This is a genomic window from Priestia sp. MDV22-iso46 (assembly GCF_058629175.1).
This window is the reverse complement of record NZ_JBZVWT010000012.1, coordinates 1-57,671: the sequence shown is the minus strand read 5'-3', so window position 1 is coordinate 57,671 and position 57,671 is coordinate 1. Positions and strand designations below refer to the sequence as shown.

General features: G+C 33.7%; 53 protein-coding genes, 1 tRNA gene and 1 pseudogene (1 of these 55 running past the window's edge). 28 read left to right on the top strand and 27 right to left on the bottom strand.

Annotated features, from left to right (window positions below; translation table 11 throughout):
- Together AC4NPH_RS27680 and manA are read left to right on the top strand one after the other, a co-directional pair.
- Positions 1 to 1,321, top strand: the 3' portion of a protein-coding gene (locus AC4NPH_RS27680) for a PTS fructose transporter subunit IIABC (protein WP_098315417.1). It extends 635 nt beyond the left edge of the window; only the last 1,321 of its 1,956 coding nucleotides appear in the window; the start codon falls outside the window, past its left edge; the stop codon is at positions 1,319 to 1,321.
- A gap of 18 nt (positions 1,322 to 1,339) precedes the next feature.
- Positions 1,340 to 2,287: a mannose-6-phosphate isomerase, class I gene (gene manA, locus AC4NPH_RS27675; RefSeq protein ID WP_098315416.1), complete on the top strand. Its 948-nt coding sequence runs from the start codon at positions 1,340 to 1,342 to the stop codon at positions 2,285 to 2,287.
- Positions 2,288 to 2,472: 185 nt separating this feature from the next.
- On the opposite strand, the gene AC4NPH_RS27670 is transcribed toward manA, so the two are convergent.
- A complete protein-coding gene (locus AC4NPH_RS27670) occupies positions 2,473 to 2,745 on the bottom strand; it encodes an HU family DNA-binding protein (RefSeq protein ID WP_098315415.1) in 273 nt (90 codons plus the stop codon).
- 933 nt (positions 2,746 to 3,678) lie between these two features.
- On the opposite strand from AC4NPH_RS27670, the gene AC4NPH_RS27665 reads away from it, so the two are divergent.
- Positions 3,679 to 3,876 carry an IDEAL domain-containing protein gene (locus tag AC4NPH_RS27665; RefSeq protein WP_098598866.1) on the top strand — a complete coding sequence of 66 codons (198 nt, stop codon included), beginning with the start codon at positions 3,679 to 3,681 and terminating at the stop codon, positions 3,874 to 3,876.
- A gap of 68 nt (positions 3,877 to 3,944) precedes the next feature.
- Here AC4NPH_RS27665 and ppdK read toward each other — a convergent pair whose 3' ends face one another.
- The 4 genes from ppdK to AC4NPH_RS27645 all read right to left on the bottom strand — a co-directional run bounded on the left by ppdK (position 3,945) and on the right by AC4NPH_RS27645 (position 10,881).
- Entirely contained in the window at positions 3,945 to 6,620 is a 2,676-nt protein-coding gene (ppdK, locus tag AC4NPH_RS27660; protein WP_098598865.1) for a pyruvate, phosphate dikinase, read from the bottom strand.
- Positions 6,617 to 7,438: a pyruvate, water dikinase regulatory protein gene (locus tag AC4NPH_RS27655; RefSeq protein WP_097812900.1), complete on the bottom strand. Its 822-nt coding sequence runs from the start codon at positions 7,436 to 7,438 to the stop codon at positions 6,617 to 6,619. The genes ppdK and AC4NPH_RS27655 overlap by 4 nt, the downstream gene beginning before the upstream one ends.
- Positions 7,439 to 7,975: 537 nt before the next feature.
- Complete coding sequence (locus AC4NPH_RS27650; protein ID WP_098598864.1) at positions 7,976 to 9,274, bottom strand: CitMHS family transporter; 1,299 nt, start codon at positions 9,272 to 9,274, stop codon at positions 7,976 to 7,978.
- 755 nt (positions 9,275 to 10,029) lie between these two features.
- Complete coding sequence (locus tag AC4NPH_RS27645; RefSeq protein ID WP_097812902.1) at positions 10,030 to 10,881, bottom strand: MurR/RpiR family transcriptional regulator; 852 nt, start codon at positions 10,879 to 10,881, stop codon at positions 10,030 to 10,032.
- Positions 10,882 to 11,274: 393 nt separating this feature from the next.
- Between AC4NPH_RS27645 and AC4NPH_RS27640 the strand changes: the two genes are divergently transcribed.
- From AC4NPH_RS27640 to AC4NPH_RS27620, 5 genes are all read left to right on the top strand, one after another.
- The gene (locus AC4NPH_RS27640) at positions 11,275 to 11,955 is read left to right on the top strand and encodes an RraA family protein (RefSeq protein ID WP_097812903.1); all 681 of its coding nucleotides are present in this window, start codon (positions 11,275 to 11,277) and stop codon (positions 11,953 to 11,955) included.
- A 20-nt stretch (positions 11,956 to 11,975) separates the two neighbouring features.
- Positions 11,976 to 12,866: a prephenate dehydrogenase/arogenate dehydrogenase family protein gene (locus tag AC4NPH_RS27635; RefSeq protein WP_097826885.1), complete on the top strand. Its 891-nt coding sequence runs from the start codon at positions 11,976 to 11,978 to the stop codon at positions 12,864 to 12,866.
- A gap of 46 nt (positions 12,867 to 12,912) precedes the next feature.
- Positions 12,913 to 13,995: an amidohydrolase family protein gene (locus AC4NPH_RS27630; protein ID WP_098598873.1), complete on the top strand. Its 1,083-nt coding sequence runs from the start codon at positions 12,913 to 12,915 to the stop codon at positions 13,993 to 13,995.
- Between the two features lie 206 nt (positions 13,996 to 14,201).
- Positions 14,202 to 15,530, top strand: coding sequence for an MFS transporter (locus tag AC4NPH_RS27625; protein ID WP_097826886.1), 1,329 nt, complete (start codon positions 14,202 to 14,204; stop codon positions 15,528 to 15,530).
- Positions 15,531 to 15,608: 78 nt separating this feature from the next.
- A complete protein-coding gene (locus AC4NPH_RS27620) occupies positions 15,609 to 15,785 on the top strand; it encodes a hypothetical protein (protein WP_176533058.1) in 177 nt (58 codons plus the stop codon).
- 168 nt (positions 15,786 to 15,953) lie between these two features.
- On the opposite strand, the gene AC4NPH_RS27615 is transcribed toward AC4NPH_RS27620, so the two are convergent.
- From AC4NPH_RS27615 to AC4NPH_RS27600, 4 genes are all read right to left on the bottom strand, one after another.
- On the bottom strand, positions 15,954 to 16,652 hold the full coding sequence (locus AC4NPH_RS27615) for an aspartate/glutamate racemase family protein (RefSeq protein ID WP_097813634.1): 699 nt from the start codon (positions 16,650 to 16,652) through the stop codon (positions 15,954 to 15,956).
- Between the two features lie 154 nt (positions 16,653 to 16,806).
- Positions 16,807 to 17,085, bottom strand: coding sequence for a hypothetical protein (locus AC4NPH_RS27610; RefSeq protein ID WP_097813635.1), 279 nt, complete (start codon positions 17,083 to 17,085; stop codon positions 16,807 to 16,809).
- Positions 17,086 to 17,294: 209 nt separating this feature from the next.
- Positions 17,295 to 17,552, bottom strand: a complete 258-nt coding sequence (locus AC4NPH_RS27605) for a hypothetical protein (protein ID WP_098197783.1) — start codon at positions 17,550 to 17,552, stop codon at positions 17,295 to 17,297.
- A 139-nt stretch (positions 17,553 to 17,691) separates the two neighbouring features.
- A complete protein-coding gene (locus AC4NPH_RS27600; protein ID WP_097813637.1) occupies positions 17,692 to 17,973 on the bottom strand; it encodes a hypothetical protein in 282 nt (93 codons plus the stop codon).
- Between the two features lie 93 nt (positions 17,974 to 18,066).
- Between AC4NPH_RS27600 and AC4NPH_RS27595 the strand changes: the two genes are divergently transcribed.
- The 4 genes from AC4NPH_RS27595 to AC4NPH_RS27580 all read left to right on the top strand — a co-directional run bounded on the left by AC4NPH_RS27595 (position 18,067) and on the right by AC4NPH_RS27580 (position 20,096).
- On the top strand, positions 18,067 to 18,603 hold the full coding sequence (locus AC4NPH_RS27595; protein ID WP_098197782.1) for a L,D-transpeptidase: 537 nt from the start codon (positions 18,067 to 18,069) through the stop codon (positions 18,601 to 18,603).
- 218 nt (positions 18,604 to 18,821) lie between these two features.
- The gene (locus AC4NPH_RS27590) at positions 18,822 to 19,400 is read left to right on the top strand and encodes a CBO0543 family protein (protein ID WP_098197781.1); all 579 of its coding nucleotides are present in this window, start codon (positions 18,822 to 18,824) and stop codon (positions 19,398 to 19,400) included.
- A gap of 23 nt (positions 19,401 to 19,423) precedes the next feature.
- Positions 19,424 to 19,600: a hypothetical protein gene (locus tag AC4NPH_RS27585; RefSeq protein ID WP_176543566.1), complete on the top strand. Its 177-nt coding sequence runs from the start codon at positions 19,424 to 19,426 to the stop codon at positions 19,598 to 19,600.
- Between the two features lie 37 nt (positions 19,601 to 19,637).
- Positions 19,638 to 20,096, top strand: a complete 459-nt coding sequence (locus AC4NPH_RS27580) for a hypothetical protein (protein ID WP_098315420.1) — start codon at positions 19,638 to 19,640, stop codon at positions 20,094 to 20,096.
- Between the two features lie 653 nt (positions 20,097 to 20,749).
- On the opposite strand, the gene AC4NPH_RS27575 is transcribed toward AC4NPH_RS27580, so the two are convergent.
- Complete coding sequence (locus AC4NPH_RS27575; protein WP_098315421.1) at positions 20,750 to 21,712, bottom strand: DUF3231 family protein; 963 nt, start codon at positions 21,710 to 21,712, stop codon at positions 20,750 to 20,752.
- A gap of 705 nt (positions 21,713 to 22,417) precedes the next feature.
- On the opposite strand from AC4NPH_RS27575, the gene AC4NPH_RS27570 reads away from it, so the two are divergent.
- The 4 genes from AC4NPH_RS27570 to AC4NPH_RS27555 all read left to right on the top strand — a co-directional run bounded on the left by AC4NPH_RS27570 (position 22,418) and on the right by AC4NPH_RS27555 (position 28,209).
- Complete coding sequence (locus AC4NPH_RS27570; RefSeq protein ID WP_098315423.1) at positions 22,418 to 23,317, top strand: AraC family transcriptional regulator; 900 nt, start codon at positions 22,418 to 22,420, stop codon at positions 23,315 to 23,317.
- A 394-nt stretch (positions 23,318 to 23,711) separates the two neighbouring features.
- A complete protein-coding gene (locus AC4NPH_RS27565) occupies positions 23,712 to 24,653 on the top strand; it encodes a sugar phosphate isomerase/epimerase family protein (RefSeq protein WP_098315424.1) in 942 nt (313 codons plus the stop codon).
- 84 nt (positions 24,654 to 24,737) lie between these two features.
- On the top strand, positions 24,738 to 25,952 hold the full coding sequence (locus AC4NPH_RS27560; protein ID WP_098598885.1) for a Gfo/Idh/MocA family protein: 1,215 nt from the start codon (positions 24,738 to 24,740) through the stop codon (positions 25,950 to 25,952).
- A gap of 832 nt (positions 25,953 to 26,784) precedes the next feature.
- Positions 26,785 to 28,209 carry a sugar porter family MFS transporter gene (locus AC4NPH_RS27555; protein WP_098598886.1) on the top strand — a complete coding sequence of 475 codons (1,425 nt, stop codon included), beginning with the start codon at positions 26,785 to 26,787 and terminating at the stop codon, positions 28,207 to 28,209.
- 798 nt (positions 28,210 to 29,007) lie between these two features.
- On the opposite strand, the gene AC4NPH_RS27550 is transcribed toward AC4NPH_RS27555, so the two are convergent.
- Positions 29,008 to 29,868: a LysR family transcriptional regulator gene (locus tag AC4NPH_RS27550; protein WP_218007803.1), complete on the bottom strand. Its 861-nt coding sequence runs from the start codon at positions 29,866 to 29,868 to the stop codon at positions 29,008 to 29,010.
- Positions 29,869 to 29,995: 127 nt separating this feature from the next.
- Here AC4NPH_RS27550 and AC4NPH_RS27545 point away from each other — a divergent pair, with 127 nt between their 5' ends.
- Positions 29,996 to 30,535, top strand: a complete 540-nt coding sequence (locus AC4NPH_RS27545) for a prolyl-tRNA synthetase associated domain-containing protein (RefSeq protein ID WP_098315203.1) — start codon at positions 29,996 to 29,998, stop codon at positions 30,533 to 30,535.
- 123 nt (positions 30,536 to 30,658) lie between these two features.
- The gene (locus AC4NPH_RS27540; protein WP_098598888.1) at positions 30,659 to 31,552 is read left to right on the top strand and encodes a DMT family transporter; all 894 of its coding nucleotides are present in this window, start codon (positions 30,659 to 30,661) and stop codon (positions 31,550 to 31,552) included.
- 537 nt (positions 31,553 to 32,089) lie between these two features.
- Here AC4NPH_RS27540 and AC4NPH_RS27535 read toward each other — a convergent pair.
- Positions 32,090 to 32,944 (bottom strand): helix-turn-helix transcriptional regulator, encoded by an 855-nt coding sequence (locus tag AC4NPH_RS27535; protein WP_029320988.1) that lies wholly within the window; start codon positions 32,942 to 32,944, stop codon positions 32,090 to 32,092.
- Between the two features lie 121 nt (positions 32,945 to 33,065).
- On the opposite strand from AC4NPH_RS27535, the gene fabF reads away from it, so the two are divergent.
- Positions 33,066 to 34,301 carry a beta-ketoacyl-ACP synthase II gene (fabF, locus tag AC4NPH_RS27530; protein WP_098197474.1) on the top strand — a complete coding sequence of 412 codons (1,236 nt, stop codon included), beginning with the start codon at positions 33,066 to 33,068 and terminating at the stop codon, positions 34,299 to 34,301.
- 273 nt (positions 34,302 to 34,574) lie between these two features.
- On the opposite strand, the gene AC4NPH_RS27525 is transcribed toward fabF, so the two are convergent.
- Positions 34,575 to 34,817: a hypothetical protein gene (locus AC4NPH_RS27525; RefSeq protein ID WP_098197473.1), complete on the bottom strand. Its 243-nt coding sequence runs from the start codon at positions 34,815 to 34,817 to the stop codon at positions 34,575 to 34,577.
- 156 nt (positions 34,818 to 34,973) lie between these two features.
- On the opposite strand from AC4NPH_RS27525, the pseudogene AC4NPH_RS27520 reads away from it, so the two are divergent.
- From AC4NPH_RS27520 to AC4NPH_RS27500, 5 genes and pseudogenes are all read left to right on the top strand, one after another.
- Positions 34,974 to 35,120, top strand: a pseudogene (locus AC4NPH_RS27520) (Y-family DNA polymerase); the annotation flags it as partial.
- 311 nt (positions 35,121 to 35,431) lie between these two features.
- A complete protein-coding gene (locus AC4NPH_RS27515) occupies positions 35,432 to 36,334 on the top strand; it encodes an AraC family transcriptional regulator (RefSeq protein WP_098197472.1) in 903 nt (300 codons plus the stop codon).
- Positions 36,335 to 37,570: 1,236 nt separating this feature from the next.
- The gene (locus tag AC4NPH_RS27510) at positions 37,571 to 37,771 is read left to right on the top strand and encodes a cold-shock protein (RefSeq protein ID WP_013056497.1); all 201 of its coding nucleotides are present in this window, start codon (positions 37,571 to 37,573) and stop codon (positions 37,769 to 37,771) included.
- Between the two features lie 241 nt (positions 37,772 to 38,012).
- Positions 38,013 to 38,225 carry a hypothetical protein gene (locus tag AC4NPH_RS27505; RefSeq protein ID WP_013060056.1) on the top strand — a complete coding sequence of 71 codons (213 nt, stop codon included), beginning with the start codon at positions 38,013 to 38,015 and terminating at the stop codon, positions 38,223 to 38,225.
- Between the two features lie 104 nt (positions 38,226 to 38,329).
- Positions 38,330 to 38,614, top strand: coding sequence for an AbrB/MazE/SpoVT family DNA-binding domain-containing protein (locus tag AC4NPH_RS27500; protein WP_013060057.1), 285 nt, complete (start codon positions 38,330 to 38,332; stop codon positions 38,612 to 38,614).
- A gap of 21 nt (positions 38,615 to 38,635) precedes the next feature.
- Here AC4NPH_RS27500 and AC4NPH_RS27495 read toward each other — a convergent pair whose 3' ends face one another.
- Entirely contained in the window at positions 38,636 to 39,280 is a 645-nt protein-coding gene (locus tag AC4NPH_RS27495) for a hypothetical protein (RefSeq protein WP_029320968.1), read from the bottom strand.
- A gap of 515 nt (positions 39,281 to 39,795) precedes the next feature.
- Positions 39,796 to 40,095, bottom strand: a complete 300-nt coding sequence (locus AC4NPH_RS27490) for an Rpn/YhgA-type helix-turn-helix domain-containing protein (protein WP_098197921.1) — start codon at positions 40,093 to 40,095, stop codon at positions 39,796 to 39,798.
- Between the two features lie 29 nt (positions 40,096 to 40,124).
- Between AC4NPH_RS27490 and AC4NPH_RS27485 the strand changes: the two genes are divergently transcribed.
- From AC4NPH_RS27485 to AC4NPH_RS27470, 4 genes are all read left to right on the top strand, one after another.
- Complete coding sequence (locus AC4NPH_RS27485) at positions 40,125 to 40,811, top strand: metallophosphoesterase family protein (protein ID WP_098197940.1); 687 nt, start codon at positions 40,125 to 40,127, stop codon at positions 40,809 to 40,811.
- Positions 40,812 to 40,824: 13 nt separating this feature from the next.
- Positions 40,825 to 41,346, top strand: coding sequence for an HAD family hydrolase (locus AC4NPH_RS27480; RefSeq protein WP_279822535.1), 522 nt, complete (start codon positions 40,825 to 40,827; stop codon positions 41,344 to 41,346).
- A 287-nt stretch (positions 41,347 to 41,633) separates the two neighbouring features.
- Positions 41,634 to 41,705: transfer RNA gene (locus AC4NPH_RS27475), tRNA-Cys, on the top strand.
- Between the two features lie 27 nt (positions 41,706 to 41,732).
- On the top strand, positions 41,733 to 43,154 hold the full coding sequence (locus AC4NPH_RS27470; RefSeq protein ID WP_491939304.1) for a S8 family peptidase: 1,422 nt from the start codon (positions 41,733 to 41,735) through the stop codon (positions 43,152 to 43,154).
- A gap of 35 nt (positions 43,155 to 43,189) precedes the next feature.
- Here the strand turns inward: AC4NPH_RS27470 and AC4NPH_RS27465 are convergent, their stop codons facing one another.
- The 12 genes from AC4NPH_RS27465 to AC4NPH_RS27410 form a co-directional block, all read right to left on the bottom strand.
- Positions 43,190 to 44,617, bottom strand: a complete 1,428-nt coding sequence (locus AC4NPH_RS27465) for a HAMP domain-containing sensor histidine kinase (protein WP_098314575.1) — start codon at positions 44,615 to 44,617, stop codon at positions 43,190 to 43,192.
- Positions 44,617 to 45,297: a response regulator transcription factor gene (locus tag AC4NPH_RS27460; RefSeq protein WP_013060069.1), complete on the bottom strand. Its 681-nt coding sequence runs from the start codon at positions 45,295 to 45,297 to the stop codon at positions 44,617 to 44,619. The genes AC4NPH_RS27465 and AC4NPH_RS27460 overlap by 1 nt, the downstream gene beginning before the upstream one ends.
- An 83-nt stretch (positions 45,298 to 45,380) precedes the next feature.
- Positions 45,381 to 47,222 carry an FtsX-like permease family protein gene (locus tag AC4NPH_RS27455; RefSeq protein WP_098197442.1) on the bottom strand — a complete coding sequence of 614 codons (1,842 nt, stop codon included), beginning with the start codon at positions 47,220 to 47,222 and terminating at the stop codon, positions 45,381 to 45,383.
- The gene (locus tag AC4NPH_RS27450; protein WP_029321001.1) at positions 47,194 to 47,973 is read right to left on the bottom strand and encodes an ABC transporter ATP-binding protein; all 780 of its coding nucleotides are present in this window, start codon (positions 47,971 to 47,973) and stop codon (positions 47,194 to 47,196) included. Before AC4NPH_RS27450 ends, AC4NPH_RS27455 begins: the two co-directional genes overlap by 29 nt.
- Before the next feature lie 24 nt (positions 47,974 to 47,997).
- Positions 47,998 to 48,759, bottom strand: a complete 762-nt coding sequence (locus AC4NPH_RS27445) for an ABC transporter permease (RefSeq protein WP_013060072.1) — start codon at positions 48,757 to 48,759, stop codon at positions 47,998 to 48,000.
- 17 nt (positions 48,760 to 48,776) lie between these two features.
- Positions 48,777 to 49,607, bottom strand: a complete 831-nt coding sequence (locus AC4NPH_RS27440) for an ABC transporter permease (protein WP_013060073.1) — start codon at positions 49,605 to 49,607, stop codon at positions 48,777 to 48,779.
- A complete protein-coding gene (locus AC4NPH_RS27435) occupies positions 49,604 to 50,338 on the bottom strand; it encodes an ABC transporter ATP-binding protein (protein ID WP_013060074.1) in 735 nt (244 codons plus the stop codon). Before AC4NPH_RS27435 ends, AC4NPH_RS27440 begins: the two co-directional genes overlap by 4 nt.
- Before the next feature lie 86 nt (positions 50,339 to 50,424).
- A complete protein-coding gene (locus AC4NPH_RS27430; protein WP_013060075.1) occupies positions 50,425 to 51,030 on the bottom strand; it encodes a flavoprotein in 606 nt (201 codons plus the stop codon).
- Between the two features lie 24 nt (positions 51,031 to 51,054).
- A complete protein-coding gene (locus AC4NPH_RS27425) occupies positions 51,055 to 52,413 on the bottom strand; it encodes a lanthionine synthetase C family protein (protein ID WP_013060076.1) in 1,359 nt (452 codons plus the stop codon).
- 24 nt (positions 52,414 to 52,437) lie between these two features.
- Positions 52,438 to 54,321 (bottom strand): ABC transporter ATP-binding protein, encoded by a 1,884-nt coding sequence (locus AC4NPH_RS27420; RefSeq protein WP_279822527.1) that lies wholly within the window; start codon positions 54,319 to 54,321, stop codon positions 52,438 to 52,440.
- Positions 54,287 to 57,505, bottom strand: coding sequence for a lantibiotic dehydratase (locus tag AC4NPH_RS27415; protein WP_429582437.1), 3,219 nt, complete (start codon positions 57,503 to 57,505; stop codon positions 54,287 to 54,289). Before AC4NPH_RS27415 ends, AC4NPH_RS27420 begins: the two co-directional genes overlap by 35 nt.
- 85 nt (positions 57,506 to 57,590) lie before the next feature.
- Positions 57,591 to 57,659 (bottom strand): gallidermin family lantibiotic, encoded by a 69-nt coding sequence (locus AC4NPH_RS27410; RefSeq protein WP_371400193.1) that lies wholly within the window; start codon positions 57,657 to 57,659, stop codon positions 57,591 to 57,593.
- Positions 57,660 to 57,671: the final 12 nt, after the last annotated feature.

Here is a 57,671-nt window from a genome sequence, read left to right as displayed (position 1 = left end):
AGGAAGTTTTTATGGAAGTGAAAGTGGTGCAGGATTCCTTGGGGGAATTATCGCCGGTTTCTTAGCTGGTTATATAGCATTAGGAATCAAGAAAATAAAAATTCCAAAAGCAATTCAACCAATTATGCCAATCATCATTATTCCGGTATTTGCTTCACTCATTGTAGGTCTGGCATTTGTGTTGATTATTGGTGCACCTGTAGCACAAGTTTTTGATTCATTAACAGCTTGGTTAGCAGGTATGAAAGGGTCTAGTTCAATTCTTCTAGCATTGATCTTAGGTGCTATGGTTTCCTTTGACATGGGTGGTCCCGTTAATAAGGTTGCATTCTTATTCGGTTCCGCAATGATCGGTGAAGGAAATTATGAGATTATGGGTCCAATCGCTGCGGCAATCTGTATTCCACCAATCGGAATGGGACTTGCTACGTTCTTAAGAAAGGGAAAATTCCAAGTTTCAGAAAGAGAAATGGGTAAAGCAGCCTTTACAATGGGTCTATTTGGTATTACAGAAGGTGCAATTCCATTTGCGGCACAAGATCCGATCCGTGTTATTCCAAGTGTTATGGCTGGTTCTATGACAGGTTCTGTTATTGCAATGATTGGTCATGTAGGGGATAGAGTAGCGCATGGTGGCCCAATTGTTGCTGTATTAGGAGCAGTAGACAATGTATTTATGTTCTTTGTTGCTGTAATTGGCGGTTCTATGGTAACTGCCATTTTAGTAAATGTATTGAAAAAAGATATTTCAAAATTGGATATATCAGAAGTGGCAGAAATGAAGGAAGTCTCAGCAACAATAGAAGAGCCCCACGTACAACAAGAAACTCAAAAAGAAAGCAAGCAAGTAGAGAATGTAGAAATAAAAAAACTAACGGACATTACAAGCTTAGAACTTATTGAAACTAATTTAACAGGAGAAACACGTGATGACATTATTGATGAAATGATAAAAAAGTTGCTTCATGTAGGAACTCTGCATTCTGAAGCAGAATTTAAGCAAGCAATTATGAATCGTGAGCAAGAAAGTACAACGGGTATTGGCATGAATATTGCTATTCCCCATGGGAAATCGAATTCTGTTAAGAAACCAAGTGTAGTATTTGGAATTAAACAATCAGGTGTGGATTGGAAAAGTCTTGATGGAACAGAAGCAAAATTAATATTTATGATTGCTGTACCCAAGGAAAGTGAAGAGAATGAACACTTGAAAATTCTTCAAATGCTTTCTCGAAAACTTATGGATGACAGGTATAGAGAGCAGTTATTAGCCGTTCAAACAAAAGAAGAAGCATACAAGCTATTAAGCGAAATTGTATAGACTGGAGGATTATTAATCATGACTGAACCACTATTTTTTGCACCTATATTCAAAGAAAGAATTTGGGGAGGAAAGGAATTAGAGGATAAATTCGCATACAAAGTCCCTTATGATAGAACCGGTGAATGCTGGGCGATTTCAGCACATATAAATGGACCATCTATTGTTGAAAATGGTCCTTTCTCTGGAAAAACTTTAAATGAAGTTTGGAGAGAAAATCCCGAAGTTTTTGATCACTATGGAGGAGATACCTTTCCACTTTTAACAAAAATTTTAGATGCTAATCAAGATCTTTCTGTACAGGTACATCCTGATAACCTCTATGCAAATCTATATGAAAACGGAGAGTTAGGGAAAACAGAGTGTTGGTATATCATCGATTGTAAGGAAGGTGCTGAGATGATATACGGTCACAATGCTAAAACAAAAGAAGAATTCATTAGAATGATTGAAAACGGGGATTGGGATAAGTTACTTCGTCGAGTAAAGGTGAAACCAGGTGATTTTTTCTATGTACCCAGTGGCACTATCCACGCTCTATGCGAAGGAACAGTTGTACTTGAAACACAACAAAGTTCTGATACTACATACCGCGTTTATGATTATGAACGAAGAGATGAAAATGGAAGAAAACGCGAATTACATCTTGAAAAGGCAATAGATGTTACGACAATTCCTCACATAGATGTAGATAATAAATTCCTAATATCGAAATATAAAGATATACTCATTACTACTTTTATAGAAAATCAATTTTTCTCTGTTCACAAATGGAAAATAGATGGAACAGCCTCTCTAACAATGGACAAACCCTTTATGTTGTGTAGTGTAATAAATGGAAACGGAACTCTTAGAAGCGTAGAAGGAGACTATTTCTTTAATAAAGGTAGCCATTTTATCCTTCCTGCAAAGATAAGAAATTTTGAGATAAGTGGAACCTGTGAATTGATTGTTTCGCATGTATAAATTAATAAGCTTGTTCATATTGCAAATTTAATAAAGTTACTAGCAATAAATATAAACCTATAGGTATTAGCACTAACTGAATTACATATTTAGAGAAAAAATCAACATTCAACTTATTAATAATCTAGCAGTAAAAATAGACAACCCTTTTGAGTCAAAGCTCTAAAGGGTTGTTATAGTTCATGTTATTTAACAGCTTCTTTTAATTCTTTTCCAGGTTTAAAAGCAGGTATCTTAGTTGCCGGAATCGTCATTTCTTCACCTGTTTGAGGGTTACGGCCTGTACGCTCTGCGCGCTCACGTATTTCGAATGTACCAAACCCAACTAATTGAATCTTCTCTCCTTTGGCAAGCGTATGAGAAATCGTTTCAAACAACGCATCTACAGCCTTTTTTGAATCTTGTTTCGTTAGTTCTGACTTTGTTGCAACGGCATCTACTAGTTCAGTTTTCTTCATATTTAAACACCACACTCTCTTATTTTCAAATAATATGTAGAGATGCTAACATATCATAGCTTTTCCACACTTGTCACTTAATAAGGTTGGTAAAAAGGAAGGAGAACTCTTTTGAAATCCAATTATGCTTTTTATGTTTATTATGTTGAAAATATACAATTTAACCTTTTTAAACTAATTAAATGAAAAACAGACAATTCTCTTAGTTAGAGTTAAGGAAAGCTTATACTTGAGTACCTTGAGACACTTATCTTTACCAAAGTGAAAATTTAGATAAAAATAACAAATATTAAATATAATTTAAAATGATTAATTTAATAAATGCTTAATACCTTTTAACTTTGAAATGTATATAATTTATATTGTTATATTTTAATAAAAGTAAATAGCAAAACATTTCATTCAATATAATGTTACCCATTATATACTTTGTAGAAAAATATGATATTTGTCGTCAGTTGAAGTAAATAGTAAAACTATAATTTTTATAAGTTAGTTTATATATTTACTTCATTATATAAAATATGTTTATTTTATATCTTTAATAAAAATTACATTATTAAAAATATATAAAGGTTAAATGTTTATATATTTTCTTTTGAGTTATTATGAATATAAAGAAATCTTGAAAAGTAAATAGAAGATAGAATGGTATATGACAAGAGGTGAAATTCTCTATTTGTCGTCAATAAGAGTAAATAATAAAACGTTAATATTCAAAAGCTAATTTTTATCTTTTCTCTTTAATCAATTAGGTAGTTATATTTTTTATCTAATTGAAGACATATGAAAAATATCTAAAAGGAATATAGGAGCGTAATCATGCATATTACATATTATTCTATGTCTCACTTCATCTATCAATCTTGCATAAAAAGAGTGCAAAAGGGAATACTGTTTGCAAAAGAGAAAAGATAAAGGGGTTGACGTTTTATGGAAAATAATGTTCTTAATGAAATGGATCGAGTCGATCCAAATTTACGTGATGAAATGTTGGCTGAATTGTTTTTGGAACAAATTAAGAAGAATTTCAAAAAAAGTAAAATCCTTGAGAAAATTGATCAGTCCTTAAAAAAGAAAGATAAAAAAGCTTTTTTGCTTTTAACAGAGGAACTTAAATCTTTATCTTGATAAAAATACTATATAATAGAAGAAACTCGTCAAAAAAAGCCTTCGCTGTTACAGCAAAGGCTTCAGATTTATATTTGAGTTTGAAATTCATTTACAAACTGTTTTTGTTTATTCCTAATATTAGCCTGGGCAGCCGCAAGGCGTGCTAAAGGCACACGGTATGGCGAACAGCTTACGTAATCAAGTCCAATATCATGACAAAATTGTATTGAGTCTTTTTCTCCACCGTGTTCTCCACAAATTCCTGTTTTTAATCCTGTTTTTGTTTCTCTACCTAGTTTTACGCTCATTTCTACAAGTTTCCCTACACCTTCTTGATCAAGAGAAGCAAATGGATTTTCTGGAAGGACTTTATTTTCAATGTAAGCTTGCAGGAACTTACCCTCTGCATCATCACGGCTATATCCAAAAGTAGTTTGAGTTAAGTCATTTGTTCCAAAAGAGAAAAAATCTGCTTCTTCAGCAATCTGGTCGGCTGTTAGGGCTGCCCGTGGAACTTCAATCATAGTTCCGATTGGATACTTATATTCTTGCCAAGTCTCCTCTTGAACTTGTAGTCCAGCATACATAACTAATTGCCGCATTTCCTTCAATTCGTTTACGTGACCAACCAAAGGAATCATAATTTCTGGCTTTACATCGATGCCTTTTTGTTTAACTTTTGTAATTGCATAGAAAATTGCTTTAGCTTGCATGATATAAATCTCTGGGTGAATCATTCCTAATCGACATCCACGGTGTCCTAACATTGGATTAAATTCATGTAGTTGCTGTACTTTTCTTAAAAGATGTTCCTTATCAATTAATTCTTTAGAATTGCCATTTGTCAGTTGAAGCTTTGTAACCTCAACTAGCAGTTCTTCCTTATCAGGCAAAAACTCATGAAGAGGAGGATCTAGTAAGCGAATAGTTACGGGAGAACCCTGCATTGCTTCAAAGATGCCTTCGAAATCTTCTTGTTGCATAACTAGAAGCTTACTAAGAGCCTTTTCACGCTCTTCATATGTTTCAGCAAGTATCATATCTTGAACAATTAGAATTCGATTTGTATCCATAAACATATGTTCCGTGCGGCACAAACCGATTCCCTCAGCTCCAAACTCAAGCGCTTTCCTGGCATCTTCCGGATTGTCAGCATTTGCTCTTACCTCCAGCTTTCTTTCCTCATCCGACCAAGCAAGTAACATTTGAAACTCATTAGATAGTTGGGGCTCAATCATTGGAATCTCCCCAACCATAATCTCACCGGTTGAACCGTCAATCGTAATAACATCACCTTGGTTTATAGTGGTACTTCCGACTTTAAAATACTGTGATTTTAAATCAATTTTTAATGCTTCACAGCCACAAATACAAGCTTTTCCCATACCTCTTGCTACAACGGCTGCATGGCTTGTCATTCCACCACGACTTGTGACAGTAGCTTGAGCAGCCACAATTCCATGAATATCATCAGGCGTAGTTTCTGGTCGGACAAGAATTACCTTTTTTCCGTCTTTTGCTAATCTCTCAGCTTCGTCTGCATTAAATACTACTTGTCCTGTTGCTGCACCTGGAGAAGCAGGAAGTCCTTTAGCTAGTTGTTTTCGTTCGTATGAATCGTCAATTCGACGATGAAGCAGCTGATTAAGCTGGTCAGGATCTATACGTAGAAGGGCTTCCTTCTTATTAATAACTCCTTCTTGTACTAATTCAACAGCTATTCGGATTGCTGCTTCAGCTGTTCTTTTACCGGTACGTGTTTGAAGAATAAAGAGTTGACCACGCTCTACTGTAAACTCAATATCTTGCATGTCTTGATAGTGTTTTTCTAAAAGGTTACACGTATCAATAAACTGTCGGTATACTGCTGGCATCTCATTCTCTAGAGTGGCAATTGGCTGAGGAGTGCGAATCCCAGCCACGACATCTTCTCCCTGAGCATTAATCAAATATTCACCATACAGTTTTGCCTCTCCAGTAGATGGATTACGCGTAAAGGCCACTCCCGTACCCGAATCATCACCCATATTTCCAAAAACCATACTTTGAATATTCACTGCTGTTCCAAGGTGACCAGGAATTTTTTGAAGACGACGGTATACAATAGCACGTTGATTATTCCAAGAATCAAAAACAGCACTGATGGAAAGGAATAATTGTTCTATTGGATCCTCTGGAAAAGGTCTTTTAGCATGCTTTTTGACAATATTTTTATACTCTTTAATCACCTCTTGCCAGTCTTCCGCCCTCATTTGAGGATCAGAATCATAGCCCTTTGCTTCCCTAGTTTCCTCTAAAAGTTGCTCAAAGTAAAAGCTATCCACATGTAGAACAACATTACTAAACATTTGGATAAATCTACGGTATGAATCATAAGCAAAACGGGGATTTCCTGTAAGTTCTGCCATTCCTTTTACCGTTTCATCATTCATTCCCAGGTTTAAGACTGTATCCATCATTCCTGGCATAGAGTGTACGGCACCAGAACGTACAGATACAAGTAGAGGGTTAGAGGGATCTCCAAGCTTTTTACTGGTTTTTTCTTCGAGTTTTTTCAAAGATTCTACTATCTGAAATTCCACTTCTGAAGAGATAGACTTCCCAGCGTTATAATATGAATTACATGCCTCTGTTGAAATGGTAAATCCATAAGGAACCGGTAGTCCAATTCGGGTCATTTCTGCCAAATTAGCGCCCTTACCTCCCAAAATTTCTTTTTTTACACCATTACCTTCGTCAAACATGTATACAAATTTACTCATCCTATCCAACTCCTCTCTTTTTTTAGCATGGCTAAGATTAAATCAGCTGTTTCTTCCACTGCCTTATTTGAGACGTTAATGACTGGACAACCTATGCGCTTCATAATCTTCTCAGCATATTCTAATTCCTCAAGAATTCTTTCGAAATTTGCATAGTTCGCTTGTGATGTTAATCCTAAATTCCTTAATCGTTCCTTTCGGATTTCATTCAATTTATCTGGTGTAATGATTAAGCCAACGCATTTATTTCTTGGAATACTAAACAATTCATCAGGAGGCGCTATTTCTGGCACTAATGGTATATTTGCGACTTTAAATCTCTTATGAGCTAAATACATAGAAAGTGGAGTTTTAGAAGTTCTAGAAACACCAATGAGCACAATATCAGCCCTTTTAATTCCGCCTATATCTTGTCCATCATCATATTTCACTGCAAACTCAACTGCTTCCACTCTTCGAAAGTAGTTATCATCCAACTTCCTCATTAACCTTGGTTGAAAGTTGGGTTCTTTATTAAATTTTTTGCTAAAAGCACTCAAAAGAGGGTTCATTAAATCAATTGCTACAATTCCTTCTTCTTTTGCCTTCTGATCAAGATACTGTTTTAAAGATGCAATGACGATTGTATAAGCAATAATGGAATTGCTATACCTCGCTATAGATAAGATATTATTAATATCTTGAACATCTTCTACATAGGAGATATTCTGGATTTCGATATCGTCCTCATTAAATTGAGTTAAAACTGCCTTTACCATCAAATCAGCTGTTTCTCCTACTGAATCAGAAACTACATATACAATTTTCCTCTTATTCATATTAGATCTTCCTATTCTTTTATTGTTGATTGTCTGATTACTTTAGTAATACTTTATTTACCTATCGTTTGGTAACTTACAAGAGGATTATATAATATGTAAGGAATTGGCCTAAAAAAACAGAAAACTAATTAACCCTTAATTACAGTATTAAAATCTTGTACAAAGATACTTTATCCATTTAATTAGCTAAACAATAGTGACATACTTAAACCTCCATATCGTTTCAAATGTGTTATACTATTTAATTTAAGTGTTATAATATCATTAAATATAACCAGACACAACAACTTTTTTATAATTAGTTAAAAAAATAAAAATACATTATTTACCGTATGGAGATTGGAATTTCCCCTATAATATTAAGCATTAGAACATGTTTTTATCGAGAATATAAAAAAAGATTTTGACGTTAAATTATATAGAATTTATTTTCTCACAATGCCAATCATTATTGATTTAACGAAATTGGGTAAAAAAGGAGAGAGCTATTTTGAACGAATAGCTCTCTCTTTTTTTAATGTTGTTATAAATAAATTATATGGAGGGTATTCCAAAAAGCACAGCAACAATCGTCATAACTAAGGCTGTCCCAATAGCATACTTTGCAGAAAAGCGAATATGATCACCTATATCAATCCCTAGGAGTCCCACTAACACATAAATAGAGCCTTGAAGTGGACTTAATAGGTGCAAAGGTTGTCCCAATAGGGAAGCTTGACCAATCTCTAGTGAAGGGATTCCAAAGTGAGCAGCTGTTTCAGACATAATAGGAATAATCCCAAAATAAAACGGAGCATTTGCCATAAAAAAAGTAAATGGCATACTTATAAGCGCAACAATTACTGTTAATTTTGGTCCAAGAGCATCTGGAATTACTGCTATTAAAGTATCTGCCATAGCTTTAACAATGCCAGTTCCATCTATAATTCCAGTAAATATACCTGCTGCAAATATCATGGAGACAACCGTTAATATATTCCCTGCATGAGCATGCAAACGATCCTTTTGATCTTGTAAATTTGGGTAATTGACAATCATTACAATAGCAAACGCAACCATAAATAAAGCTGGTAAAGGCAAGAATCCCATAACTAAAGTTGTTAGAACTAAAATGGTTAAAATTAAATTAAACCAAAATAATTTAGGACGCTTTATGGACTCATCCATTCCCACATCAAGAGCAGCAGCAATTTCTTCACTAAAAGCTGCATCGATATTTATAATTCCTAATCTTTTACGCTCACGTCTTCCAAGAAAATAGGATACAGCTATAACCCATAACATTCCCGCAATCATAGAAGGAATAAGTGGTAGCAGTAAGTCTGTTACATCTGCTTTTACCGCCGCCGTAGCTTGCACAGCAGGGCCACCCCACGGAGACATATTCATAATGCCCATCGCTAATGCAGGAATACAGGCCAAAATAAGTTTATTCATACCTAATCGTTGGTATAGTGGAAGAAATGCTGTTACTACAATTAGATATGTAATTGTTCCATCACCATCCAAAGCAACAATCAAAGATAGAACAGCAGTACCCATCACGATTTTTAAAGGGTCACCACCTACCATCTTTATAATCCTTGCTACTAGAGGATCAAATAATCCTGTATCAATCAAAACGCCAAAATAGAGAATGGCAAAAATAATCATAATTGCTGTAGGAGCAATGGTTTCAAGACCTTTCATCATCATGGGTCCTAAATCCGTAAATCCACCGAATAGAGCAAAAACAATAGGAACCACTGTTAATGCACTGAAGGCAGATAAACGCTTACTCATGATTAAATACATAAATACCACAATCATAGAAAACCCTAGAAGTGTTAACATATTATACCCCCTCTATATCTTTCCTTCATTTTCACTCTTATTTATCTCTAATCTCATATTTGTAAATTTTGATTAAATTATCCATTTATCTTTCTTTATTATAAAGCTGCTTTTCATCATAATTTATTGGTAAAAAACGGTTAGGGATCCTTTTTGATTATCTACAATTTAATATGGTTATTTAAAAACCCTTACCTCCACAATTGTAAGGGTTTACAAAAAAGGAACTGCTGCAAAATTCCCCACTAGCGAAATATATATTTACTTAATTCTTAACAAAATTTTTCTATTCTTTTGTTCCCTTAGCTAATCACTCCTTTACCAAAAGGTGTATTTATTAATTATTACTTGAAATAAACGATAACGCTTTCAAAATTTGTCCTCAAAAAACAAAACACAAAACACAAGTATTAGAGTTAATAGATTTATAGTCACTTTGTAGCATTTAAGTAATTGAGCAGTAAGATATCTCCGAGCGATATCTAAAAGGTAATGATTTTAGAGGAATATATTTCTTATTACTATCTTTTCTTCTTTGATGTAATAATTATTACTTTTTATTTATTTGTTGTAATAATTGTGACTATTTAAAAAGTATACTACCATGTTTTCTTATGAAAAGTAAATATTTTTTAATGAAATGATGAGTTGGAGTAAGATAATGGGCTCAACTCAACAAACAAAAAAGTGGTAAAATATGAAACTCGAATCATTTTATATATTCGACATTTCATACATTTACCACGTCCATAGATTTAATCAGTATAATGATAATTGATCGTTGTAAGGACTGAATTAATTTTATCCAGACGATCTTTTGTCTTTTCTGGATAATTTATAGCTATCGCACTTACAAGATAATCGGCCACAAGTAGCGATGCTATGGGTGAATTGTGGTAAGCAATACTACTTGAGCTACAAGTCAGTACTAAATCCGAGTATTTAACTAAAGGAGAAGAATAACTATCAGTAATTGAAATGACTTGAGCATTGTTACTTTTGGCAGCTATTACAAACTCAACAGTTCTCCTAGCGTATCTTGGAAAAGAGGTTGCAATAACTAAATCTTTAGAAGTTAAAGTAATTCCTTTATCCACCCAATCACTTAAGTCAGATACAATTAGCTCACAGTTTCCAAGTAATCGATTAAGCCCAAAAGATAGATGCTGTGCTACTGGTAAACCACTTCTAACACTTGTACAAAATATTCGATCTGCAGAGATAATCATTTCTAAAGCTTTATTTAAACTCTCTGTAGAAATCATTTCTACTGTTGATTGAATGTTGTTAAATTGACTTTCTGCACAGCGCATCCACAAATCACTCTCATCTAAACCCTTCAAATTTGTTTCTAATCGAATTTGAGGAGCAGCATTATTACGTAACAGCTCCTGAAGCCCTCTTTGAAACTCTGCGTATCCAGAATAACCTAGATTAAAAGTTAATCTCATTATCGTGGTCGTACTAGTTTTTACTGTCAAGGCCAATTGATCAACCGTTAAAAAAGCTACATCGACAGGATTTTTAAGGATGTAGTCTGCCACTCTCCGTTGAGTTTCTGTTAGTTGTGAGATATTATCTTTTAATTTTAATAATGGATTTTCCATACCTTCGCTCCAATTAAACAGATTATATTGTAAATTTTATTTTTTTAAGTATGTAAAAAGTATTTATCACAATATTTACTTGAATTTTAGCATGTTTATTTTTTTATGTAAAAAAACCTCTTTTAAGTAATAAAGCTCACATTTTACTTTGTCTGCTCTTTTTTTATTAAAAAGGTTTACTTTATTAAGTATCAGTGATAACATACATTTAAAATGTTAGTAATAAATATTACTTTTATATTTAAGTTTGTAATTTTTATTACAACAGGATAAATAATATAAATTTATTTTTTGAAAGCGTTATCTTATTGATTTATGTATGGAAATGAATAAATTAAAAATTCTATTTAGTTGATTGTTTCCACTATCAAAAAAGAAGAGGAGTGTATGTTAGTGAGTAATTTAGCACCATTATTGTCTGAAGAGATTATCAAGAGAGCAAAACTTCTTAACACAACCCTTATATCCGATGCAATGGGATGTACAGGCTCAATGGATTATAAAATTAAGCCTGTATCTATAGGAATGAAGGTAGTTGGAACTGCTTTAACTGTAAGTTTAAGACCTGGAGATAACTTATTTCTTCATCAGGCAATCTATGATGGCACCGAAGGGTATGTATTAGTTGCGGATGGAAAGGGGCATACCGCAAATGCTTATCTTGGAGAACTAATGGCAGCTGCAGCTAAAGCTATGGGACTAGAAGGCATTATTATAGACGGGGCAGTTCGTGATAAGGAGACTCTTAGCCAATCAGATTTCCCTATTTTCTCAAAAGGATTTATTCCAAACGGCCCTCTTAAGGACGGTCCAGGTGAGTTACATAAACCTATTTCTTGTGGAGGCGTTTCTGTTATTCCAGGAGATCTAATTATAGGTGATGATGATGGAGTTGTTGTAGTTCCAAAAGAAAAGGTTGAAGAGGTTCTTTTTAAAGCTGAGAAAAAATTAGAGTATGAGAAAACACGTTTAGAAACGATCGAAGCATTTGAAAGAGCGCGTCTGCAAGGTGAATCTGGGGGTAACATCCAGCCTTCTTGGTTAAGAGAACAGATGAAAGTATATGGATTATAAACAGAAGGGAGAGCTTTAAAGTGAAAGTAGGTTTTATCGGATTTGGAGAGGCGGCCTTTGAGCTGTCAGTTGGCTTAAAAGGTGAAGGTTTAGAAACCATTTTTGCTCATGATGTTATGGTAGACCATCCTACATTTGGTCCACAAATTAAAGAACGGGCTGCTCAAGCTCAAGTAGAACTTCTTTATAGACCCGAAGAAGTTTTAAACCAAGTAGATGTAGTAATGGTAGCAGTACCCGCAGATAAAGCACTTGAAGTTAGTGAGATGTTAAAACCATTTATAAAGAAAGATTGTATCTATGTAGATGTATCAGCTTCCACTCCCCTCGTGAAACAAAAAATCAACACAAATATACAAGAAAAAAATGCATTTTTTGTAGATGCCGCAATGCTAGGTCCCTTGCCAGTTTACAAACATAAGGTTCCCATTTCAGCAAGTGGGAATGGTGTAGATCGATTGATTTCCTTAATGACTCCGTACAGTATGAACATAACTAAAGTAAGTGAAAAACCAGGTGATGCTTCTGCTGTAAAACTAATTCGCAGCATTTATATGAAAGGTGTAGTTGCTCTTTATCTAGAGTTATTAGAAGCTTCTCATGAATTTAATGTAGAACAATTAGTCTTAGATTCTATTAGTGAAACCCTAGATAGTAAGAGTTTTAGAGAAACAATGAATCGATTAGTAACAGGAACCTCTATCCATGCATTAAGAAGATCAATTGAGTTAGACGGCTCTATTCAAATGCTAGAGACTTCTAGCTTAAGTTCTGTTATGTCTAGAGCAGCAAAAAGTAAGTTAGAAACATTGGCTTCATTTAATTTAAAAGAAAAGTTTAAAGGACAAAAGCCAGATCATTGGTTGGATGTTATCAAGGCATGTAAAGAAGATGCCACTGTAAACAATTAAATAAACTAATCTACTATATCAATATTAAGTTAAGGGGTGTATTTGCATGGGAGTATGGAATTTTCAAGGTGGTTCTATTTGGTCAGAAAAGGGGTTCATTCCAAATAAGTCTACAGGTATAACAGTTACTCATGAGGATGATAGGGATATTCATTTATCAGAGTCTAGTGTAATTGTACCGGGACTAGTAGATTTTCATTGTCATTTATGGGCACCTGGAGCAGAGATTGGTGTTACAGATAAACAATATCTCTCCTCAGGAGTAACTACGGTTGGGGACGCAGGTACTTTTGGCTATGACGGATGGGAGGAAGCAAATCGTTATTGGGAAAACAGCCCGTTAACAGTACGTTCTTGGTTATCAGCCTTACCAGAAGGGCTAACCAATCACCCCAACCCTAACCCGACCAAGCCAGAAAATATTTCGTTGGATCGAATTGTTGAAGTTGCATCTTTAGCTGAAGATAGTTTATTAGGAATTAAGATTCGCTTAGGCCAGGTGGACGAAACTACTGACCGGTCTTTATTACGCTTAGCAAGAGAAGCAGCCGATCGAACCGATTTGCGAATTATGGTTCATTTAACTGGAACTAAACTAGATATTGAAGAAGTAACACAATATTTTAATAGAGGGGATATTCTAACCCATCCATTTCAAGGAAGAGATGGAAACGTGTTGAATACTGCCGGAAAGGTAAAAAAAGAATTTCTAGCTGCAGTGGAAAGAGGAATATTATTAGATATCGGCCACGGTAGAAAACACTTTAATTGGGATGTTTTTTATAAATGCTTAGCTGAAGGAATTAAACCAGATACTATCAGTACAGATTTAACAGATGCATCATGGAGAGAATACCCTGTTTATAACATGAGCTATATAATTTCTAAAATGATTGTAGGTGGGCTTTCTTTAGATGAAGCCTTTAAAGCAGTTCTGGTAACAGCTCCTAAATTAATGGGAATTGATAATTTTACTTCTACCGCAAATAACCTTGTGGTTCTAGATTCTACTTCCACTGAGACTGCTTTTCCTGATGTAGATGGAGAAACTGTGTTAGGTAACATTAATTATCAACCAAAACATTTAGTATTTAACGGTATACCGGGTACTGAGAGCATTTTCAGTTAAAAATAAACGTTTCTGACACCATTAAAGAAAGTTTTTATTATTATACTTGATTGGTTTAATCTTGCTCCCTGTCTTGAGAAGACAACAGAAGGGTAAATGGAGATACTCTTACACATCTTACAGAACCGTAAGAGTATCTCTTTATTTTTAAACAAATGTAAGCGTTATTAAAATTTCTTTTTATTATTTTAAAAGGAGGAATTTGAATGGAAAATTCTCAATTGAATTTCGAAAAGAAGACGATTCGAAAGGTGACACGAAGAATTATCCCGTTTCTATTTTTACTCTATATTATTTCTTATCTAGACAGGGCAAATGTAGGATATGCAGCATTGGAAATGAATGAAGCACTTGGACTAACGAGTAAAATGTTTGGTCTTGTTACAGGTATTTTTTTTATTGGTTATTTTATCTTTGAAGTACCAAGTAACATTTTAATGCAAAAATTTGGAGCAAGAGTTTGGATTACTAGGATTCTCATTACTTGGGGAATTATTTCTATGGCAACTGGGTTTGCACAGAATGCTACCCAACTCTATATCATTAGATTCTTTCTTGGAGTAGCAGAAGCAGGTCTATTTCCTGGTATTATTCTATACCTTACTTATTGGTTCCGAGCTAAAGAAAGAGCAAGTACAATTGCGATGTTTATGACAGCAATCGCAGTTTCTTATATTATAGGAGCTCCCGTTTCTACCTTAATTATTGATCATATTCATTGGATGAACGTACCTGGATGGCGTTGGATGTTTATTATAGAAGGCGCCCCTGCTGTTGTTTTAGGATTTGTAACATATTTCTACTTAACAGACCGACCAGAACAAGCAAAGTGGTTAACAGCCCAAGAAAAAAATTGGTTGATTTCAGAATTAAGAAAAGACGAGGAGCTGAGAGAAAAGAAAGGCCAACAAATCTCTAGTCATAAGACGGCCTTGACTGATCCTAAACTGTGGTACCTCTCCTTAATTTACTTTGTATATACTGCAGGTACACTGGGCGTTGGTTATTGGATGCCCCAAATTATTAAAGGACTATCTAGCTATTTAACAAACACCCAGATCGGCTTCATTGCTACAATCCCTTATATTATTGCTTCAATAGTAATGAATTACTGGTCAAGACGTTCAGACCGCACTGGTGAAAGACGTATACACACAGCTTTACCGTTACTCTTATCTGGCTTAACGTTACTCAGTGTAGGAATGGTGTCCAATCCATTTATTGCAATGATCTTAATAACAATTTCATTGGCAGCAATGTATTGTTTTAAAGGCCCTTTTTGGTCATTACCAACTATGATATTGAGTCCAGCCACAGCAGCTGTTGGAATTGCAGTAATTAATTCAATTGGAAATCTAGGAGGTTTTGTTGGCCCTTATGCAGTTGGATGGCTAAAAGATTCTACAGGAACAATGCAAGCCGGTTTGATTTTCTTAAGTATTATTCTAATTATAGCTTTTGTATTAGTATTAGCTATGAAATTCGAGCAAAAAATAACTGCCTTAAAGAGTCAGAAGGAAATAGGGAAAATCTAACTTGAAAAATTAAGAAACATGTCTCAAATATATGTAGGTATAAAAGTAGAAAGAATCTTTTAACTGGAGTGTTTTTTCATGTGGGTGGTTACTATAATAAATGCTTATTCAAGAGAAAATAATATCAGCATATTTGAATTCGAAACAGAAAAAGAAGCCGAAGAAACATATAATAAATTGCAAAAAGAGAAAATTCTTTCTGATATTTTCTACTGTCAAACCAATTTTAATACTTTCAGAAACCTTGCTAATTAGTATCTTAATAATGATCTGACTCAACCTACCTCTTTTGCCTCGGAAGAGATAGGTTTTTCTGTTTTTAAGATGCCTAGGATATACAACCCTAGTTAACATAAAACGGCTTCTAGGAAGGCTTTTTTCTGAAGCATACGGCAGTGAGTCTATTTTTATCTGTTGATTTTTTCAGGGTATCTCTAACGCCCAATCAACTGCGGTTTGTGCGTGTATTTCTGTTGTATCAAAGATAGGGAGCGAGGTATCGTTCTGATTAATTAATAGAGAAATTTCAGTGCAACCTAATATAGCTCCTTCTATTCCATCGTTAATTAAACCATTTATAATCTTTTGATATGCACTTTTGGAATTTAAGTTAATCTTTCCTAGGCATAATTCTTTGTAAATGATATCATGCACAGTTTGGCGCTCTTTTTCACCTGGAATATTAACTTTAAGATTATGGTTAGCTATAAGTCGCCCTTTATAAAAGTCTTCTTCCATTGTAAACTTTGTTCCAAGCAACCCAACTCTACTAATCCCCTTATCTTTTATCCTCTTCGCTGTAGCATCTGCAATATGTAGGATGGGAATACTAATCTCATTCTGAATATCATTTGCCATTTTATGCATAGTATTTGTACAGATTACTAAAAAGTCAGCTCCACCTTTTTCAATATATTGAGCTCCTTTAATCATTAATTCTGTTGCTTCATCCCAGCTATTATCGTGTTGTAATTTTTTTATTTCTTCAAAGTCCACAGAATACATCACACTTTTAGCAGAGTGATGTCCTCCTAACTTTCTATTTACTGTTTGATTGATAATTCTGTAGTACTCAGCTGATGATTCCCAACTCATCCCGCCTAATAAACCTATTGTTTTCATTTTCCTAACCCCCTTTATAGAAAATATTACCACAAACCAAGCTTTTTCAGCGTTAACATCATATACAATCGTAGTTACCATAATGTTTTGTACCGGCACTTAAAGGAACAAGCAGCTCAAATTGAGCTGCTTGTTCTAATTTTTATAATTATCTTCAAAAGTTTATCCAATATAAGTTAGCCACAGCAATCAAACCAAAAGATATAAAGCCTACAACTTTTACAGGATGAGTAAGTTTATATTCAATAAAAGGATTAACCCTTCTTATCACCTCTGCAAAGAGTAAAGTACCTATGGATGCCAGAACCATCCCAAACAATAAAGCATTATCTTTTAGCTTAACGAAATCGAAAATTAAATAAATAAGAAAGATCCATAGATAAGCTAGAAATATATTTAAAACAATGGATAATAAAAAGTCTTTGTTTTTCATAATTTACTCCCGTTACAATTTTTCTACTTACTATGATTTTATCATAGTAACTTCTTTTTATATTCCTACATCAGAAGGTAGTTAGTTTTAAACTGCCTATAATATACATCCTTAGTTAACATAAAACGTATTTCTAGGTAGCAAAAAAGCCTTTATACTGATAATAAAGGCTTTTTTGCTATTCTTTATATTTCTAAGTCCCATACTAATTATGAGAAAAGATTTTCAACAAAGATAATCCATCCAGTAAGTACAATTAATACGGCACTAAGTATAGTGGTTAAAACACTTCTCACAGCTGATTTGAAATTATGAACTCCAAAGAATCCTATAATACCAACTAAAAATACAACAATTGCTACATAAAAATTTAATCTTAATAATGATGGATGAGCAAAAGTTATGAAAGTTAGACAGACACTTAGCAATAAGAAAACGAATGACCAAAGGTTTATCGTTTTTGTCATCTAAATTTATCTCCTTTATCTATAAAATCTACTGTATTATCTCATATTTATAATCTACAAATCTAGTTACCATAATCACTATTATAGGAACGATTTAGCACTCTAAGTACAGGAAAGAAGGTAGAGACTTTTTCCCTTATTAGAGTGCTTTCTTTTTTCGCTCTTTCAGCACTATAAATATACTTGTAACAACTAATAAGATTAAGGCTTCTCCAACGAAGATTAATCCTTTTACATATACGTCTATAGCTTCAAATCCATTCATTTTATTAGCAGCATAAAAAGTTAAAAATAAACCAAACAATAGAGTAATTAAAGAAACTAAAAGAGAAATTATTCTTTTTTCAATAACTATACTTGCGAAAAATATCAAACTAAAAATTACTCCAATGCCTAGACAATTATTAAGAATAAAAGACATATACATCCCCTTAATTAAATACCTTTTTATACCATTTTATCATGACTATTCTTAAATAATTCTTATATTTTACCTTCATTTCAAGTTAACATAATGACCGTTCTTACATTGCTAATGATCGCATTATGTGGGGTCAATCAAGGGAAAACAGAAGCAGCAAGTAAAGCTGCAAATCTAGATTTGATTATTATTAACAAGTACTACAACAAGCTTGCGTATTTTCATAATGGTTATATTGAAATCGTTGATCCAGTAGCAACAGGGAAAACATGGGACAAAACACCAGTTGGCTTTTTTAAAGTGGTGAACAAGATTAAAAACCGTCCTTATTATAAAGGACATATTCCTGGGGGCGACCCTCGCAATCCATTAGGAAAACGTTGGTTAGGGATAAATGCAAATGGTACGTATGGCGATACATACGGTATTCATGGCAACAACAATGAAAGTAGCATTGGAAAATACGTGAGTCAAGGTTGCGTGAGAATGCATAATGCAGATATTGAAAAGCTTTATGATAAAGTTCAAGTAGGCACACCGGTTGCGATTACTTATTCCTATAAGAGCTTTGTTGATCTTACAAGCGTATATGGATATCAATTCAAAGGCTATAAGTTAAAAAATAATTAATATCTAACAGCATTCCGTTATTGAACTGCGCCCCAATTGTTAGACAAAATTTCTGATTCATTTGAAAAAAGTCGAAAACCCGTGTTAGAAGAACTTTCAACATGGGTTTTTTTCTTATTTACGATGGAAATTTATTACTGAAAAACGGTAATACTAAAAAGGCAGCTCAAAGAGTTTGAATTCAAAAATATCTGTTAGCTTTTGATTCAAATATAGGGGTGATATCAATAGATAATATATTTGAAAATCTTAAGGAAATACGTTTATTAGAAGATAAGCTGTATCATTTAGAATTAAATGGTTGGCTAAAAAATGAGTTTTTAACTTGGGAATGGTGGATACTAGTCGTTTTTTTAGTTGTGCCTTGGGTTATATGGGCTAAACTTGTTAAACGAGACATTATTTTAGAAATTTTGTTATTTGGTACCGTAAGTATCTTGACAACAACCTTATTAGATATAGTTGGTGTGCAATATAGTTTTTGGGATTACCCCATTGCACTCCTACCTATTATTCCTCGGGCCTTTCCTTTTGATTTTTCAATGGTACCTGTAGCTTACATGTTGTTATATCAATATTTTAGAACATGGAAATCTTTTATTTTAGCCCAGATCATTATGGCACTAACATATGCCTATATTGGTGAACCCTTTTGCGAGTGGGTCAAACTTGTTAATTATTTAGAGTGGAGATACAGATATTCATTCATATATTACATCATTCTTGGAATTGTAACTCGAGCTTTAATACTAAAACTAGCCTCTTTATCTAAACCTCAAGATCTTACAACTAAGTAAAATTTAAATTGGAGGAAAAAACTTTGGAAGAAGTTAATATTGGTTTTTTGACGATCAAAGTCATCGTTGGTTTTGCCACTATATTTTTTATAAAAAAGTTTATTTATTTACTTCTTTACATAAAAGAAATTAATTTTATACTTCTAAATAGAATTAATCTATTAAAAACAACTTTTAAATTGTCTACTTTAAAAGAATGATACAGAAAAAATAATTTTGATTGGATAAGTGGTATTGATGAATGAAGATAAGTTACAAAAGTTACTCTGGAGCATTGCCATACCGGGGTTTGGACAGTTATTAAACAGAAAAATATTCAAAGGTATAATATTCATCTTCCTAGAATTTGTCATAAATTATAATTCGAATTTAAATACCTCCATTATGTTAAGCTTTAATGGAAAAGTTAACGAAGCCATTGAAGTAACTAATTATCAATGGCTATTGTTTTATCCTTGCGTATATGTATTTGCTATGTGGGATGCAGTTAGAGAAGCAAAGGGTGAAAATCCTCCATTTTACTATCTTCCGTTTGTTTTGGGAGCTTATTTAGGAACAGTCGGTATTATTTATTCTAGGTCTTTGACCATTTTTACACTACTATTAGGACCGGTATTTTCAGGAATCATCTTTTTCTTTTTCGGTATATTTTTGGGGAATTTCATAAGGTACATATTAAATAAAAAACACTTTTAAGTATTCAAGTATAATCAGTGACTGTAAAATACTCAATAACAGCGATTCAAAATTCCCTAATAATAACAGACAATCATTTTAAAATCACATCATGGATGGAGTGGAGAAACGGTACTGAAGATTGGAGAGTTTTTATGACTGAAAATCATTTCAAGAAGGTTAGACGACCAAAACAGCTATTGCAGAAGCAACTGGTTTTAATCACAAAACCGTAAGTAAATACCTAAAAGATAATTAGGTGCCTAAACGCAAAGTAAATAAATAGAAAAAAGAGAGTAAGTTAGATTCTTATAAAACGTATATACTTGGGCGTCTTAGAGAAGGTACTATTAATTGTGTAGTTTTGCTAGAAGAAATACAAGCAATGGGATATGAAGGTCAACTGACAATATTGAGGGATTTCATCCTCTTCATCAACAACTAAAGAAGCAGGCAATTTTACGGCTTGAAACGCCACCGGGAAAACAAGCTCAAATGGGATTGGCATACGTCGAGAAGTACTTAGTCAATGATACGCTGCAAGATGTATGTGGATGTAGAATTCAGAATTCTACATCGTCGCAATATTGAAGGCGTTTTTGGGAAAATTTAAAATTTTCTTCTATGGATTCAACAAACTTTCCCATAATGTTTCACCTCTATTTTTTATTCTTTTACTTATGCATCCAATTAGATAGAGGAGGTTCATGGAACCAATTTTTTCTTACTAATAACTTAAATCCTTTTTCTGAAAAGTCTTCGACCTGCTTGATTAATTCTTTTAATAAATTTATATGATCTCTTTTATAGCTAACTACTATAGCACTTTGTAAATTGGTTATTCCTATTGGGTTTAGAAACATAATTAAATTTGCTATTAGTTTATCTGAGAATGGTGAGGTTTCAATCTTATTAACGTGGGCCTCCAATCCAGTTGAAGTAGGGACACCGTTCTCCCTGAAGATATTCGATAAAGTAGAAGCTTGGTTAAATGCGAGTTTTTCTCCCTCCAGTAAAAAATTCTTTATGTCATCATCCTTTACAACTTCAGAAAAACCAGCACAAAGAGCAACCCCCACATTATTACATTCAAGAGCACTAAACATATGTGACAGTTCTACTGCATTAAGTGGTCTTTGCTGAGTTGATTTAACTTTGAACAATTTCCCTTTTCTCTCTTCCGCATTTTTGTAAGAGAAAGAACTATTTTGTAGCATGCCTTTATCACCTAACAACCCTAATAAAGAATAATCTATTTCAGTAAAAGTATCGAGAAGTTCTTTAAAAAATTTTTTAATTTTTAAATCAGTTAATTCTGAATACTGCAATGCAAGTTCTTTCAATCCGTTACCCGTTACATGTTTAAGAATTTCTGTAGTTAGTTGATCTGAAAATAACTTAGTATTTGGATTATATAAATCATCTTGGATGTTGAAAAATGAGGTACTTTTAAAGCCTTTTTCAGACAAAATTAAGTTAGCTGTTTGTTCTTGATGTGTTGATATTTCGTTTATTTGTTTTAGAATTTCTTTCACATCAACATCTTCTGTAGTTCCAATAAGATATTTCAAAAATATGTTAATCATATTAGAACTTGATTGTAAGTACCAAAGAAAACCTAATTCATTTACATTCATTTTTTCTACCCCTATCAATTCATTTTCTCTACTTATATTTTCTAAAAACACGTTAACTTATTCATAACCTTTTTCTTTCAGGTTAATTCTAATAACTAAATTTTTTAATACATTCTTAATTATTTTATTAGAGAAATACCTTTTGTAATTATATGTTAGATATTGATTCAATAGGCTAATTCCTTCTTTATATATTTATTGTTTCATACCTTATCTCTTCATAAATATTTTGATTATGCAACAACATTTATTCTAATTTAAAAACTCTTTTATTCTTTTGGATAAATAGTAAGCTACTTTTGTTATAAATACTTTAACTATTACTCCTCTTGTAGAAAAACCCACAATTTGTCGTCAGTAAGAGTAAATAGTAAAACTTTAATTTTTATAAATGTGTTTTTAAATTTACTCCTTTATATGAAAGAAATTAATCTTTTATTTTTAAATAAATTAACCTTATTAAAAGTAAATCCAGTACCTAACCCTTTTATCCAAGTAGAATATATAATGTGTCTTATTTTAATATCTTTAAGCTTTTATTTTCTTTCCCTTAGAGTTAAAAAGTTAAAATTATCCAATTTTTCATAATATCTTTAACTAACCTCATATAGAGTCTTTATAGACAAATTTTTTCATTTAAATTATAGTTTGTATTAATAATTAATGAATAGATTTTCTGATTTCATAAAGAGGAGGGGCGGTTTATTGGATAAGTTTATCTCAGGAAAGATTGCGTTAAATGAATATATTCAACGTACAAGAAGTAATGGAGTGTCTTTTTATATTCACTACTGGGGAGTTATGCCACAGCATTATAATAATTTGCCTCATAAACATTCATTCTTTGAGGTGTGTTACGTACTCGAAGGACGGGGAACTTATATAGACGAAGGATGTACATATCAAATAGAAGAAAATACAATGTTTCTTTCAAGACCTGAAGTTTTACATCAAATAAAAAGCGACACCGGACTTTTTCTCTTATATGTCGGATTTGAACTAGATGAATCAGAATCAAGTGAAAAGTGGGTAACAATAATTGAAGAGGCGAAACAATGTTCGGAAGTAGTCATAGATGTAAAAGAAGATGAAGCTGCACCGTTAATGTGGAAGTCTCTTTTGATTCAAGCAGAAAAAAGTGAAAGCGCTCTTTTTGAGGAGATACTATCAAATTTAGCTCATTCCCTTATTCTTTTATTAATACAAAACTTTGTTGTGACTTCGAATTACCATAATCAGAAGTCTGTGCAAAAAAAGTCTTCTTTAATTCTGACCCTTGCGAAATTATATATTAAAGATAATCTATCAAATTCTATTAAACTTACGGATACAGCCACCCATTTACACCTATCTAGTCGACATCTGTCTCGTCTATTTAAATCAGAATTAGGTATCAGCTACTCAGAATATGTACAAAATGTACGGATTCAGAGAGCTGCTACATTGCTCAAAACAACCGATTTATCTATCAGAGACATTGCGCAAGAAACAGGCTTTCCAGACGTTCACTACTTTACACGTGTTTTTACTGCTTCGATGCGTAGCTCACCAGGACGTTTTCGCGCTCTATATACAAAGTTAAAAACAGTTATATATAAAGATTAGTCAACTCCTCTCTACTTAATTTCATTTATGAAAAAGTAGAGGAGGGTTATTTTATTAAATAAAATTAGTAATGTTTCGATAAAATTGTCCTTAAAAGATAAAAAGTAGTCCTCTTAAAACAAAGACGTTTAAGATTTTATATCTTATACTAATCACTATAGCAATTAAAGTTTATTGAATAGTTAATTAAATAAAAGCGTTTCCAATTACTTATTTTTCAACATATTAAGATTATCTTATAAAAATTTATAGGTTTGAAAGCAAAATATTAACCAACAGAGATATTGCTAAGTTATAAATAAAAGCTTTAAAGTAATGAAAGCTGTTGAATAGATTTGTCCTATAAATATAATCTTGATGAGTGATTGTAAACAGATTTTTAGGGGGAACAACCATGAAATTATCTTACGTGACGGACAGTTTAGGACATTTACCTTTTGAAGAAATGTTAGACGTGATAGCAGAGATGGGAATCGATACGATCGAAATGACCACAGGAGGGTGGTCACCAGCACCTCACTTGAGACTAGATGAACTTTTAGAAAGCGATTCCAAAAGAACTGAATTCTTAAATGAATTGGAAAAACGTAATATTAAACTTTGTGCATTAAATTGTTCTGGGAATCCATTAGACCCTGGGGAGTTGGGCAAAGAGCATCGAGAAGTGACAAATAAAACGTTTGAATTAGCCAAATTGTTAGGTGTAAAGAAAGTAATCATGATGAGTGGATTACCAGCTGGAAGTCCTGAAGATAAAATTCCAAACTGGATCACCTATACTGTAAGCTGGCCTCCAGTGTTAAAAGATATTTTAGATTATCAATGGAATGAAGTAGCTATACCTTACTGGAAAGAACTAGTTAAGAAAGCTGAATCCTGCGGTATTGAAAAAATCGCCCTTGAAAATTTCAGTTCTCAATTAGTTTATAATCCTGAAACATTATTTAAATTACGTAACGCCGTCGGACCTATCGTAGGATTAAATTTAGATCCAAGCCACTTAATCTGGATGGGCGCAGATCCGATTTTGTCAGCTAGGGAATTAGGATCAGCTATCCACCATGTTCATGGAAAAGACGTGCGTCTTGAGCGACATCTGTCAGGAGTTAACGGAGTAATGGAAACAAAAGAAGTGACGGATGTAGCAAATAGAGCCTGGAATTATGTAGCAGTAGGTTGTGGCCAAGATTTACAGTGGTGGAAAGAATTTTTCTCTGTTGTTAAGATGATGGGTTATGATGAAGAGGTTTCTTTAGAAATGGAAGATTTAACAATGTCAGTAGAAGCAGGGGTTCGAACTTCCATTGATGCATTAAAACAAACGCTTAGCTTTTAATTTAAATACTAAAATTATTTCAGATATCTTAGAATTTAATATTACTGAATATTTTAAAAATAACTAAAAGAGAGGAAGTCTACTATGTTAAATGGAGAGAAAAAAATTGCAAGACCGTTACGATGGGGGATGGTTGGTGGAGGAAGACTAGGGCAAGTTGGTTATAAGCATCGAATTGGGGCACTTAGAGATAACACAGCTTTTCAATTGGTAGCTGGGGCATTCGATATTGATCCTGCTAGAGGAAAAGATTTTGGTGTCAACATTGGAGTATCTGAAGATCGTTGTTATCCAAATTATGAAACGATGTTTGCAGAGGAAGCAAAACGAAAAGATGGACTTGAGGTTGTATCAATTGCTACGCCTAACGGTACGCATTATGAAATTTGTAAGGCGGCGTTACATGCAGGTCTACATGTAATTTGTGAAAAGCCTTTGTTTTTTACGAGTGATGAGGTACTAGAGATCAAAGCACTAGCTGAAGAAAAAGGGAAAATCGTTGGGGTAACGTATGGATTCTCTGGTAACCAGTTGCTGCTTCAAATGAGAGCAATGGTTGAAAAGGGAGAAATCGGTGATGTACGAGTAGTCGAATTACAGTACACGCATGGATTTAATGCCACTGATGATGGAGACAAAGTGAATGCTGCGCAAAAGTGGCGCGTGGATCCTAAGATTGCAGGACCAAGCTATGTGTTAGGCGATCTTTCTACACATACGTACTATATGTCACAGTTAATCATGCCACAAATGAAAATTAAAAAGTTATTATGTGATCGCCAGAGCTTTATCAGCAGCCGTGCTCCACTTGAAGACAATGCTTACGTTTTAATGCACTATGAAAATGGAGCTGTAGGTAGGCTATGGACATCCTCTATTGACGCGGGTTGTATGGACGGTCATCGAATTCGCATTGTTGGTTCTAAGGCAAGCTTGGAATGGTGGGACAGTAAGCCAAATGAATTACGATATGAAGTGCAAGGGCAACCCATTCAAACGTTGATTCGATCAATGCCTTACTTAGATGAAAGCTGTAACGCGGATGAGCGTTTAGGTGCTTTACACCAGGAAGGGCTTTCTGAGTCATGGTCAAATATTTACCTGAAGTTTGCGATTGCGATTGATGCAAAAATGCGTGGTGATCAAAAAACGTTGGATACACTTGTTTACCCAGATATTAATGCAGGACTAGAAGGTGTTCGCTGGATTGAAAATTGTGTACGCTCAGCAGATCAGGGTTCTGTATGGGTGGATCTTGAGAGTAACAAAGAAGCTGCATTGGTAGGAGAAACTCTTTAAATTTAGGTAGAATCGATAACGATTAAAAGTACCGAAATATTGAATAAAAGCCGTGGGGTTGGTTGTGAAAGCTAATGTCACGGCTTTTAAATAAAAGAATATATTAATGAATCATGTAGATTTTGATTATTAAATTAATGAAAAATAAAGGTCACCACTTTAATTAATTATTTGGTGTTTTAAAGGAAATAGTGAATTAAAAAATTTTAAAAACTAGAAAGGAAAGAGTCCTGATGATTTTGAGGGAGGTACTAGATTTAAGTCAAAGTATAGCAAACTACCGTTTAGATAAGCATGAATTAGTAAAGAATAAAGGTTTCTCAGATCCAGACGTGCTAAAAATCAACCAACAGTTGGAATTAAAAATTCAGAATATTAAAAATATAGCAAAGGGTATCCGTTCCTTCTAAATATGTCTACTCAATTATGAGAATGAAAAACATGATTTAACTTTGCAGGCGTTAATTAAGAGAACTTAACCAAATAACTTTAGTAAAGATAAACAGAAATAAAATTATATACTATCTTCTATATTGAAATTTAATCCAAAGCTATATTGTTCCGATCTTTTATCCAGAATTTCACTATCTTTAAAGAGATAGTGGAAGGCATAGTCAAAAGGGCATAAATGAAAGCGCTTTTAAATTGATAACTCGACGCATGAATTTTTATTTACAATAAGCCTCAATTGATAACCTTTATGCAGATGTGAGGACTTAGGTTACCTATCTTCATTAAAAGGGGGCATTTCCTTTGCAATCATATTTAGCAAAAAGCTGGATGGATAAGTATTATGTTAAAACAAATACGATCGATAAAGGGGGAATTTAACGTGGAAAATCTCAAGTTGCCTAATGATTACACAGCTCAAACGGAACAGGTCAAAGAAAAGGACTCAAAAAAGTTTTTAAAATTGGTCACCATTGTATCAACGTTTGGAGGACTATTATTCGGATATGATACGGGGGTTATTAATGGGGCGCTTCCATTTATGGCCCGGCCTGACCAATTAAACTTAAACCCTTTTACTGAGGGTTTAGTAGCAAGTTCTCTCGTATTAGGTGCTGCGTTTGGTTCCATATTTGGCGGACGCTTATCTGATAATAAAGGACGTAGGAAGGTTATTTTATATCTTGCAATATTATTTTTCTTTTCTGCAGCTGGTTGTGTCATAGCACCAAATACAACTATAATGGTTGCTTTTCGTTTTCTATTGGGCCTTGCTGTGGGTGGATCTTCTGTAGTCATTCCATCATATCTTGCTGAAATAGCACCTGCAGACAGGCGCGGTATGTTAGTTACGCAAAATGAATTGATGATTGTTACGGGTCAGTTCCTTGCCTATATATTTAATGCAGTTATTGGGAATGTCTTTGGGGATGCAGGACATGCTTGGCGTTATATGTTGGTAATTGCGACATTGCCAGCCTTGGCACTTTGGATTGGAGTACTTATTTTACCTGAAAGTCCTCGATGGTTAGCTTCAAAAGGAAAAATGGCTGACGCATTAAAAATACTTCAAAAGATTCGTAGTGAAAGTATCGCTCAACAGGAATTGAAGGATATAAAAGCACATATTTCGGAAAAGCAAAAAATAGAAAAAATAAGTTTTAAAGATTTAAGGAAACCGTGGATTCGTCGTATTGTGGTTCTTGGTATTTCTATTGGCTCTATATCCCAATTAGTAGGTATCAATTCTATTATGTACTATGGAACACAAATTCTTGAAAATTCTGGCTTTGGTACAAAAACTGCATTAATTGCAAACGTAGCAAACGGATTAATTGCTGTTGTTGCAGTTATTGTTGGCATGTCGTTACTCAATAAAGTGAATAGAAGGCCCATGTTGCTTACGGGTTTAACAGGGGTAACGATTGCACTTATTACGATTGGTATTTCTGCTTTCGTGCTTACGGGGTCTCCAATGTTGCCATATGTAGTATTATCAATGACAGTCATATACTTAGCCTTTTTCCAAGGAGCTATTGGCCCGATGTCGTGGCTCATACTCGCAGAAATCTTCCCTGTTCGTTTACGCGGTATTGGTATGGGATTGGCTGTATTATGTTTATGGCTTTGTAACTTCTTAGTAGGTCTATTCTTCCCTATCCTTATGGATACAGTTGGACTTTCAGGGACATTTTTTCTATTCGCTTTATTTGGGATTGTGGGAATAATATATGTGGCGAAATTCTTACCAGAGACGAGAGGGCTTTCATTAGAACAAATAGAGGCTAACTTTAAGAGAAAAAGCTGATGAAAGAGATCAAATAACGTTACATATATACCAATTCATTTTGAGAAAACTTCACCTTTCCGTGGAGTTTTGCTTTTTAGACTGTATAGAATATACAAAGTTAGTTAACATAATTCAGATTATCGGAAATAAAAAGGCCTTTATAATTTACAAAGGCCTTTGAAAAAATTGTTTAGTTAAGCTTAAAGAATGTAGGTTTATCAGAGATTCTCAAAAAATCCATTTACCTATTAAAAAAATTTTTTATAGCTTCTAGACGTATCCTATGCCCACAATCTTCACAAGTGTATTTCCCTTTCATATTCTCTTTAACTAGCTTATATTTCAATGTGCCTTCATATACTTTGAATTTTTTTCTGCAACTTATACAAATTACTTCATAATAAAAAATTTCAAATCCCTCCTCCTTCTTAAATTTAATATATGAAACAACGGATTTATATTTGAAATTTGGGCAAACTATCCAAGACACTGTAAGGTGTCAAATATATCTATTTAGAACATTCGCCAGAAAAACTATCTTACTCGCATGAGGTAGTTTTTTCTGTTTTTAAGCTGTATATCGTATACATCTTTAGTTAACATAATGTCTCTTTCCGGTACACACGACAAAAAAGAACCCTTGGGACAGTAGGATTCCACCAAGGATTCTTTTCCGGAGTATGCAGCTTTTTATACACTGTTGGTTTATCAACGTTTTCTCAGTAGGTGGTTGAGAAACGAATGTATAAGAAGTGCACCTTTTATACATATGCTAGTCCTTTAAAATATAGTATCTTTAGGGAAGGAATGAGTATTTTATCTATACTCTAAATAATTTAAAAATTGTTTGCTAGCAAGAGATAAAGTTTGATTTTCCCTATATGCTAACCCAATTTTTCGGTAAGCAGGTACTTCTAATTCTTTTGTTATAACGTCGTAAGAGATGCGCTGTAAAACTAATTTCGGTAAAATACTAATACCTAAACCACTCTCTACCATAGCCATAATGGCATAGTCATCCCATGTCGTAAAATTAATTTTAGGACATATATTCCACTTTTTAAGCAGTTTAGTTACATCGGAATTCCCTTCTTTTTCTAACAAGATAAAAGAGGACTCAGAAAGTTCAGCAATTGGAATTTTTTCGAGGTCTGCAAGAGGATGCCTTTTAGGCAATACAACAAGTAGATTATCCTGTTCTATAAATGTTGTTTCCAATTCCGGAAGGGTAGGAAGTCGTAAAAACCCAAAATCCACACGCCCTTCTATAATCCACTTTTCTATTTCGTGATAATCACCTAAAAGTAATTCAAAATCAATATTAGGATAATCGGTTTTAAATTGTTTTATTATTTTTGGAAGCCAATGCGTGGCTACGCTAGAGAAAGTGCCAATCCGAACCACTCCTGATTGTAACCCGTTAATTTCTTCTATCTGATGTTGTAAATTTTGATATTCTTCAAATACTCTTTTAGCAGCTGGGAATAAATTTAATCCGTCTGAAGTTAACCGTAAACCAGATCGACCTCGTTCAAGTAAAGTTACTCCCCATTCCTTTTCTAAATCGTTAATCATCCGACTTATGCCAGACTGAGAATAATTTAAATACTTTGCTGCTTTTGTGAAGCTTCCCAATTCAACTGTTTTAACAAAAGCAATATATTTTTGTATATTCATGTCCATCTTATCACAACCTTTGCATCTGTTTTTATCATGCTTAGCATGACAAATATTCGCTTTTGTAATGCTATTTTCCATGATAATCTACATTTATTAAATATACAAAGCAAAGGAATGAAAAAATATGTTTTCTATCAGCGAAGTTTATACCATCGCTCCAAAAAAGTTTTCAACGTCTTTACAACAAGGTACTTATCTTGCTTTACAACAATTGAATATTTCTTTTCAACGTGTTGATACAGATGAAGCCATTACAATGGATGACTGTACTCTAATTAATAAAAGATTAAACATGAAAATGGTTAAAACATTATTCTTATGTAATCGGCAGCAAAGTTCTTTCTATTTATTTATCACTAAAGGGGATAAGCCTTTTCGCTCAAAAGACTTCAGTAGTGCCCTAAATATAGCTAGAGTCTCTTTTGCTCCTGAGGAATTGATGAAAGAAATGTTAGGAACAAAAATTGGAGCAGCAACTGTTTTTAGTGCACTACTTGATAAAAATAATAATGTGGAAATTGTTTTTGATAAAGATGTGATGAGTGAAGAATGGTATGGATGCAGTGATGGAACAACAACCGGATATATGAAAATAAAAACAGAGCAAATTATTAATGATTTTTTACCTTATACAAACCATAAGGTATCGATTATAGAGGTGTGATATGTGTCTATATAAAAATAGAATAGCCATAAAAGTTGGAACTTCTACGCTGACAAATAAAATGGAGCAAAATAATCTAAAATCGCTTGATCAAATTGCCTATGGATTAAGTAGGTGAAGGTAGTGAAATATAAGATACAGTTTGTTTTATCTATGATTATTTTCGGTACAATGGGTTTAATTGTAAGATACATTGATTTGTCTTCGAGTGAAACAGCTTTACTAAGTAGTTCAATAGGGTGTTTATTTTTAATGATTGTTTTTTTCATGAGGAAGAGAACCATTCCATGGAAATTGGTAAAAGTTAATGCTTGTATTTTATTTTTTTCGGGTATTGCATTGGGAGGAAATTGGATGTTTCTTTACCAAGCATATGATCATACAACGCTCACTAATGCAACGCTAGGCTATTATTTTGCACCTGTGTTCGTCATGATCCTCTCACCATTTATCCTTAAAGAACAATTACCTGTCAAAAAAATTATTTGTATCGGTATAGCGATACTAGGTATGTTAATGATTGTTGGAAATGGTGTAAGTGCCTCTGGAACGGAAGATTTACTTGGAATCTTTTTTGGATTACTCGCAGCTGCATGTTATGCTGCATTGATGTTACTCAATAAATTTATTCGCCTCATGGAAAGACTAGAGATTACAATCATCCAACTTGGAATAACAGCTTTACTGCTCTTGCCATATGTGTTTTTGACGGAAAGATTCGGTGTCTTTGGAGTATCTAGATCGTCCGTTCCCTTTATAATAATTCTAGGAATTGTAAACACTGGTATTGGATTTTGGTTGTTTTTCTCAGGTATGGAGAAATTAAAAGGCCAAAGTATCGCTATGCTAAGCTACGTAGATCCATTTGTAGCAATATTGATTTCTGCAGTTATCTTGCGAGAACATATGACACTTGTTCAAATACTAGGTGGCGCACTTCTTTTAGGATCGACATTTATTAGTGAGAATAAAGTGATTAATTTCCCCAAAAGAGGTAAGAGTGTAACGACCCTATAATATGCGAAGCAGTAGGAAGTATTAGTTTCCTACTGCTTTATATATATTTAAAAACTTTTCATATTGATGCTAAGGGATTTTCCGATAATTAAGTCCGTAAAAGTATACTTTTACGGACTTTGAGTTTGTATAAAAAATTTATCATTCTCGACGTTCGTTTAAATTTTAAAATAATTTACGAACGTTCTTTAAAATACATGTAGTTTTACGAACGTTTTTAGCAAAGTAATAGATTGAAAAGTCTACTTCCTATAATCAAACTTATGTAAACTCTAAAGAAAAAAGCTACTCCCTTACCCATGGAAGTAGCTTTTCCTTAGAACATCATACATGAAGAATAGTAGGAATTGGGGTTCCTATCCTCTTAGTTTGCTCTAGAAGTTGCATTTTATTCTTTTATTTTAAGTAAAAAAGAGAACACCAAAGGAATAATAACAAGCCTTCATCATATCGCAAATTTTTGCAATTGGTTTGCATAAAAAACAGTCTCGAAGTAAGAGACTGTCATCTTAATCTGCTTACTATAATAAGATTTCTTTATAATTTCTCTATAGAAGCTCTTTTCATTAGCCGTTTTAATTTATTTTCCGTATCCGTTTCCTCTACTGGCGTGTAGATACTACACCGCAAATCCATATCCCCTTGAACTTGGAGGGAAGTTAAATTAAATAACATTTTCCCTGCTTTGGCATGTCTAAATTCAATAACCATTTCGGGAGCTTTACTTACTTGGCTTTCATTCCATAAGGCTTGGAATTCTGGATGTAAATGACTCATCTGACTAATAAACTGGTTGTACCATTCATCACCTAAATAGTGTCCATAATAGGTACGGAAAATAGCAAGAAAACCTTTCGCAAAATGCTCCCAATTGACAGCTAATGCTTTCAATTCTTTTCGGGCGAACACTAATTGAATTAGATTTCTTTGATCATTTGGAATTTGTTCAAAATCTAGAAAAACATGAGCTGCTGCGGGGTTCCATCCTACAATATGGCAATGGCGATCTGTCACGATAGTCGGACAATAGGTTAATTCAGCTAGTATTCGCTTGAGAGAAGGGCTAAGCTCTAATTGATCTTTTTTTGGATGAACAATTTCTAACTTTGTTTCTAATGCTAGATCATATAAATAGTCTCTTTCATCGCTATTTAGTTGTAGAGCTGTAGAAATACAATCAAGCACAATAGAAGAAACTTTTATATCTCTTCCTTGCTCTAACCATGTGTACCAAGTGGTACTTACCCCTGCTAATTGTGCAACTTCTTCTCGTCGTAATCCGGGTGTCCTTCTTCGGGTTCCAGCTGGTAACCCAATAGACTCTGGCTTAATTTGAGCACGTTTAGCTTTTAGGAATGTAGACAGGGCCTCAAGCCTAGTTTTATCGTTCATTTTTAAAACTCCTCATCATACAATTTACCCTAGTAGTAGTTATACCAGGATAAACAATCCCTTGTAATAGGATAAAAGGACTGTAAAATACAAGTATATTATTGATTTGGAGTGATGAAAAGTGGAAAGAGTTGTGATTACAGGTATGGGAGTAGTCTCTCCTATAGGAAATAACATCAGAACATTTTGGAACAACCTAATTAAAGGAGAGTCCGGCATCTCCTCTATAGATACATTTGATATTACTGACCATAAGGCAAAAATTGCAGGAATTGTTCGGGATTTTGATGCAGATGAAATTTTAGGAAAGAAAGAAGCAAGGCGTTTAGATCGCTTTTCCCAATTTGCTATAGCTGCAGCTGAACAAGCCTGGACAGATTCTAAGTTAGATCTCAATCATATAGATCCAGAAAGGTTAGGCGTATACGTAGGTTCAGGTATAGGCGGCATTGAAACCTTAATTGAAAATATTGATGCACTTAGACAGAAAGGCCCAAGGAGAGTCAGTCCAACTCTCGTGCCGGGTATGATTTCTAATGCTGCTGCAGCACAAATTAGCATCAAGTGGAATGCAATGGGCCCTTCTATGTCACCAGTTTCTGCCTGTGCCATTGGAAATACTGCTATTGGCGAAGCTTTTAGACTTATTCGTTCTGGAGAAGTTGATGCTGTGTTTGCGGGTGGAACAGAGGCTGCTATAACTGACTTGTCAGTAGCCAGTTTTGGGAATGCTACCGCATTATCAACAAGAAATGACGCTCCTACTCAAGCTAGCCGTCCTTTCGATGAAGACCGTGATGGATTTGTCATGTCAGAAGGAGCTGGAATTCTAATCTTAGAATCTCTGTCTCATGCTTTGCGTAGAGGAGCAAAAATTTATGCAGAAGTCATTGGATACGGTGCAAGTTCAGATGCACACCATATGGTTGCTACACATCCAGAGGGTAAAGGTGCTTATCTTGCAATGAAAGCAGCTTTAAAAAATGCAAACATACCCCTTGAAGAGATTGATGTTATTAGTGCTCATGCAACAAGTACAAAAGTGGGTGACATCTCTGAAACCAAGGCTATCAAGGAACTGTTTGGAAAACAAGCTTATCAGATTCCAATAACAGCTAATAAATCTATGATTGGTCACATGTTAGGAGCAGCTGGGGGGGTTGAAGCAATTGCTTTGGCAATGAGCCTTAAGGAAGGCATAATTCCTCCAACAATAAACTTAGAAAATCCGGATCCATTATGCGATTTAGATTATGTACCAGGTATTGCTCGCCAAGTAAAAATAAATACTGGTGTATCTAATTCATTTGGGTTTGGAGGTCATAATGCAGCTATTGTTTTAAAGAAATACGAGTGAGTATATTTTTAGGGAGTTTAAATCCTTGATAAAATATAATTGCAAATTGCTATTTAAGTTGGAGTAAAGATACCCAAAATCGAATCCATCTGGCAAACCATGCCCTAATTGTAGAAGTTCCTTAGGTACTCGCTGAAGAGCCAGATTAATGTCCTTTTATATCCTAACTGCCACCCTAAACTATATTTTCAAAATACTAAAAAAAATGTTGAGAAGTGACAAGCAAGCATTAAAGTAAAAGAGCAAACTCTAGTGACAAGGAGTTTGCTTTTTTTATTTATGTCTTTTGAAGCCAAAACTCACCATATAAGCTATTACCAAGGAGATAACAGCAGCAATACCAACCTTTATGTAAGAAAGTTCTAAGGACCACGGACCGTATTTATGTGGATTCAAACGATACATAGACCACCACTGTCCATTTACACCTTCAAAGAATGAAATGACGATCCATAAAAGAACCAAAACTAAAAACCATGAAAAAAAGATAATATAATTAGAGCGTTTTTTAACCATTGCTCATTCCTTCGTCTTCTCAATTCATCTACAATATTCTTCTCTCTTATTATAGTAACAATAATCGGGAAAACTTTAGAGTTTTTATTGAATAAAGAACATTTGTTCGTATATAATATAGAGAACAAATGTTCTTTTATTTGGGGAGTTCTTTTAATGGATTATGGGCAGCTACCAAACAGAGTCATTATTTGCATCGACATGAGGAGCTTTTTCGCTTCGGTTTCCTCTGTCATACGGGGATTAGATCCGTTAAAAATAAGGCTTGCTGTGGTAGGAGATATCAAACGGTCAGGATCAGTGGCATGTGTACCAGGTACTCCTTCACCAAATAGCTGTTTGAATTTTTCTTCTCTCTTTTCGATACGATTCATAAACAAGCCTCCTGATAAAAAATAGACAAGTTCACATTTATATTAGCTACTTTTATTACAGTTGATTGGTTGTGAGCTTCTTTGAAATCCTTTTTCCTTAACGCTTTTAATTATGTCATAAATATCAAAAAAGCCTTAGCCTATTATTATCAAGTTTTTGCCTAATCCTCTCAAACTTTCTTACAAAATCTATGACTATCAGGTATAATGAACCGAAAATAAAGAAAAGGAGAATAAGTTATGTCTAACACACCCTATAAGCAGCAATATGAACTTTCTAGACTCATTGAACGCCTTTGCAAGCAGGACGGTGTTCATCCTACTACCATTCCATCTTTATTTCTCATCCGCGAATCCATTATTACTGAACCTATTTCTAGGGTTAACGAGCCATCTTTTTGCATTATCCTCCAAGGAGAGAAGGAGGTATTATTGGGAGAGGAAAGATTTTTATACGGTCCTGGCCATTATATTGTGGCATCAGTTGACTTACCAGTTACAGGTCAAGTCATCAAAGCCTCAGCCGATGCCCCATATTTAGCTTTCAAACTTGAATTTACCTCTAGCCAAGTTTTAGAGGTTTTGAATGGCACAGATTTTAAAACGGGGCAGGGAAAGAACGCAAAACGAGCTATGTACGTTAGCGAAATAGAGCCATCTTTGTTGAACGCCGTAGTAAGGTTAGCATCTTTGCTAGGCACTCCAAAACATATCCCTGTTCTTGCTCCATTATTAAAAAAAGAAATTCTTTATTGGATTTTGCAAGGTCCACATGGCGAAGCGCTTGAACAAATGGCATTAGAAGGTAGCAATGCCTCTAGAATAAGAGAGGTTATAGATCATATCATCAATAATTACGAAGAGTCTTTTCGTATTGAAGAGCTTGCTGAAATAGCGAATATGAGTGTTTCATCGCTACATCGACATTTTAAAGATGTAACGGCAATGAGTCCCATTCAGTTTCAAAAACGACTGAGATTGCAGGAAGCAAGGCGCTTGCTATTAGCTGAATCATTAGATGTAGCTGATGTCGCATTCAGGGTGGGATACGAAAGTCAATCGCAATTTAGTCGAGAATATTCCCGAATGTTTGGCTTTCCACCTAGAGTAGATATAAAGCGAATGAGAGAACACTACGTTTAAATAAAGAAAGATTGCAGATTGTAAAAGGTGGTACTTAAATTAAAGGGTACTTTAGTTCGATAAAAAATAGTAATTTTAAGATTTTCAACAATCTGGATTTTTAATGGAAGAAAGATTAAAAAAATAATTATCCATGTACACATAGCTAAATGAGTAAAAACAATTAAAACAAAAGATTTTTTTATTGAATCTTGATAAAATGAAAAATGGCGTCCATTCGCCACTATGCCAGAGTAATACAGAGAGTTAAAAGAAATGAATAAATAAGCAAGTAGAAGTAGCTCAACCTGTTTTAACAGAAGAGCAAATAGAACAAATCAATTTCACCTTTATTGAAGCCTTACATACAAATAAATAAGTATACTGTACATATTATATATAACAAAAACGGGATGCAAACGATTATGCATCCCGTCATGTGAAGAAGGAAAAAGTAGCTTTTAATGCAGCATATGATCTTTAAGGAACACCTCATTTACGTAATTGCATTGCCTAATGAAACAGTAACTTGAAAAAGTATATTCTCTTTAACAAACACCTCATTTAAGCATTGAGCTAAAAAAATATACAATGTGAACGAAATCGTTCTTGGTCTGGGACAAACACCTCATTTGTATAATTATAAATGAATATTATTGTCTACCCATTATATATATTCTTACTACGTTCATGACTACCATCCCCTTATGAATCAAACATACATCGATTTACAATAAGGTTTTCTGAAATATGCCTGCTGTAGACACCTCATCCCAAATGTAAGAAGCTTTGTAATGATTAGTTGTAATCAATAACTTGTTTTCCTTCTTCCCTAAATAGAATATCCCAATAGCCTATTTATAATTCAGTAAAGCTAACAGGTGTTTTTTGGATTACATGTATCCTTCATCTATAAGATAGATTAAATAACGAAGTCTTATTATGGATAGCTATAATAAACAGAGATATGTATGTATCGATTCATTTTATTCGATGTATTCGAGCATCGAAAAGCCATGCCATTTATGCCGTATCATAAGTTTTTGATAGGGGAAAGATGAATAGATGAAATTGTTAAAGGTATTGTTTTCCTTATTTGCTATCAATCCTACTACATGTTACACTGCAGATAACTTATTTTTGTTCGGTATATTGAGAAAAGAAAAAACCCTAATTAGAAGTTTTTATCTTGAAATAGTATGTTTGGGCAAGAGTGGTAATACATTTGTGGAGTATTCCACAGCAGGAGGCAACATTATGACACAAGGTACAGTAAAATGGTTTAATGCAGACAAAGGTTTCGGTTTCATTGAAATCGAAGGCGGAGACGATGTATTCGTTCATTTCAGTGCTATTCAAGGTGAAGGTTTCAAATCATTAGAAGAAGGTCAAAAAGTTACTTTCGATATCGAGCAAGGTCAACGTGGAGCACAAGCTGCTAACGTTCACAAAGCATAATCAAAAGTAATCAAAAAAAGGACTCCTGTAAAGGAGTCTTTTTTTATGGTTTTATGATTAGAAAACCTTTATTTACCTATAAAGAAATAGATGTAGAAAAAGAAGCATTCTTATGCATAAATGGCATAGGCATGCTTCTTTTTTCTGCAGATATAGGTTATACCTATACATTTTCTTTTACAATTCAACATATTAAACCTTATTATGGAATTAAACTCAAAATAAGGTGGGAGATGCTTGTATGAGAGCTAAGATTGAGAAAGCGAACCATGTAGTGATGTTTGAAACAACTGGTGAGTTTTATGCACACGAAGTGACTCAAGGTCCTAAAGTGGGTTTCTTTGCTTGCCCCTCTTGTGGAGTAAAAGTTTATCATAAACAAGACCATTTCTTTTCACATGATCATGCGCGTACGTGTACTTACGTACAAGAGCAATCTAAGATAAAGTTCTAAAACTGTATCCTAAAACTGAGTTTGTAAATTTATTATTGGTTAATTTATACATTTATAGTATAATATTAAAGTTGTAGTTGTGAACGTATAAAAGGAGAGTCAGCATGAAGGGACTAAGTACGTTGAGAAAGATAGATGCAGTGGGTCGTATAGTGATTCCTATTGAGCTAAGAAAGCTACTAGATATAGGTAAAGATGATGAAGTAGAGATTATATTGGAAGATGATCATATAGAGATAAAAAAATACAAAGAATCTAATGAATGTCTAATCACAGGTGAGATAACGCCTCAAAGCCGTAGATATGCAAATAACTTAGTTCTAAGTCCATTAGGTGCAAAAATTTTATATAACGAAATAAAAGACAAGCAAAAAACCTTTGAATCATAAATTCAAAGGTTTTTTATTGAATTATTTTTTATGTTGTATACTCTCTAACCAATTTTGGACAGAAGATCCCAAACTAGTTGCTCCTACTTTTAATTCATCCATAATATAAGAAATCAAATTGTGTAGACTGTACTCTTCTTTATAAGGATTATTTTTATTGATGAATTTTAAAACCTCTTTTAATTCCTTTATTCTTCCCTGGTCCAATTCTTCTTCTAAATGGCGAGTCATGTATTCATCAACAAAATCAGAATTTCTAATGCTAGCCTCAATTAAGAAAGATGCTGCTAATGCTGGAGAACAATCTAAAGCGTAAGCTAAGCGTTTTAGAACATCATACGTTTCTCCATGTCCATCCTTTAAGCGAGTAGAAACACGCTCTTTTTCTATATTTCTATATAAGTGTCTAATTGGCTCTTTAGACATATCGCCCATATACACAGTGCTGCCAAAACTAAATCCTCTTCTAAAATAATTTGATAAATAGTCCATCACTTTTGAAGAAGCAAGGCCTGATATACAAATTGACTCAACTACACTTTTTACAGGTGTATTCGTAATATAAGACAATCGATAAATACATTCTTTAAGATCAATTGGAAGTGACGGTTTTACATCTCGTTTTTTGTCACTTCGGATTTTTCTTTTCTTCTCTTCTACTCTCACATAATCACTCCTAAAATCTAAAATTATCTCTAGGACAATGACTTTTTGTACATACCTAAAACATGTATATGGCAGGGGAGGGAGGAGCATGTATATTTTTTTGAGATAGTGGAAAAAACTTATAATACTAGAACATGAGAGGAGTCTTTTGTATGAAAATGACGAAGGAAGAAGCACAAGAGATCGCAAAAAAAATAAAAGAAAACTCTAATAAGTACGGATTGCCTGTGAAAAAAAAGAAAAATGCTAGCGCAACCTAAGGCCGGATATATAAGAAAAAGTCTTCAATTTAATAAAAAATAGAAGACTTATATTTTTCTACTATAGTACGCAATAACATTTATTCCACTGTGTAATGAAGATACGATAAATGCGGGTAAATCTTATAAAAAAGAAATGACTTCCTTAATATTACAAATACCATAGCTTCAAATTAGATGTGTCGATAGAGAAAAGTTAAAAAAGATACTGCCTGATAAAAGTAATTTATCAGGCAGTACCTTTTCAAAATATGATTATTGGCGACGTAATTTATCAATTTCTTCTGGTGTAAGGTTTGTAAATTCAGCGATTGTTTGGTTATCTAAACCCTTTTGAATCATACTTAGGGCCACCTTTATGATTCCTTTCTTTTCGCCTATTTCTTCACCTATCTGTTTTCCTTTTTCTTCTCCAAGTTTTTCAGCTCTTTTTAACGCTGACTTTTCTTCTAACAATGCTTTTCTTCGTGCTTCATATGCTAATAGCACTTCTGGATCTTGGCTAACACGTTCCCATTCATCCATCGCTTTCTTTAATACTTGATCTTCTTGCATCGCAATCTCCTCCAGGTAACAGTTTAGCATTGGAAGCTGTGTTATCTGATATTTCACGTCGTGGAATTGATACTGTATTTAATTTAGGTGATAGTTTATATGGACCGTTGGACCCCTTGGGAACTTTTAAACTATTAATCGAGCATGATATTACACATATTATGGGGAATTGTGATCGAATTATATTTGATTCATTAGATGATGATTCGTCATCTACGGTCAATTATGTAAAACAAAGTTTATCTACAGAGGCTATCAATTGGTTACAACAACATCCAAGTAGCTTAACCATAGACGATATTTTTTTATGTCATGGTACACCTAATTCTGACGAAGTATATTTATTAGAAGAGATGAAAAAAGAGGGTGCAACTTTAAAAAGCCCCAAAGATATTATAGATGTTTTAGAATATGTTGAACAAAGCGTTGTATTATGTGGGCATAGTCATATTCCGAGAACTGTCTATTTGCCAAATGGAAAATTAATTATAAATCCTGGTAGTGTAGGGCTTCCTGCATACATAGACGATTTGCCGGTACCTCATAAAATGGAATCTGGATCTCCCCATGCCAATTATACAATTATAGAGAAAAACTCAACTAATTGGTTAGTTGATCAAATTAGTGTCCCCTATGATTGGAAAAAAGCAGCTGCTATGGCAGAACTGAATCAGCGCCAGGATTGGGCAGATGCTTTAAGAATTGGAAGATTTTAAGGAGGGAAGAATAATGCCTGGAATTAAAGCAATTGTGTTTGATTGGGGAGATACCCTTATGAAAGATTTCTCTGAATATGAAGGCCCAATGGCTGATTGGGAGCATGTAGAGATTATAGATGGTGTTAGAAAATCTCTACATCTTATTAGTCAGAGTTACATATGTTGTGTAGCTTCTAATGCTGGGGCTTCAAATTCAGCCCTAATGGGGATAGCTTTAAAGCGTGTTGATATACAACAATATTTTCAATATCTTTTTACATCTAGAGAATTGGTTTTTTCAAAACCTAGTCTTGAGTTCTTTAATAAAATTGTTCAGACCTTAGGCTTTACTCCTCAAGAATGTATTATGGTAGGTAACGATTATGATAAAGACATTATTCCTGCAAAAAAGATTGGAATGCAAACCATATTATTTTCTCAAGTATCTAAAGATGAGAATTTTAATTATGCAAATTATGTAACGAATTCTATGGGAAACTTACATGAAATCATATTAGAAATTGAGAAGAGAAATAATATTTATACGATTTAAGCTTTAAAATAAAAAGCCTTTTAAAAGGCTTTTTATTTTATTTCCGATAACGCACATTATGTTAATTAAGATTGTGGGGCGTATACAGTCTGAAAATAGAAAAAGACCATCTCTTCCCAGTCAAAACTGAGTTAACCCATTTTATCGAGAAATATAAAGAGCAATACACAGGAGTAAAGAACAAACTTTATAAAATTTATGTGTTTTGCGGGATATACTAGTTATTTATTCGATATATTCAGATTATAAATCTATCATTATTCGTTATCTTATATTTATAGGATCTAGGTGGAATAGCCAAGTGGTTAAGGCAAAGGTCTGCAAAACCTTGATCTCCGGTTCAATCCCGGATTCCACCTCTAAATTATAAATATAAGGAGAAGATTATGAAAAAAACCTCTATGACTATTATTACTACTCTCTTAATTTGCTTTTGTTTTACTAATTATGGGCATGCTAAAACAGAAACAAATCAATATTACACAGTTATCTTGAAAGACCGTTCTAAGTGGACGCAATCTATTAAGAAGATTAAAAAGAGCCAGGGAGAAATTACTTATACCGTCCCTGAGATAGGACTAATTCAATTTAAAGGAAATCAAAAAGTGGCTAAAACAAATGCTTCTTTATTTAAATCTTTAAGTCCTTCTTTAAAATTAGAAAAGCCTTCTACATCTACATCTAAGTCTTTTAAAAAACCTAATTCAAGTGTAAACTCAATAAAAGGTTTAGATAGTACTCTTCCTGCCTTATGGGATATGCAGTGGGATATGAAAGAAATTACGCACAATGGAGAAAGTTATAACATAGAATCAGGTTCTTCTAATGTAACTGTTGGAATTGTTGACTCTGGAATTGACATTGACCATCCAGACCTCGTAGACAATCTGAAAAGTGGATCAAAAAATCTTGTTCCCAAAGGTGGGCTTAGAGGGACAGAGCCTGAAGAAACAGGCGATATTAATAGTATTAACGATATTAATGGACATGGAACTATGGTAGCTGGATCTATTGCTGCCAATGGTGAAATTAAAGGGGTAGCACCGAATACAGGAATTAAAGTATATCGTGTATTCGGTAATAAGTCAGCTGATGCTGTGTGGATCATCAAAGCAATTATTCAAGCAGCTAAAGATGACGTGGATGTCATTAATCTTAGCCTTGGTTCTTATTATATTGATGGTAACATATATAAAGATGGTGAACTTTTAGATAATAAGTGGGCAGATGTTGAAGGATATAAACTTGCAATTGAGTATGCTAATAAGTTAGGTAGTGTGGTAGTTGCTTCTGCAGGCAATGACTCAATAGATGTTTCCAACAAATCAGAGCTGAATGATTTTCTTAAGAAAAAATACGCGGAAGAAGGAAAAACATTTAACGGAGTAGGAATTGAAGCTCCAGGAGAATTGCCTGGTGTAGTCACAGTATCTTCTACTGGTCCTACGCAACAACTTTCTTTATTCTCTAATTTCGGAAAAAATTATATTGATATCGCTGCTCCAGGGGGAGATTCTAGATTGTTAGAGAAATACGGCCAAGAGGCATGGTGGGATGGTGGACTTTTCCGACAAGAACAAGTATTAACTACTTTTAACACTGGAAGATATTTATTTGCTTCTGGAACTTCGATGGCTGCACCCAAGGTTTCTGCTACCCTCGCCTTAATTATCGACCAACGTCACTACAAAAACAGTCCAAGTAACTCCATTGATTATCTATACAAAAACGGAGTAAAAAAAGATGTTGAACCTAATTTAGCTTATTGGGGAAATGGTCAACTGGATGTATACAACGCGGTTAAATAAATAAAAAATGAACTATGATACTCATAGTTCATTTTTTATTTATTTATGGAAGATATGGTGAATTCAATACATGCTCCTTGAGGTTCATTATTTCTGGCATGAATTTCTCCACCATGTTTTATAACTAACTCTTTTACAATATATAACCCCAACCCATGGTGAAGTTGATCATTCCTTGAAGGATCTCCTTGATAGAATTTACTGAATAAAAAAGGTAAATCTTTGGTATCAAATCCTTTTCCCGTATCGGAAATAGAAAAAGACATCATATCTTTCTCTATCTGAACTTGAACATCGATACTCCCATTCACTGGGGTAAAACGAATGCTGTTAGAAATTAAGTTAGTCAGAATTTGATGCAATCGTTTTGGATCTAATGCAAATTCGGAATTTCCCTCTCCAGGCTTTCTATTCAAGCTGTAAGTGAACTTTATTTCTTCATCCTCTGCCCATTTTTTAAATTCCTCTAGCATTTCCGGGAACATTTCTATAGGAATAACACCTTCAATATCAAGTGTAAAATCTGGATTATCTACCTCAGACACTCTTTTCATTTCCTCTGTCAAATGCAATACTCTTTGGGTATTATTTTTTATTGTTTGCAAATATTGTGGCAAACGCTTCTGTCCATTTAATGATGGATCCATTAAGACCTCTACATGGGATAATATAATTGTTAGAGGCGTTCTTAAATCATGGGCAATCGAGGCAACCATATCTCGACGCTCTTGCTCTAATTTCCATTGAAGATAAAGTGACGTTTTCAACTCTTCTTTCATACTGTTAAAAGAGTCAATTAATACACCTATTTCATTTTCACTCTCATATTTAATCTCAAAATCCAAATCTTGATTTTTAATTTTCTGAGAAGCAGCACTCAGTTCTTTAATCGGCTTATTTAATTCTTTCCCAAAACGTCTCGCAAATACGTATGAGTAAAGTGTTAAAAATAAAAAAGGAATTAATAATATTATAAGAAATATGTATTTTATATAATAGTCAATAGATGATGCTAACACATATCGTACAGCTAGAACTCCTTCCATTCGATTTTTGTCGAGGATAGGAAGATATTTCGTTATGACCTTCCCTTTCTGATCGGATCTATTAACTTTTTCATATATACTTTTGTTATTTTCTATTAATTGGTCATCTAATGTACCATATATTTTATTTCCTCGAAGGTTTATGACCTGATATGTAATTCCTTCCATAGGAATAACTTTTTCTAAATTTTTCTGAAAAGATACTTCTAATATCTTTTCTCCTTTTAACTCAACAAATTTTTCTATGCTAGGAACTTTTTTCTCGTAATAATTAGCAGGTTGGACTGACTTTTCATTATAAACGGAGAGAAAATAATATAATAAAACTAAGCTGCAAATTGTACTTATAAGGCTTAAAAAGATTACTGAAGCAAAGGTTAAAATAAACTGATTTTTTAAAGATAGCCGTTTAATCATTAACGTTTTTCCAACTTATATCCTACTCCCCACACCGTTTTAATGTGATAAGTTGACATACCTGAAGTCAATTTAGCTCTTAAATTATTAATGTGAACTATAATAGTATTTAAGTCACCCATTGCATCAATACCCCAAATTTTCTCATAAATCTGTTCTTTAGAAAATATTTGTCCTAAGTTTACTGTTAAAAGTTCCAATATCTTAAACTCTTTACTTGTTAAGTCTATCTTTTTACCATCCAATAAAACGTCATGTTGTGAATAATTAATAGTTAAATTACCTAAGAGACGTTGATTCTGAGTACTAACTCGATCCCTCTGTTCACGTCTTAAGTGCGCCTCTACCCGAGCAATAAGTTCTTTCACTTGGAAAGGCTTCGTTATATAATCATCTCCTCCTAAAGTAAATCCCTTTACTTTATCCATCTCTGAGTGCTTCGCACTTAGAAACAGAATAGGACAATAAATTTGTTCTCTGATAACTTTACAAAGATCAAAACCATCCATCTGGGGCATCATAACATCTAATATTATTAAATCTACATTTGTCTTTAATTGATCTAATGCTTGCTCCCCATTATAAGCTTTAAGAACTCTATAACCTCGGTCTTCAAAGATATCAGAGATTATATCTACAATCTCCAGCTCATCATCGACTACAAGAATACTTTCTTGCATAAGTATATACCTCCCCGCCCCCCTAGTATTTTAATTATCTAGGAGAGATAAATTAGTACCCTCCTAGACAAAATATCATCTTTTCATAGAACCTTTTTAGAGTAAAAGTAACTAGAAATAAGATAGATAATAAACTGAGACACTCCAAATATTAAAAATATTACTATTATAGAATAAATTGTAATTCCTTCTAATATATTTTGCAAGGCATTAGTAGCTATAAATAAATTCAATCCCCCTAACGATAAAGGAACAAAGAATATTACCGAAATTTGAATGTACAAAGTCCTTTTAATTTCTTTAGCTGTAAGACCCACTTTTCGTAATGAGTGGAATACTTTTTTATCATCGTTCATATCTTCATACAGTTTAAACCAAAGCAGACTAGCTAAAGCAAGAAACAAAACTAAGCATATAAACAGTCCTGTAAGTCTCAATATTGAAGATAATTGAACTGTATTTTCATAATCGAGAAGTCGAATACTATGAAGATTATCCGATTTGAACAAGGTTGTATCTGATAATTTCTTTAAAATGTTATAAATTTTTGCATCCTCTTTAAAATCTAATTTATAGAGTGACAATCTTTTTTCAGAAATCGTTGTTTTATATATTTCACTAAAAGTGTTTTTCGGTACAGAGATAATACCCTCAATTCCATCTATAGGATTAAGAACTCTTTTACCGTTCATATTTTTTACTTTTAGATCTCTCTCCCCTTTTTCAGATTTTAATTTTAAGATTTCATTAGTAATATCATCAGTTTTTTTATTATTAAAAATATAATTATTATTTTTTAACGAATTTTCATCTTTTATAAAAGATGGGTCATTCTGTATTACTAAAAATTGCTTCTTCCCACTCTCTGAAGAAATTTTTAATCCTTTCCACTTATTCATGTGTAAATCCTTTATTCCTTGTCTCTTCAATTCAGCTATAATATCTTCTATTTTGTTTTCCTTCCCCTTTGATGCAACAAATAATGCTCCTTGAGGGTGAGTGCTTTGCATTCTTTGACTGTTCTTTTCTATATATAACTGAATAGCACCGATTGATATCATAATTGCAGATAATAGAATAGATACGATGAAGATAATCTTTGCATTATAATATAATCTTTTTCTCAAACTTATAAGAGTTAACATCTTTATCCCATTCAACTGCCGTTTTTCTTTATTATTCAAATAAGATATTACACCTACTAAACCATTTGAACAGAATAGGTATGTGCCTACTAGTAATAATGCTAATAGGGGTAAAAAAGCAAATAATAGCATAGGTAAAGATGCATAAGAGATAAATATATAAGAAACCAAAAGAAAGCAGATAGATAAAATGAATTTAACCCTAGAGAATTGAGCTGAAGGTTTAGGTTTTTTTTCTTCTTGAAATAACTCTAGAACTGCAATTCGTTTAATCTTGAAATAACTACGACATGAAACAAGTAAAAATACTATTCCAAATAAAATAACCGTAACAAAAACAGCCACGGGAGAGAAAGTATAAACGAACGATTGATTTGAAAATAGAATATCACTCATGAAATTAAAGAAAATCTTTGATAACAGCATTCCAAATAAAATGCCAACTAAAATAGAAAACGTACCAACTACGGCGTTCTCTAAAACGAGCACGTTAAACAATTGCTTTCTAGAGGCCCCAAATGTTTTCCAAATACCCATTTCTTTTTTTCTTTCTCTAAGGAAATGCTCATGTGAATATGCGATAAAAAAACAAGAAAATAGCAAAATAATAATTTCACATGCAATTAATAACTGTTCTGTTCCCGAAACCTTTGGATATAAAAGAAAGGCTGCGTACATATAAAAAATTGCTACAGAAAGAATGCTACTAAGTATGTATACTGTATAATGAGAAAGATTACGGGTTATATTCTTAGTTATATATTTCCACATTGATATCATTATCCTCCACTTCCTTAGCGATAAAAGATAAGATTCTTTGATTGAACTTAGACGTATCTTCTAATTTGGAACGCTTCATTTCATGGACAATTTGGCCATCCTTTAAAAATATGACTCTGTTACAAAAGCTAGCAGCTACCGAATCATGAGTTACCATTAAAATAGTTGTTTTGTACTTTTCATTTAACATTTTTAAAGTATGTAGAACATTTTGAGCAGATTTAGAATCTAAATTCCCTGTAGGCTCATCAGCAAATAATAAAGCAGGATTGTTAATAAGAGCACGAATGATGGCAGCTCTTTGCTGTTGCCCCCCAGAGACTTCATAAGGATATTTAGTTAAAAATTTTGTCACTTCCAACTCTTCAGCAAATTTTTGAAGTTTATTCTGTACACCTTTCTTATCTCCTTTTTTTAAAGCAGCAGGTAATAAAATATTTTCTTCAATAGTCAAATGATCTAACAAGTTGTAATTTTGAAAGATGAAACCAATATGCTCACGTCGGTAAATACCTAATTGTTCTTCTTTCATACCTGTGAGAGTAGTTCCCCCGACCTTGATATCCCCTTCTGAGGGGATATCAAGGGAAGAAAGCACATTTAATAAGGTAGACTTTCCACTTCCCGAAGGACCCATAATTGCTACAAAATCGCCTTCTTCAATATCTAAACTTATATTCTTTAAGACAGGGTACGTTCTGTACTTAGTTTTATAAACTTTTGTAATTTCTCGTGCTTCCAATATAGCCATTTTAATTCTTCCTCCTATCTTTATTTAAGAAGTAAATTCTTTTTTACTCCAAATCCTTACACAAGCACCAAAACCAACTAACATAATAACAAATGCAAAAACATATAAAGAATTGCTAGTAGTACTCAGAGTATGGAAGATACTTTGAACTGATAATAAGAAAAATGAAAGTTGGCTGGAAACATACAAACAACCTACATATAACCCAATTAACAAGAAGAAGCTAATAACTGCATTTGAAATAATTACACTAATTAAACTAGCAAGAGCTAAACAGCACATCTGGATGATGAAAAAGAGACCATACACTTGTACTGTATATAATATAGCTTCTATAGCATTCTTCTGTTGACCATAAAAAGTAAAATCATTATCTGGTTTTAAGAAGATAAAACCAAACGCTATACTAATCCCTAGGATAATTAATAAATGTACTAGTACCATTAAGGCAAGAGAGAACCATTTTGAAATTAGAAATGATTTTCTTTTAAAAGGTCTAATTAAAAAAAGACGATATGCTCCTGAGTTATATTCTACATTAAGGCTATTCAGAAAAAATACTGGCATAAAGATCAATGTAAGTAAGAATGAAGATTCTTTTAATAAGAACCATGGAAAATTCCAAGTATTTAAAGGAACTTGCTGATCGTTATTGTAAATTCCAACTCCATAGTATCTTAAGAACCAAGCTTGAAGAAGTACAATTACAGTAAAAATCCCAATCATCCATTTACTTTTTCTTTGGCTCCAAAGTCTCTCCCATTCGCTTATAAATAATGCTTTCAATTAAAACCCTCCTTGAGTCAAATAAAATAATCTCTCTTCACAAATGTCCAATAACCAATTAAGCCAAATAGAGCAATGTATACGGCTTGAACTAAAATGATGTAAGAATTTAGATTGTTAGTTGATGAAAGTAAAAACGCTATTCCTGTGTGCTGAATTTTCACGATAGACATGTACATAAGGTGAACCACTGTGCTGTGCCCGATAATTGTTTGCGTCGAGAATTCTAAGAGCTGAGGAATGGCAATTGCTAAGAAAATAAAGCCAACCCCTGCCCCAAGTGTTATCATTGTACTTCTGCTTATCGATCCTAATAATGTAAAAACTGATACAACGCTAATCATTGTCACAAAACAAGCAAAGAAATATTTTACGTTATATAATAAAGCTGCTGCTAAAGATAATTTCTGCTCATCTAGAAATGTTATTAAGGTATTAACCTTAGGAAAAAAGATATAACCAGCAACGGTATTTAAAATCCAAAATAGAGTTAAATACAAGAACATGGTTGTTAAAATAGTAGCTAATTTTGCTAAAAAAAGTTGAGTGGTAGAAAAAGGGCGGATGAGGATCATTCTTAGCTGCCCATTTTCTATCTCATTAGCTATAACCGTAGAAATTAGTATTATAGCTATGATATTAAAAGAAACAACGAGATGTTCAGAAATGCTAATTATAGGGAAGTTCAAAGAAGTTACATAATCTGGTTGTCCTGGTGACACTCGTTCATTCCAATTTAAGTAATATTTAACTGAACCTAGCGACATTAAGGGTATAAAAAATAGTATGATCCATGATATCTTTTGGGACCATAATCGTTCTAACTCTGAAGTGAAAAGTCCTTTCATGATGTCATCATCTCCACAAATACATCTTCCAGTCTCTTGCTTGGATCTTTAATTAACTCTTCTTTACTTCCTTGTGTAACAAGTTTACCGTTACGAATAATGACAAGATGATCACACATTTGTTGGATTTCATCAAGTAAATGACTAGAAATGAAAAATGTTAGATTTTTCTTTTCTCGAAGTTCAAGAATTAATTCTCTTAATTCTCTCATTCCCATAGGGTCAAGACCATTTGCTGGCTCATCTAATAAAATGACATCTGGTTCTCCTAAGAGGGCTTGAGCAATTCCCAGCCTTTGTCGCATACCTAATGAATAATTCTTAATTTTTACATCGGCATCTTCCGTTAGTCTTACAACAGATAATGCTGCCTCCACTTGCTCTAACTGTTCTTTTCTCGAAAGGTCGGGATATAGCCTCGCTAAATTTTGTAACATCTTTCTGCCTGACATATACGGGAAAAAGATAGGGGACTCTATAATCGCTCCTACATTTCTTAAAGCCTGTTGTCTATCTTTATTTACATCTTTACCCCCTACCATTATTGTGCCTTGAGTAGGGCGAATAAGCCCTGTAAACATTCGCATAACAGTTGTTTTTCCAGCTCCATTTGGTCCCAAAAACCCGCATATATCTCCTTTATACACCTTAGTTGAGAATTGACTTACAATATTCTTTCCACTCACTGTTTTTGTGATATTATTTGCTTCTAAAACAATTTCTTTTTTCATATTCAATCCCTCCTTATGGTTTAATATAAAAGACAAATATAAATAAAAAATAAAGAAAAGAAAAAAACTCACATTTTTGTGAGTTTTTATTGAACTTCAACTTTTTCACAAATATTCGCTAGTCTATTTCTTTCTTCTAATTGTTTAGAAATGATGTTCAATATATTTTGCGGATTAGGTAAAACATAGTTAGGTCTCAATGACATAGTTGCAATTTCAAAAGCTGTTGTTTTTACAGGAGGTACAACAATATGATCATATTGTTGTAGTAGCTTAACATTATGCTGAACTACTTTCTTTTCCCACATTAATTTATTCATGTTTGGAAAAAAGATAACAGGTTTATCATGAGCTAGTATTACTGTACTTAATAAATCAGTTGCTAGACCATGAGCTGCTTTAGATAATGTGTTTCCTGTAGCTGGAAGTACGGCCATTAAATCGGCCCACCTCGCTAATTCCACATGTCCTATGGTTCCACTTATGCTAAGCTTTTCATCAATAAATACCTCGTCACAATATAACTTTACTGTCTCAGCTGGGATAAGTTGAACTGCACCTTTCGTCATTACAACTTTTACCTCACTAAAGTTTGCCTTTAGCATAGCTAAATATTGAAAAATGCCTGCTACTGCAATCGACCCACTTACCCCTACTAGTATTTTTTTCTCTACAATATTCTTAACGTCCATTTATCATAGCCCCCTGAATCTTAATTAAGAAAGTAAAAATGCCCCGTCCCACCAAGGTTCTTCCACTGAACTTAAACTTAGTAAAGGTAATAATACGCCAGTTACACCTTCGAGTAATCCAGCCTTGTTTAATTGATGTGACTTCTCTCCATTGGATTCTATATCTCTAAAACCAAAGGGTGCATTAGGATCATATGATTCTTCTATATAATGTACTAACTCTACTATTGATTGAACTGAGATTTGATTCTCTTCATCTTTTGCCATCCTTATAAGCATTTGTAATAATCCTGCTCTTCCATGACAAAATGTTGGCGATACTAATTCCCATTCTTCTTTTGGTTCTACTATTATGTCCTGATAAGCTCCCACTGCACTCCTTATTGCTGCTGTGTCTCCCAAGGCCTTTCCTGCTAAATATATACTTCTCGCTACGCCTGGGTCTCCATAACACCAGCCCTGACGTTTTGGATAAGAATGAGATATTTTAGAAGTGGCTACTTCTTGAAAACTAAGTCTGGAAGGCCAACCACTGTCTACTTGTTTCCACTTCATTAACCAATTGGTAATCTTGAGTACAGCTTCCCTCTGACCAGGTATTTCAATTCCCTTTTGAATCGATAAAGCCATAAAAGACAGTGGACCCGGTATGCCATGAGCAAGACCACAATTAAAATTCCCTTCTGGAAACATAATTCTATCTTTTTCTAGTAGTTGATTCGCTTTTGAAACATACCACCCCGGTACTTTTTCACCATTTACCTCGATATCAGAAGCCATATCCACAAAATAAGTAAGTATTTTTTTTAGTGCCTCATGATTTTCTTTATGCTTCGTATTTTCAATGAGATAGCGACCTATTCCTGTCATTCCTTGTATCACATCATATTTTAGAGGATGTACACCTAGTTCCTTCTCTGGTTCATTTAATATCTTTTCTAATTGCATCAATATAAAATTATTTAAGACTTGGAGGAATCTAGAATACCTCTCATAATTATGGGATATATATAACGTGGCATAAGCGACACCTGTTATACCTCCAAACATCGAAATACTATTGACCCCTTGCCTTTCAATAACCTTCTGTACTTCTACTAAATGGTTATGTGCGACAAGGTCAAACCCACTATCAGGGAACTGACGGTCAAGTTCTCCAAATAATAAAATAGTGCCTGGAAAACCATGGGACAATGTGATAGGGTCCCATGGATTCAAATTACCTGCCAATGATACGTTATCAGGAGCCATTACTATCTTTTCTATACCACTTGGATCCTTTAACTTTTCAGCTATGCTTAACACTAATTTTAGTGCTTTATTTCTTGTCTCATTATCAATTCCCTTTAACCAATACGTTTTTTGGTCAGTAGTAGATGGCATAATTTTCTCCTTTCTCCTTACATCTTATGAGCTTGCTTGTGTTGCACTGGCTTCTATATAACTCTTAGCTTGCAGATTAAATAATCTGGCGTATATTCCATTTGTGTCTAAAAGTTCTACATGAGTCCCATACTCCGCGACCTCTCCTTTATCAAGTACTATAATCCTGTCAGCGTATTTTACGGTTGAGTAGCGATGAGATATGAAAAGTCCCATACTTTTCTGAGCAATCTCTTGAAAATCTTGAAAAACTTCTTCTTCGGCTGCTGGATCTAAAGCAGCAGTCGGTTCGTCAAGAATATATAAACTTGCTCTTCTCATATAGGCTCGCGCAATAGCAATTCTTTGCCATTGGCCTCCAGATAATTGAATACCGTTAGCAAAAGTTTTTCCGAGCTGAGTATCCATTTTATCAGGCAAGCTATCAATCATTGTAAGCGCTCCGGACCTCTTAGCTGCTGCTTGTATAGCTACTAAATGATTAGACCTTTTGTAATCACCATAACCAATGTTTTCTTTGACATCTAACTCATATCTCACAAAATCTTGGAAAATAGCACTAATTCTATCCTGCCAATCTTGCGGCTGATAGTCCTCGATTCTTTTACCATTCAAGAGAATAATCCCCTCATAATCTGTATATAGTCGTGTTAGCAGCTTAACAATTGTTGATTTTCCAGATCCATTAGATCCTACTAAAGCCAAAGTCTCTCCAGGTTTAATATGAAAATTAACATTTTTTAATGTGTAATTCTCTTGCCCTGGATATTTAAAGGATACATTTAAAAATTGAATACCTTCTTCCGTTGAAGAGACATTTTCTAACGTTTTTTCCTCTGAGACATTAGGTTTATCTGTGCTTTCTGGAACATTAAGGAAGGAAAATAATTGTGTCATATATAGATTGTTTTGATGCATGTTAAAAACCATATACATTAACTCATTTGACGTTTTTTGAGTCGTGTTGACAGCTTGAAAATAAGCAATAAGGCTACCAATAGCAATTACTCCCTGGATTGTATCTTTAACAATCATAAATTGAACGAATATTACAAAAATTACACTTATCAATTGAAAAGATAAATCAATTCTCATCTTTTTTAAAAGCAAATGGCGATCCTGATTATAGAACTTACTAAATAAGTCTGAATAGTTTCTTAGTAGTAAGCTGCCTAACCCAAATATTTTAACTTCTTTAACGGTAATATCAGTGGTCATTAGATAGTAGTAATAAAACTGTTTTCTTGTCTCCTCTGCTCGCTTATGGCTTACTAAAAATATTTCTTTTCCCACATTCACAATAGACCAGGCGGATATTAAAGGTAATAAAATTAAGATCAATGTAAATTCCCAGTTCCAAACCATTAAAATTATTGAAATAGAAATTAAAGTAATAGCACCTTTTACGATCCCCATTAACTCTTCAAAAATAGCAAACGGCTTATACGTGGAATCTTGCCTTGCTCGTTGGAGTTTATTGTATACCTCTGGGTTTTCAAAGCTTGCATAAGGTAGTGTTTTCGCTTTTTCAATCAATTTTACATTTATCTTGTTAGACAGTAGGTTTCTGTATAGTTGCTTATGCGTTTCTAGGATTGAACCGGTAGCGCTGGTTAATAAAGTGACAACTGAAAAGAAGATAAAAAAAGGTAAAATGTCGTAAAAATAGTTATCTTTGTACCCTTGGATATACAGATTCTGCACCATATTTACAAGATATTTTATTGCTAAAATCAAGGAAGCTGGTAATAGCCCATTTAGAAAATTTAGGACAAGAACACAGAAGAAATATCCTCTGTGTGTCTCCCACAAAAGCTTAAATAGACTCGGCCAGTATCGAAAAGATTTTAGAATGCTAACAAATGATACTTTCTCATTTTCCATTGTAGGATCTAGCGTATTCTTCATGCTTATTCCTCCAATACTTCTGGCTGGACAAAATATGTCTAGTAAAAGCTAATGCTTTCTTCTCTAATTCTCTATTTGCTCCTAATAATCGATTACAGTACATATGAATAATTGCTCCCATAATCATTTGATGCTCATTCCAAAGCATATCTCTTTTCTGTAACTCTTTAATTTCAGTCACATAACGGGTTAAAGATTCTTTACGAATCAAGAAACTTTCATATATAGACTTACCGACTCCAGAATTATAATTACGCAAGTTTTCCCAATCATTTCGTGAATCTCCTATTAGAGATAATTCTTTTCGCAACGGTCTAAATTCATCTATATACTCATATTTTTCTGTATTATTTTCTATAGAGGCTACTTGTTGCGCGTAATTCAACCCAAAGTTATCCATGATGTCTATAATTGAGAGCGATGCCATTACATAAGCTGGAAGATGATTTTGTTGATTTAACGTACTGAGAATCATGGCTACAGACTGACTATCGTAATGAAAATAATCCTCAGCTTTTTCTATTAACATGGGACCACCATAACGCTCTACTTCTCGTTCATATGTGTCGATAGTAATCTTTTGGAGTAATCCTAAATCCATTAGTTTATCTGCCCATTCCCTTAAACGAGGAAGAACTAGACCACTAAGTTTAGAAGGGTCTCCCTGAAAGCGTAAACGAATATGTGCATCAGGGTCTCGGTAACGCATAAAGAACCATGATGATGCCATATCACTTTTAACCATTTCACTAGCGAAAGGCGTAAGATATTTTAGTATTAAGTCATTCTCTCTTGCGTTTGGAGCATAGAGTTTTACATATAACCACTCGCTCCCTGGTAATTTGTAGATTATTTTATTACTTACAATATCTTTTTTCGCTTCCCCTATTGCACCAATTTTCTTTCTTCGCTCAGTATTTTCTGTTTTCTTTAAAGGAACAACTATTTCTACAGCATGTCTCCCTAAAGGGCTATTTAAGCAATTTTGATCCCGATCTTGAAGAGTTTCTCTTAATTGCAACCTTCCTTGCTTGAATAATTCATTTTTTAGTTCACGTAGGTGTAAAGTGTTCTCCAAGTCAATTAAGATGCGATTGTCTCCATAAGTCATAAATACATTACGAGGAACTGACCACTTTTCGCGCCATTCTCCAAAAGCTTTAAAAAATTCTTCCTCATTCTGAGGCTTCTCTCTCATACCGAAAACCTCTTTATTTAATTTCCAAATACTGGGTGAAAGAACAATGTTTTTATAGCGAATTCTTGGATAGTAAGGAGAGTGTGCCATACTTCCCCAATTAAATGGTCGCCATTGGTCTAAATCATTGAGTGAAATCTCCCTCATAAAACGATAAATATTAGGCGCACTTTGATAATTAAGCATGTTACCGGCTACTACTTTAATTCGTTTGCCTAGTTTTTTTGACTTCATATAGAAGTTCTCTAACGATGCTCCTACCACAATATCATCGATAGGTAACTGGATTGTCTCTTCATCACCGTTTGTTCCCAGAGTGACGTTCACTTTTCTTGTCGTTTTTCCAATTGCTACGTTGGCTGATCGGCCAGTTGCTGGCAGAAAGGAGCCTTCTACCATCACGGTATCTTCGTTGAATTCAAGGTCAATTTTTTGTTGATACTGTTGTATTTTTAACGAAACATCCGGATCTAAGATATCTAAAAATCGACCAAATGTGCTACCTAAGGCATTAGATCCAGGGTTAGGACTTAAACAGAATGTATAGTTACCTTGATCTAAGTCCTCTTGTGAAGCAGCATGTAACTCTCCATATACTTCTAAAGAGTCAGGCGCATATCTTCTATCTTTTTCTTTACTCATTCTCTGAGCTATTTCTTCTGTAATCTCGATTTCTTTTTCTTGATTATGAATAGCTTTAATAAGAAGATATGATAACTGACTATTACGTTCTTGATTTATAGAAGAGGTGGTAGTATCTCCTCCCCTTTTCCCATGTGGATTTTGATAAGAGGCAGGTGCACCGAGACCTAACTCTTCACTTAATAATTCTAGTAAAGGAACTTCTCTAGATGTTCCGTATTTTTCTAAAAAATCAACATGATACTTTTGTAAATGTGGAAATCCCACTCCCTCATCAGCTATCGACCATAATATTTGGGCAGCTTTGCTTATGTCTTCTCCTACCTTTTCTCCAATAGTTAAGTCTGTGGCATTTAAGGAGAAATCTACTTGAAGGGGAGTTGTAACTTCATAAATATGTCGCATTTGTGAAATCAAATCACTATAAAGGGAGAGACCTTCTCCTAATGGTAATTGATTATAAGTATTGATTAGTTCCCTTACCTTTAACAGTTCCTCATAGAGCTCTATCTTCTCATCTTTTTCTTCTAATTTTCTAATGAGATAATTAAATGGATTATCAATAGTTAAAGGAGGCCTTAGTTCCGTTATAAGATATTCTTGTTCCAATAGCTGTATAATAAAGCGTTGGATTATTGTCACATCTGTATTTGGATAAATAGTATGTAACCTTTGTGTAATTTCTCTCACTGTTATTCTTTCCTCAGCTAAATTAAGAACCTTTTCAACCACTTCGCTATAAATTATGGAAATATTTTCTCTTTTCTCCATTCCCTTTTTTCTAAGTTGACCACATTCAGTTGAAAATGGCAAATGAAGACGATCGCCTACTACATACGATGCACGATTCTTATCTACAATTAGAGAAGGAAGGATATTGCTTCTTTCTAAAACTGAAATAACTCCCAAAAGCCACTCCATATCTGGTCGTGCCCTCTTCTTAAACTCTTTGAAATGATCTATTTTCAGGGAAGAATTCTTTTTAAATTGTCCAGCTGCTACTCCTGAAAAAGCTCCAAAAGGAGTTGGTCTAGTTGTCATTCTTAACATGTAACGCAACATAGAAGATAAAACTTGTTGGGTTTTTCTATTATTTAAATCACCATGTATGTAATGAAGGGAATTTAATAGAGAAGGACTTGCAATAGCAATGGCTTCTTTTACATAATCTTTTTCTGCATAAGCTCTTAACTTTTCCACTAATACTGCTTCGTCTTTAAGTTGGTCGAAGGTATGGGTTGGTAAAAACGGGGCTCTTAACATAAAAAATGGAAGAGGTTCAAATAAATTATTTTCAGTAGTTACGCTAGATTTATGATTGATTTTTTCTTTTTGTAATATCAATTTTAATCTCCCTTTCCTTTTATAATATAATTCAAAAGAAGAGAAAAGAGGGAACAACATTGTTTCCCTCTTTTTCAACTTCTAATTAGCAGCAGAAGCTGTTCCAACTACCTGTATCTCCACAACCTGGTGTACATAAAGATACACTTGTAATTTGTGGATCTAC

Coding starts and splice junctions, on each gene's coding strand:
- AC4NPH_RS27630 (WP_098598873.1), top strand. CDS start 12,913: ATGGGAGTATGGAATTTTCAAGGTGGTTCTATTTGGTCAGAAAAGGGG.
- AC4NPH_RS27575 (WP_098315421.1), bottom strand. CDS start 21,712: ATGAATGTAAATGAATTAGGTTTTCTTTGGTACTTACAATCAAGTTCT.
- AC4NPH_RS27420 (WP_279822527.1), bottom strand. CDS start 54,321: ATGAAGAATACGCTAGATCCTACAATGGAAAATGAGAAAGTATCATTT.
- AC4NPH_RS27425 (WP_013060076.1), bottom strand. CDS start 52,413: ATGCCATCTACTACTGACCAAAAAACGTATTGGTTAAAGGGAATTGAT.
- AC4NPH_RS27565 (WP_098315424.1), top strand. CDS start 23,712: ATGAAATTATCTTACGTGACGGACAGTTTAGGACATTTACCTTTTGAA.
- AC4NPH_RS27650 (WP_098598864.1), bottom strand. CDS start 9,274: ATGTTAACACTTCTAGGGTTTTCTATGATTGTGGTATTTATGTATTTA.
- AC4NPH_RS27440 (WP_013060073.1), bottom strand. CDS start 49,607: ATGAAAGGACTTTTCACTTCAGAGTTAGAACGATTATGGTCCCAAAAG.
- AC4NPH_RS27655 (WP_097812900.1), bottom strand. CDS start 7,438: ATGAATAAGAGGAAAATTGTATATGTAGTTTCTGATTCAGTAGGAGAA.
- AC4NPH_RS27465 (WP_098314575.1), bottom strand. CDS start 44,617: ATGATTAAACGGCTATCTTTAAAAAATCAGTTTATTTTAACCTTTGCT.
- AC4NPH_RS27435 (WP_013060074.1), bottom strand. CDS start 50,338: ATGAAAAAAGAAATTGTTTTAGAAGCAAATAATATCACAAAAACAGTG.
- manA (WP_098315416.1), top strand. CDS start 1,340: ATGACTGAACCACTATTTTTTGCACCTATATTCAAAGAAAGAATTTGG.
- AC4NPH_RS27670 (WP_098315415.1), bottom strand. CDS start 2,745: ATGAAGAAAACTGAACTAGTAGATGCCGTTGCAACAAAGTCAGAACTA.
- ppdK (WP_098598865.1), bottom strand. CDS start 6,620: ATGAGTAAATTTGTATACATGTTTGACGAAGGTAATGGTGTAAAAAAA.
- AC4NPH_RS27535 (WP_029320988.1), bottom strand. CDS start 32,944: ATGAACGATAAAACTAGGCTTGAGGCCCTGTCTACATTCCTAAAAGCT.
- AC4NPH_RS27450 (WP_029321001.1), bottom strand. CDS start 47,973: ATGGCTATATTGGAAGCACGAGAAATTACAAAAGTTTATAAAACTAAG.
- AC4NPH_RS27665 (WP_098598866.1), top strand. CDS start 3,679: ATGGAAAATAATGTTCTTAATGAAATGGATCGAGTCGATCCAAATTTA.
- AC4NPH_RS27595 (WP_098197782.1), top strand. CDS start 18,067: ATGACCGTTCTTACATTGCTAATGATCGCATTATGTGGGGTCAATCAA.
- AC4NPH_RS27480 (WP_279822535.1), top strand. CDS start 40,825: ATGCCTGGAATTAAAGCAATTGTGTTTGATTGGGGAGATACCCTTATG.
- AC4NPH_RS27605 (WP_098197783.1), bottom strand. CDS start 17,552: ATGACAAAAACGATAAACCTTTGGTCATTCGTTTTCTTATTGCTAAGT.
- AC4NPH_RS27505 (WP_013060056.1), top strand. CDS start 38,013: ATGAGAGCTAAGATTGAGAAAGCGAACCATGTAGTGATGTTTGAAACA.
- AC4NPH_RS27610 (WP_097813635.1), bottom strand. CDS start 17,085: ATGAAAAACAAAGACTTTTTATTATCCATTGTTTTAAATATATTTCTA.
- AC4NPH_RS27615 (WP_097813634.1), bottom strand. CDS start 16,652: ATGAAAACAATAGGTTTATTAGGCGGGATGAGTTGGGAATCATCAGCT.
- AC4NPH_RS27560 (WP_098598885.1), top strand. CDS start 24,738: ATGTTAAATGGAGAGAAAAAAATTGCAAGACCGTTACGATGGGGGATG.
- AC4NPH_RS27525 (WP_098197473.1), bottom strand. CDS start 34,817: ATGGTTAAAAAACGCTCTAATTATATTATCTTTTTTTCATGGTTTTTA.
- AC4NPH_RS27430 (WP_013060075.1), bottom strand. CDS start 51,030: ATGGACGTTAAGAATATTGTAGAGAAAAAAATACTAGTAGGGGTAAGT.
- AC4NPH_RS27500 (WP_013060057.1), top strand. CDS start 38,330: ATGAAGGGACTAAGTACGTTGAGAAAGATAGATGCAGTGGGTCGTATA.
- AC4NPH_RS27545 (WP_098315203.1), top strand. CDS start 29,996: ATGTTTTCTATCAGCGAAGTTTATACCATCGCTCCAAAAAAGTTTTCA.
- AC4NPH_RS27460 (WP_013060069.1), bottom strand. CDS start 45,297: ATGCAAGAAAGTATTCTTGTAGTCGATGATGAGCTGGAGATTGTAGAT.
- AC4NPH_RS27600 (WP_097813637.1), bottom strand. CDS start 17,973: ATGTCTTTTATTCTTAATAATTGTCTAGGCATTGGAGTAATTTTTAGT.
- AC4NPH_RS27455 (WP_098197442.1), bottom strand. CDS start 47,222: ATGATATCAATGTGGAAATATATAACTAAGAATATAACCCGTAATCTT.
- AC4NPH_RS27510 (WP_013056497.1), top strand. CDS start 37,571: ATGACACAAGGTACAGTAAAATGGTTTAATGCAGACAAAGGTTTCGGT.
- AC4NPH_RS27490 (WP_098197921.1), bottom strand. CDS start 40,095: ATGCAAGAAGATCAAGTATTAAAGAAAGCGATGGATGAATGGGAACGT.
- AC4NPH_RS27645 (WP_097812902.1), bottom strand. CDS start 10,881: ATGGAAAATCCATTATTAAAATTAAAAGATAATATCTCACAACTAACA.
- AC4NPH_RS27470 (WP_491939304.1), top strand. CDS start 41,733: ATGAAAAAAACCTCTATGACTATTATTACTACTCTCTTAATTTGCTTT.
- AC4NPH_RS27580 (WP_098315420.1), top strand. CDS start 19,638: ATGAATGAAGATAAGTTACAAAAGTTACTCTGGAGCATTGCCATACCG.
- AC4NPH_RS27625 (WP_097826886.1), top strand. CDS start 14,202: ATGGAAAATTCTCAATTGAATTTCGAAAAGAAGACGATTCGAAAGGTG.
- AC4NPH_RS27515 (WP_098197472.1), top strand. CDS start 35,432: ATGTCTAACACACCCTATAAGCAGCAATATGAACTTTCTAGACTCATT.
- AC4NPH_RS27620 (WP_176533058.1), top strand. CDS start 15,609: ATGTGGGTGGTTACTATAATAAATGCTTATTCAAGAGAAAATAATATC.
- AC4NPH_RS27550 (WP_218007803.1), bottom strand. CDS start 29,868: ATGAATATACAAAAATATATTGCTTTTGTTAAAACAGTTGAATTGGGA.